The sequence below is a fragment of the Bacillus sp. FJAT-27225 genome (genome assembly GCF_001685025.1).
Classification (GTDB): domain Bacteria; phylum Bacillota; class Bacilli; order Bacillales; family Cytobacillaceae; genus Bacillus_D.
Map to the genome: position 1 here is coordinate 576,713 of NZ_MAYU01000021.1, position 57,671 is coordinate 634,383.

The following is a 57,671-nucleotide window of genomic DNA, read 5'->3' on the forward strand; positions in this document are numbered from 1 at the left end:
TGCCAAATGACATTGGCAACACCCATTGTTATATCAATCGGTTTATCATCGTGAACTTGTTTTGCAATTTCCAGCAGTACTCCATAGCGCATATCAATTGCGTAATTCAACCTGAACAGCACAACCGGAGTTTGGTTTTTATGGGAAAAATACGTGAATATCCGTTCCCGGCCCAGGCATGATTGTGCATATTCACCAACAGGATTTGGCACAACATCTTCTGTGCAGTCATTGCTGACAACAGCCGTTAAAGGATACACATTGCCTGTTGAAAAAACAACAATTCGTGATTCACTAAACTTTTCCGCAACCCTTCCAGGCAGATAGGCATTCATTGCCCATGTACGATGCTCATTGCCTACAGTTCCAAATTTTGTTCCCGCCATAAAAATAATATTTTTCACAGGAGGCAGTGCTTGGAGGTCATCATCATTCAAAAGATCTGCCCGGATTGTTTCAATCCCGGCACTCTCCAAATCGTCAATCAGGGATTGATCGGAAAATCTCGCTACACCAATTACGCGTTTCGGAACACCAGCCAAATCCACTGCCCTTTTTGCCATTTTTGCCAATGTAGGCCCCATTTTCCCGCTAACACCCAATATCATAATATCCCCGTCAAGCTGCAGGATGTCCTGTACAAGTTCCTCACTGGGTGCTGACATTAACTCTTCCAACTCTGCAATCGTTTTCATTTTTAGCCTCCTGATTTTTTCTTGACTATACAAAAGATTTTAAATTTTTCACCATTATTGTATAATCGGCTTTTTTAAAAGACAAGTCACTTAAAGGTCTTTTAATCCCTGTCTTAAAATATAGTAAAATAACTGTTTGACAATTCAGTCTCCTCTCCTTAATCTAATAGATAGAGAGTATATAAAGACATTTCTTTAATGTGTCTTTAATAGGAGATGAAAAAGTTTGAAAAGCAACCTGCTATCCGAAAACCGCATCGAAATCAACATTGGAATTGTATCCCCGAAAGCTTTAGAGAAGGAAATAATGAAAGCGCTTCAGTCTTTCCCGAATTTGCGCCCTGTCTTTATCAATGCCACATCATCGACTGTTTCCTCAGAGATTACCGCTGACCTGCTCAATCAATTGGAAGTTCTTTTGTTTACGGAATTCCATGCTTATTTAAAAGCCAAACGGCTTTTTGATATCTCGATACCCGTCCATTATGTCCCGCTAATGGGAACAGGCCTTTACCGGTCGTTATTTTTAATTAAAAACCAGTATGATTTTTCCCAATACTCGATTGATACAGTTGAAGAAAAGTACATACATCAGGTCCTTTATGACTGGGGCGATCAAAACTATACTTTCAAGTCCTATCCCCACTACGGCCATTCCAGCACAATTGAATCGATTGTTCAATTTCACCGCGACAATTACCAAAACCTTCGTTCTATCGCGATTACCGGAATCCAGGAAGTTTCACTTGCCTTATCCCAATTAGGCATTCCAAATGAATGGGTTACACCGACTTATCAGGATTTAATCGTTTCTTTGGAACGTGCCTTGCTTGCAACAGAAGCCCGAAAAAACAAAGAGTCCCAAATAGTCTTTGGAATTATCGATATCGATAAATTCAAGAAAGCAACTGAAAAATATACAACAGAGCATGAGCTCCAGGTATTTAAGCTGAAGTTCCAGCAAATGATGCTCAACTATACTAAACTTCTTGACGGCCATTTAATTAATTCCGGCGGTGAAGAATTTTCATTTATCACCACAAGGGGTATTTTTGAGCGCGAAACACGCGGCTATAAGTTTATTCCACTCTTGAATACTGCTAAGAGCGAGCTCGGCGTAACGATTAGCATTGGTGTTGGCTTTGGCCGCTCGGCTGCTGAAGCAGGCAGCCATGCAAGGCTTGCTCTCCGTCAATCAAAGGAATTAGGCGGCAATGTTTGTTATATAGTCCGTGAAGACCAAAGTGTGGTTGGCCCGGTGGACATTATTACGGACACGCAATATGAAAAATATGACTTGTCGATTACAGATGCCGAGTTATTGGAAAAGGCAGAAAAGGCCGGAATGTCTGCCGCTTATATGACGAAACTAATGGCAAGAGTTGCCCGGCATAAAAAGTATGATTATACAGCCCAGGAACTTGCCACCACATTGGACATTACAACCAGAAGTGCCCATCGGATATTGTTAAAATGGATGGACGCAAACTTGGTGGAAATTGTTGGTGAAGAGAAAATAACCTATAAAGGAAGACCCCGGCGAATCTACCGGCTAAGTTTCATTCTGGATGACTCTGTGCCGGAATAAGTGATGCTTCACAGGTTGTTCATCATTAACAGAAGGGTTGAAACGGCAGGGAATTCACAACCTGCAGTTTCAACCTCTTCTCTCTCCTATATACACCTTTTTTCCAGTTTCCCTGCTTTCATTTGCAGCTTCAATAAACCGGATCATTTCCATTGTCTCCTCAAGCGGAACGGCAGAGATGCCTGTTTTAAAAAAACATATAATTTCTTCCATTAAACTGGCATAGAACGGTTTAGCGGAAGATTCGATCATTACAAATTCATTTCCTTTTTCAAAATGAATAACAGCTCCGAAGGCATTATTTCCTTTTCGGTTTCCTCTGGCTGTTCCGATCATGCCATCTTCCCATTGCGCCACAATCAGGTCTGAACCCTCGTTAGCTTCCACTCGAACATGCGAGGGGCCTGCCCCACCAATCGTATAAAGCATTTCAATCGTATGTATCCCATACCAAAAATAACCTGGCTGTGTTTCAACCATTCCCATCGGTCCGAAACAGTCTATCCCTATGATTTTCCCCTTGTCTTTTACAGAAATCGCCTGTCTGAGAGGCTCGGCAAAACGCAATGCCGACGAACTCATGATTGGAGCAGAATAGCGTTGGGACAGTTCAGCGATTTTGGCTGCATCAGCAGAGGTTATGCAAAGTGGCTTATCTACGAAAATCGGCTTACTAAACCTTGCTATTTTTTCTACTTGTTCGAGGTGCACCCTGCCGTCTACAGACTCCAGCAAAATGGCATCGCATTCCTCTGCTGCTGCTTCCATCGTTTCCACCATAGTGACCCCATATTGCGCAACTTCTTTTACGATCCCGTCAATACGGGAGTAACTTAATTCAAAATCTGATGAACCGGCAGGAAACGCCTTTTTAACTTTTCCGCCTTTTACATGAAAAGGATGTGCCGGATCATTCAGTAATTTTGTAAACTCAACTGCATGTGATGTATCGAGGCCGATCATCCCAATTTTCAAATTGCCCATAAACTCTCTCCCCGCAAAAAGAAACCTTATTTCAAACCTGACAACTGGATGCCTTCAGTAAAGTATTTTTGGAAGAACAAAAAGATTAAAAAGGTAGGAATGAAGGAAAGTGTAGCCCCTGCCATCTCAATTCCAAAGTTCCCTTCCTTATTTAAAGTGGAAGCCAATCCAACTGTAATTGGAAACATTTTTTCATTCGTCATAAAAATCAACGGCTGAAATAAATCATTCCAGTTACTCACAAATGCAAACGTCCCAACTGTTGCAATCGCAGGAAAGGCGAGCGGCATATAAATTTTACGAAAAACCTGAAAATCACCAGCTCCATCCATTCGGGCTGCTTCATCCAGTTCCATCGGAATTCCCTGCATGAACTGCCGTACTAAAAACACACCCATAATCGCCCATAGTTCAGGAACGATTAAGGCTTCATATTGGTTAATCCATCCGAATTTTGAAAACATGATAAATTTAGGAATGATCAGCAATTGAGATGGAATCATGATAACAGCCATGAATGTCCAGAAAATAAACTCCCTGCCGTAAAATTGCTTTCTGGCAAAAATATAACCCAGTAGTCCCGCAAAAAACATTTGAGAGAAAACAGGAATGATTGTGATGACCACAGAGTTGAAAATCCAGCGCAAAAAGTTATCATTCCTAAACAAATAAATAAAGTTATTCAGCGACGGATCAGTGGGAATCCAAAATAATGGGCTCAATGATGCAAAGGTCGTTTCTTTAAGTGAACCGAAAACCATGATTAAAAATGGAAGGAGAAAGCAAAACCCCAGGAAGAACATCAAAAAATACTTTCCCATTTTTTTCAACAAGATCGTTCATCTCCTTACTTTCACGCTGTCTATCAATATATGCCTTGGTCCTTTCCTACTAATTTCCTCTGAATGAGTGAAATCGCGAGGATAATCACAAAGAGTACATAGGACAGAACGGCTGCATAGCTAAAATTCAAATTTGTGAAACCGATTGAATACAAATAATAAACAATCGTACTGGTTGCGAAGTTTGGACCTCCGTTTGTCAGCAAGTAAGCCGAATCAAATATTTGGAAAGACCCAATCGTCGTAATAATCAATACATAGAAATGAATTGGTTTTAATAATGGGAAGGTAATCTTCCAAAAGGTTCTGAATGGTGATGCACCATCAATCTTTGCTGCTTCATACATGTCTTTCGGAATTGACTGGAGGCCCGCAAAGTAATAAATCATCGTACTTCCGGCGACCTTAAATACACTCAAGCCGGCAAGAACCATCAGTGCTTGTGAGGAGTCTGATAGGAATAATTGGGTATCAACACCTATAAAGCTTAACAAGTAGTTAACAAAACCGGATTTCGTCCCAGAAAACAACCACTCCCAAATCCCTGCAACAACGACAAAGGAAGTGACAACAGGCAGGAAGAAGATGCCTTTAAACAACTTTGTTAACCGAATCCCGGATTTTAAAATAAGGGCCAAAATCAAACCAATTGCCATTGTCGGAACGATATAATAGATGGAAAATAATACAGTGTTCCATATTGATTTCCAGGCAATGGGGTCGTTAAATAATTGCTGCCAATTTCTCATTCCGACGAACTCGGAAGTGCCAATTATGCGATAATTCAGGAACGTTAAGACAAAACTGTACACAAACGGAATGATTTGAAAGATCATGAAATGAATTAAAATAGGAGTCAAAATGATATAGACAATAGAATTCTTTTTCCATTCATCTTTTATTCTTTTCAGCAAAGGCCGCTTAAGCTGTTTTCCGTTATTCACAGGCAACTTCTTATTATTTACAGCTATAACCTTTTCCAAGCGATCACCTTATTTCCTTTATATATAACTTATTCTCATGCTTGTCCATATTGATTTGGCCGGCTTGACTTTCATAAGTAACAGAGAGTTTTATTCACAATGGAATAAAACTCTCTTTAATAATAGAAGGTATTGGTTACGGCTTAGCCAGCTCTTTTTCAATGGCTTCAGCTGCTGCATCCGCTGCTTCTTGAGGAGTTTTTTCTCCTGCCATCATCGCCTGTACTTCAGCCTGAATGAATGGCATAATCGCACGGCCTTTTGGATGGATGACCCCAGGCAATGCATACTGGGTATACCCGGCCAGTTGGCTCATATTTTTATTGGAATCAAAGATATCTTTTGCCGCTTCCTGAGTTGGGATATATTGAGTCACTGTATTAAAGATGCGCTGATTGTCGGCGTTCGTAATTGCTTTTACAAATTCAGCTGCAGCATCCGGATTATCGGTGTTCGAAGGAACAACAAACATACCGGTTGTACCATATGTTAATTGTTCTTTATTTTTTAATGGCGGTGCGAATGCAAACTCAAATTTACCTTCTTTTTGAAGCATTGTGACGTCAACTCCAGAGCCGAGAATCGCCATCATCTTTCCGCCCATCCATAGTTCGTTATGGTTGGTGGCTGTCACGGAATCTTCCGGAATATACTTGTTCTTATACAAGTTGTTAATCATCTCGAACGCTTTGACACTGTCTGCATTATTGATAAGCACTTCATTTTTATCGTTGACTACACCTCCGCCAGCCTGCCAAATCCAAGGGTAAATCGTTCCATTCATGGAACCGCCGCCGGCATAAGATAACGCATAGAAATCTTTTTCTTTTGCTTTCGCTGCCCAAGCTTCGAATTCTTCCCAGGTAGCTGGAAGTTTTGCTGGGTCCTCTCCAATCGCTTTAACAACATCGAGATTGTAGAAGAATGTATAGGCTTCCTGTAGAATCGGCAATCCATATCTCTTGCCTTTCCATTCCGTCGCTACTAATGAAGATTCAACAAATCCTTCAAGATCCTTATCCTTCAAATACGGATCAAGTTCCAGAAGCATACCAACGTCCGCATATTGAGGCATTTGGTCAGGGATTGCATAAAATACATCTGGGCCATTGTTTGCCGCTAACGCAGTTAACACTTTCTGGTCACGGTTGGACCAAGGAATCGTTTCAATGTTTACCTTAACATCAGGAAATTGTTTATTATAATTGGCGGTAATTTCTTTCCACATTTCTTCTTCTTTTTTCGCATCACCAGTGTAAGGATGAACCCAAACTGTAATTTCGCCTTCTACCTTACCATCTTTGGACTTTGACTTTGAGCCAGTCTCCTCGCTGCAGCCGGCAAGCGCCAGGCTGATTGCTAGCATGAGCACCATAAACCATAAACTTTTCTTTTTCATGTACTGAACTCCCCCATTTAATTTATATAATAAATATCAGAAACCAGGATTATCTTCTAACTAAAATCCCCCTCCTTAAAACCATTTCATCTGTTCACAATTTGAAAGCGTTAACATACAACAATAAAAAAATTCCCTACTACCTTTATTTTAGTTTTTTTTAAATATTGTGACAAGTCTATAAAGTGTCTTTAATACATTGAAGGAAATAATTTATCGTTTTAAGTGTTATCCTCATACATAATTCAGTCCTTGCGGAAATGGAAATGGTATTGGGAAGATATCTTTTAATTGTGAATCAGGATCTTCACTTCCTTTGACAATCCATTCTTCCAGCTGTTTAGCACTGAGAGTTACTGTGCCTTGTTTAAAATGAAGTTCTTTCTGGCCTTCAGCACCTGAGATAGTCAGCTTGTTCTCAAAATAAGGGCCGAGCTGTGAAAGCAGTAAATCAAGGTCCATAATCTTCATCGTTCCCGGGAAAGGAAGTTCTTCCATCGGAAGCGCACCTAGTTGACTAAGGATATCCTTTTCAAATGCCGGGACATTAAACAATAAGGAATTTAAGTCATATGTAAAGGCTTCTGCAAGGAGGCCCGGGATAGCTTGTGGATCTCCTCCCCATTCAATTACCCGTGAGTCTGCCTTTCCCTGGCTTTCGTAAGGAACCCCGAACACCAAAAAGGCTTTTAGTTCCTCATTTTCTTTAGCCACAAGGATCTTATGTTTCATTTTAAAAATACTGGCAAATCCGGCTGCTTCATTTAAAAGGGCCAGTTCAAATATACTTTGTTCATACTTTACGTGACGTTCATGACTAAGCTTCCTCAATTGAAACCAGTCGAATTGCCCCATTTCACGAATTACATAGCTGCTGCTTTCAACTTTCAGGTCGCCTTGATGGATCTTGTATTGATTCATCTTCCCATAATGGGTGCATCCTTGTTTAAGGTAAATCGGCAAATCCCCGGAAACAAACAGAACAGAAGCCCCCGACTTATTGATGTGCTCGAAAATCATTTGCAGGAGTGTATTGGCCAGCCCCCTTTTTCGGTAATCTGGATCCGTACAAACAGCACCGATTGAAAAAGCCTTTACTTCAGCACGTCCGATATGCAGGATAGAGGGTACCAAGCCTATAAAACTCACTAATTTCCCATCGATAAAAGCTCCATAGGATTGATTTAAAGCCGCCGAAAACACTTGTGGGAAGGCCGTTCCCATTGATACATGACCTGCCTTGCGAAAAACTTTATCCGCTAAGTCAATTGCCTGTTTATATTCAACCTCACGTACTAATCGAAAATCTGTCATTTTCCTGCACCCCACCCCAATCTCCAATTTATGGTATAGCAGCCATTCTCAAATATGCTATAATACAACTAAACAACCTATCTCCATCATATTTTTTATTGAATTGAGTGACAAGTCTATTAAACGTCTTTAAATAGATTTATAGGTGCGTTTGCACGATATTTTTACTGAAATGAGGTATTGAGATGGGTGGCTGGGAAAAGTTTAACAGTTTTGCAACCTGGATGATAAAAATTGCTTATTTAAATATACTTTGGATAGGTTTCACACTCGCTGGTTTGGGCCTATTGGGTCTCTTTCCTTCAACAGGCGCCATGTTTTCAATTGTACAAAAATGGCTTCGAAAAGAACCTGTCGAAAAACTCTTCCATACCTTTTGGAAAACGTATAAAAAAGAGTTCATTTCCCTAAACAAATTTGGCCTCTTTTTCATGTTGATTGGATACATACTCGTGTATGACTTCTTATTTTTACAAGTAAATGGTGAAAAACTTCAATTCTTATATCCTGTCCTTGGGTTTATTGCCATTTCGTATCTTCTGACTTTATTGTACTTTTTTCCTGTCTACACTCAGTTTGAAATGAAATTCTTTCAATATATTAAACAGTCCTTTTTATTAAGCGCCAGCGCCCTTTTGGAAACGATCCTCATCATCACGTCGATTATGCTTCTGATGATTATCATTCGATTCGTGCCCGGAATCATCCCTTTATTCACTGGAAGCGTGGCTGCGATCGTAATTACTTTCTGCAGCAACCGTGCGCTTCAAAGAATCAGCAGCCGAAGAAAGCCGATCAATACTATAAATATGTAAAAATTCGAGGGTGTCCCAAAAAGTGCTTGGGGCACCCTTTCCGTTTTCTGGGCAGCGATACGGAAATTGTTGCTCCTTCGGGGATATACTTCTTCCCTTTGCACGCAGGATACCGAAATTGTTGCTACGCGGTTGACGTACTTTTTTCTTCTGCAATCCTCTCACTACTTCTGAAAGGAAAACTCTTATTTAGAAGAATCACCTTTCACCGGTCATAACTTCTTTTAATTAGTAGCATTTATTAAATAAATTCCCTCCCTCCTCCTCAACTTCTTCGGAAACTCATAAGGTTGTCATTCTTTATCGGCTTTCAGTTCCACCGTATATGCTGAAACCATCTTTAACTATTTAGTTATGTATTTAAAGACCATTAAAAGTCTTGATAAATTACCTGGTTGCCATAAACTAAACGGTAGAGAAAAGTGCTAGTTTTGAATAAACCAGGGGGTGTTGAGATGGATTTCAGCCAGCTTCATTATTATGTGCCTGCTTCAAAAGGAAGTAAGCCAATAGTGATTGAACGAGATTTAATTGTGTATGGGGCTACTCCGGCGGGAATCACTGCAGCCATCCAGGCAATACGAATGGGAATGACTGTTGCAATAACCGAGTTTGGAGGCCATGTTGGCGGCATTACAGCGAGTGGACTGGGAGCCTCGGATAGTGGGGCCAAAGCCGCGATTGGCGGTTTGTCCAGGGAATTTTTCCGTGAGCTAGGAAAATACTACAATACTGAAGAACAATGGACGTTTGAACCGAAGGCAGCAAAATATGTATTTGAGAAATGGCTTAAGCAATACGAAGTTGATGTGTTTTTTAATCAGCATTTGGAAAATGTTAAGACTGAAAAAAGCGAGATTAAAGAAATTACAATGGAGGATGGAACTGTTTATAAAGCCGGCTTTTTCATTGATGCAAGCTATGAAGGGGACTTGATGGCAAAGGCTGGCGTTACGTATTTTGTCGGCAGGGAATCAAATGCAACCTATAAAGAGACGTATAATGGGATACAGTTTGGCCATCCGCACCATCAATTCAAGAAATGGATTTCCCCTTATAATCATGAAGATGATCCTTCTAGCGGAGTGTTAGCAGGGATTACGGAAACCACCCATGATACGCTTGGATATCAGGGACAGGGAGACCATCGGATCCAGGCGTATAATTTCCGGATTTGCTTAACAAAAAACCCTGATAATCGCCTTCCTTTCCCTAAGCCGCCTGCCTACGACCAGGAACGCTATCGTTTATTATTGCGTTATATCAATGCAGGTGTATGGGATGCCATGAATCTTCACACGATGCTGCCAAATGGAAAAACCGATCTGAATAATTATGGTGGCTTTTCGACTGACTATATAGGAATGAATTATAGTTGGCCCGAAGGAAACTATCAAACTCGCGAAAAAATTTTCCAAGAACATTTTACATACAATCTGGGCATGCTTTACTTTTTAGCCAATGACGAAAGAGTACCTCAAACGATTCGTGACGAAGTATCTCAATGGGGATTGGCCAGCGATGAATTTGAAGATACAGGCCATTGGCCTCACCAGCTTTACATTAGGGAAGCTAGAAGAATGATTTCTGACTATGTAATGATTGACAGGGATTGCCTGGGAGAACGATCGGCTGAAGATTCAATCGGCCTTGCCTCCTATCAAATGGATTCGCATCATTGCAGAAGAGTCATTATAGATGGCAGGGTTTACAATGAAGGGGATGTTGAAATCCCGATATCCCCCTATCCTATTTCGTACCGAGCTATTCGCCCTAAAGCGAACGAATGTACAAATTTACTTGTTCCGGTCTGTTTATCCAGTTCGCATATCGCCTATGGTTCGATCCGGATGGAGCCGGTATTTATGATTTTGGGACAATCCGCCGGAGCCGTTGCAGCTCTGGCTCATCAAAATCAAACAACCGTACAGGAAGTTCAATATGACCAATTAAAAAAAGTATTACATGACTACGGACAGGTACTTGAGTGGGACGACTCCATTGAAGATGATCCCATTTCGCGAATGGAATCGACCTTTGGGAAGAGCTGAATACTATTAATAAAAGGCTATTTTCTCTAAAGGGAAAATAGTCTTTTTTGAAGTATCCTTCCACCCTACTAAAGTACTAAAAACTTTTACGTCATTTTAAAGACATTCAACTTTATATAACCTTTAAACGAGTAGATTTATAGACTATTCCGATAGTTTTGCTAAAACATGGAGGTGAAAGAAACGGTCTCAAAATTTTTGTATACGCTTACATATTTTAAAAATAAGGAGGATACGTTTTGAAAAAGATAGTAAAAAGACTGATGGTTATCGTTCTAGCCCTTGTACTTATCTTGCCTAGCCTTCCCTTTGCCGGGAATTCAGCAGCTGCAGCGGATACGTGGAAGGAACTAAAGGTAGAAAATGGCAGTTTCGAGGCAAAGCCTACAACCGAGACAAGCTTGCCTTCGTGGGTATATTGGTCTGGCGGCTTAAAATCAGGGATGGCCATCTCAAAAGAATTGGCATATGCAGGCACTCAAAGCCTGGCCGTGAATAATACCGGCGTCACAGGAATATTCAGCCAGGAAATTGATGTCACTGCAGGCAGCCAATATAAATTAACAGCAAAACTCAATGTCAAGGAGCTGACAGGCAAACCTGGTATTTGGCTGCGCTGGTACAATGACCAGGGAACGAATTTCACGAACTCGCCCAAATATTTTGATGTCGCTGTCTCAAATGAATGGCAAACGGTTGAAATCGAGGCAACAGCCCCAGCTGGTGCCACAGGCGTAAAAGTCTTTATTTATCAGTCATCTACGTCCAAGATGAAAGGTTACTATGATGAAGTAAAGCTTTTTGAAAAAGAATCGAGCGTTCTGGATTTCCCATTTGAATTTGGAAAGCCAATCAATCACGGGCCAGCTGCATTAGCAGCAAAATCCCAGGGAGTAGCGATTGGGGATGGAGAGCTCTATTACGCAACCAATGGTTCACCGGCCACTTTTTATGCAGCTGATGCAGAAACAGGCAAGAAGATTTTTTCACAGGATCTGCCTGGGAGTGATGTGGTCTGGGCAATGGTCATCGGTACAGATGGCAATGTTTATTTCGCAGGTACTCATAACGGGATTTTATACCGCTATGTTGTGAAGGAACAACGGCTTGAGCAACTCGGAAAAAATCCTTCAGATAACTGGGTTTGGCAGCTGGAGGCCTCAAAAGACGGAAAAATCTACGGGGCGACCTATCCAAATGCAAAGGTGTTTGAGTATGATATCAGCTCCTCCCAATTCAAAGACTTAGGTACTTTTTACGAAGGCCAGCAATATGCCCGGGGGCTTGGAATTACCGATGACAGCTTGTATGTCGGAATTGGAACGACAGCTTATTTAATGAAGATGGATTTAAATACGGGTGAAAGAACGGAAATTAACACGTCAATTACCGGGCTGTCCACATCCATATCAAATATTTGGGAGTATGGCAACACGATCTTTGTCGCCTACGGTACGTCCCTTGTGACGATCGACAAAACAACCGGGGAAGAAATGAATAAAATGGACTGGCAGGATGAACATACTTTTGACGGGCTCATTTCACCTCCATCCCCTTATGACGAAAATATAATCTATTACATTAATAAAAACACACAGCAGCTGTGGACCTATGATATGCGGACACACGAGCAGGCAAAAGTGGAACCGACTGTTCAATTGCCACCTACACCCGCAAAAGCGATTCGCTGGATAAAAGATGAAAATGGCAAAGATGTTTTGGCAATCTTGCATCATCAAATCGAGTACTCACTTTACGACCCGACAACAAACACTGTTAAGGTCAGCTACCCTGAAGTGAATATGCAAGGCTTATTAATGCAAAGCCTTGAAATTGGTGAAGACCAAAAGATTTATATGGGCGGATATCAGGGGTCATTTGGTATTTTTGATACGGCCATCGATGAGTATATCCTTCACGAACGCGATCCGCACCAGATTGAAGGAATAGGGTTTCTTAATGGTGATGTCTATCTGGGTACCTATGGCGGTGCCAGAATATATAAATATGATCCAGACCAGCCCTTTCAGTACTCAGGTGGTATAAAAGGTGATAATCCTGAGATGGTCTATGATATCGAAGATGACCAGAGCAGGCCTTTTACCTTTACATCAGGTGATAATAAACTTTTTGTCGGGACCATATCCGATTATGGACGACTTGGCGGAGCCTTAACTATCTATGACCAGGATACTGGCAAATGGAATACGATTCGCCATATTATTGAAAATCAAAGTATCATAGGCCTCGCTTACCTTGACGGAACAGTGTTTGGAGGATCCACCATTTCTGGCGGGCTCGGCATAACTCCGACCGAACCAAAAGCGAAGATGTTTGAATATGATGTTGAAACTGGAACACATGAAGTATTTGACCTCCATGTAGAAGGTTTGGATAAACCAGAAATGATTGGGGAACTATCGGTTGGCCCGGATGGAAACCTTTGGGGTGTAGCGTGGGGCCTTGACAAGGCTGGCGCCAATAACACTGTGGTATTTGCTATGAATCCGGACAATAGAGAAATCGTGAAAAGTACACAGATTCATAAAGGTGTACACAGAGGAAGCCAGTGGCGGCCATTCTTCATCCGCTGGGATAAGCAAGGCTATCTGTATACTACAGCTGGCCGGAAATTGACGGTCATTGACCCGGAAACGATGAAAAGCAAGGTTCTTGTTCCAGGTTCTGTCAACTTAATGGATGTTGACAGCGAGGGAAATATCTACTATTCAGCTGATGAAAATTTATACCAACTACCTGTTCCATTAGAAAAGGGCACCCTATCTGTCGAAAATGAATCCATGCTGCAAGGTACTGAACAAAACATTGATTTAACTGTAACCCTTGTAAATGGAAGCACTATTAATTTAAAAGGCGCCGACATTGAATGGTTTAATTCCAACCCGGCTGCCGCTGACTTGAATGATGGAAAAGTCACCGGTAAAAATGCTGGGACGACAGAAGTATATGCAAAAGTTTCTTATAATGGCGAAACCATCACAACCAGTTCAATCGAGATAACGATTGTCGTTACAACGGATACAGTATCACAACAAATTTTAAGTCTCGAAGAAGCAGGTAGCATTCCTCATTCCTTGGCCAAACAATTGACTAATCGTTTAGCACAGGCCGAGCACCATTACCAAAACGGCGATACAAAGCAGGCTTCCAAGCATCTTGATGATTTCCGTAAGCATCTGGATGCAAGCAGCATTGATGAATCAGTTAAAAAGACACTGCACACCAATGTCGATTCAATTGAGGAAGAATATAAAAATTAAGTAGAATGGAAGAAGGTTTCCTGTGTAGGCAGGAAACCTTCTTTTAGCTGGTTAGGAACGCCTTTTTCATAAAAACAAAAGCAATGATACAGGACAAACTTATTAATCCACCAAGTGGAGTTTCGTGGATATTTCGCTTCTCCCGGACAACCAATTAATCCACCAGGTGCAGTTTCGTGGATATTTCGCTTCTCCCGGACAGCCAATTAATCCACTAACTGTAGTTTCGTGGACATTTCGCTCTACTGGACAACCAATTAATCCACTAAATGCAGTTCCCTGGACATTCCTTCGTGGATTTCGGAATCCTTACCTTCGGGCTGAAAACCAGCACCATCGACACCCCAAGAATGATGATGATGCAGCCAATGATTTGGCCGAACAAAACTGTTTCACCTGCTATATAGGAAATAACAATCGAAGATGCCGGAGCAAGGTTATAAAAAATCGAGGTAGTATTGGCGCCAAGGTTCTTGATCCCACTATTCCACCATAAATTCGAAAGGAAAGACGCACCTATACCTAGGAAAAGCAACAACAGCCATGCATACACAGGGGTTTGGTCAATTGGGTTTGGATACTGATTTGGTAGAGCAATAGCAGCTAGCACAAGCATTGACGTCCCGATTGGCAGAGTGACAGCCGTCGTAATTATTGCCGGACTATCCTTTAAGTACATTTTTCCTATTACGCCAAAGAACGCCCAGAAGACATTACCGATTAAAATATACATATCACCAATCGAAAAGGTAAGTGACACTAGATTGTCCAGTGAAGCTTCCGAAATAACAATGATGACTCCTACAAGTGATAGAAGAAATCCTGTCACCTGGATTTTGTTTATGCTAGCCTTCAGGATCAGCCAGGATAAAAATACCGTTACTAAAGGATTGGTTCCCATAATTAACGCGCCATTTACAGAGGATGTTTTCATTAATCCGAGAAAGAACAAAGCATTAAAGCCAAAAATCCCGACAACTCCCATAATGAGATAAACTTTTAAATTTTGCTTTACAACCAGTATATCCATTCGGCGCGAGGCAAGGACGAGAATTGCCATACAAAACGTTGCGATGATAAACCGGATACTCGCCGCACCCAATGGCGGTACATACTTGACTATATAATTTCCGGCGTTAAAGCTGGCCCCCCACATCACCCCGACTAAGCAAAGCTTTAGAACCAGGATTGCACGTCCTTTTCCCATTGCATCCACTCTTTCGTACGAAAATCAGATACAAAAAAACCAAGCCTTTCTTTAGCTTGGTCCCCCACTTATAAAAAAGAGCCGTTTCATTAAAAATTGTATGCCTGATTTCATGATTTGTTCCTGGACTAATCCCTTTTTTAGTTTCCGGTTTGCATGCCAAAAATGAGGCTGACCCAAAAGTAGAAAGCCTTCTTTGTATATTCAGGTTTGATAACTATTCTCTGTTTAATTAGTTTGGGTAATAATACAAGTGATAGATGAATGACAACCCGCGGTTGTGTAAGTGCCGAGAATGTCTTTCCTAAAGGTGATGATTGACAATTCAGGGGTTCGTAAGTGCCAAGCTGTCAATCATAAAGATGATGAATGACAACTTCCAGGTGCCCAAGTGCCAAGTTGTTAATCATAAAGGTGATGAAATTGGGAGACTCTCACAATGATGAACCACAGGGAAATGTACAACAGAAAGCATTGAAATTCACCCCCTATGAAGATACTACCAAAAATTAAAGCTGCCCCAATAGAGTCGATTTCAACGACCTTCTGGGACAGCTTCTCTCTCTTAATTATTAAATAGAGTTAAGGATAGTCCGTAATTGCGCGCGCAGCTCTGACTCTATATCCGTTTCTTTGGCATTTTCCAAATGTTTTACAGCATCCTGTAAATGTTTGGCGGCTTGCTCCTCCCTGCCCTTATCACGGTGATGAATGGCCGAAGAGAGTGAATTGGTTAGCTGCTTGCTTACGGAATTGGTGATATTGCCGTAAACCGTTTCCCGTTCCACAAATTTCAAAACTGACTCTAGAGTGTCAGATACTTCAATTTTCATTAGGTTCACTTTGTTAGCGTAATAAATATTTCCGTCATCCCCGATTGTCATCAACTCTGTCTCAGTGTCTGTCAATACTTCATGCTCCAGCGAAACAGGGTCAATGACGGTTAAGTTGCCAGCAAGTGTTGTGTACAAGAGGCCATCCTCGCTCCAGCGGATTTGAATTGGTCTCCACCTTCCGTAATCTTTTACTTCAGGGAAGATATTTTTGCTTTTTACAATTTTAAGGGTATCCGGGTCCATTGCAAAAATTGCTCCGGCAGCAGCCGACCACAAGAGGCCATCCGGTCCTACGCTCATCCCGCTAATCAGTTTCGGCTGGACTGTGACACCTGGTATATCCGGGACAAATTCAGTGATTTTTTCCCCCTTCTCAATATCCCAAACGAATATTTTCGCAGCCGGCTCTGTAGGATTGATTCCCAATCCGCCAGCAACTGTTGTAGACCCATATAATTTGCCATTCACTTCTGCCAGCCCAGCGATAGCCTGATTATGGACTACATTAGGATAAACAACTGTGTCTTTTACGGATGCTGGATCAAGAACTGTTAACGACCCGCCCAGATATCCGTAGTCAGGAATTGTTCCGATATATAATTTGTCCTTAATAGCTCTCATAACAAACGGACGGTCCTGATTAGGAATATCGTAAATTTGTCGAGTAGAAAGGACTGGATTCGAGGTATCCATCTCCGTGATAAGTGCCCCCGGGTAAATCCCAAAGTACATTTTATTCCCTAGAGCCACCATACCTTCCGCCTGTGCAAGGCTGAAGTTTTTGTTCTCATTTGTTTCTGGGTTATAAACTGCACCTGTACCACCAGGATAACCGCTTAAGAACAAATTGCCACCAGGCCCCTTTTCCAACGTTTGTATTGGGATTGGGTTACCAACGATTGGGTATTGAGTGGTTTTCACTTTTTTAGTTTGTAAATTGAAGTAGCTCACCTGGCCGCCAAATTGGACTGTAACCAAAGACTTTCCTGGTAAGTCCGGATCATTTTCTACTTCTACCCAGGTGGTATTCCGCAAGAAGGTACCAAACACAACTTTTGTATCTACGGCATTCAATGTGTCCAAATCTACTTCCATCAATTTGCTGCCTTGCAGGAAATAGACTTTATTGCTTCCTGGGAGGCCATGGATTAATCGCAACCCCTTATTGTTCGTATAATACTTGTCGCTCCATTGGCCTGTTTCGGTATCGTAAAACAAGAGGGTATTGCTGCCGCCGCCAACGCCGGCAATAATATATTTGCCTGCCGCATCCAACTGCCAAACACTTGAGCCATGAACGACATGGTCAGGAACCTTTATCGCTTCATATTCCCCTGTTTCTACATTTAGCTTTACGATGCGATTATCAACACCGATACCTAAATATAAAAATCCGTTATGATACGCTGTGGACCTGGAGTAGCTTTGGCCAGGGGCCACACTGCCGTAATCCTTCATTTCGCCAGTTTTCGGATCATATCGGCCTGCCTTTGCATTAGGGAATGAACCGAAATAGACACGTCCCTGATCATCGTAGGACAAGCCGTATACAACACTCTCCCCAATGCCCCCAACATCTTTTACTTCCTTCGTAACAGGGGAATATTCATAAAGATGCCCATTGCCCCCAATATACACATTGCCATTTGGTACTGTAATATGTGTCCAAACAGCACTTGTTCCTTTTAAAGGATAAGTTCTGAGCACTTCCTTGCTTTTAAGGTCGATCACCTGGAATATGGCCGGGTCACCACTTGCAGTCGTGTACATGATATCCCGTCCATCTTCAACGCCATAGGTGGAGTCATAGATTGCAATGCTTCTCATAAGAGAACCTAAATTCGCTGGCTCGCTATATCGTTTTCCTGACTCTGCATGAACCGGATCACTCATAAAGAAAGACGAAACAATTAATACAAAAGCAGTGAACAGGATTGCGAATTGTTTTGTAACCGCCTTCATTTTATTCCACTCCTTATACTATTTTTTAAAAAAAGCTTATGTACCCAAGTTCACCCCTCTTCCCGGTCCTATTATTCTAAAAATAGCAAACCTGTTAGGAAACTTAAATGTCGAGAAATGGCCCTAAATTAATTCAGGAATATAGTCGTGAGTAAATAGTCCTTTATAAGGTAAGTGTGATAACACGTATAAGATTAAAAATAGAATTTCCGCAGATTTCTCTTACCGTTAATAGATGTATAGATTTTGTTTCGGCGGAAACGATACACCTATGGAGGTGCAAAAAATGCCTAATCAAAACAAGAATCGAACTAGCCTAAAATACAGTATTTGGGATACACGGGTGGATGAAAAACAAAAAGAAACGATTGAAGAATCTCCATTAATAAATCATAAGCAGGAAATGAAGGGTAAGAAAGAGTGAAATAGTATTGAAGCAGTTCCATCCTGCCACTGCATAAACTAAAAAAACTGAGCGTCATATAACCGCTCAGTTTCCTAATTAGCACCTCCCATAATGGGTCAGGTGAAAAGTGTGGAGAATTTATACTCATAAAAGAAAAGCATGCATTTCAGATGGATTGTTTGGTTTCGGAGTAAACAATACCATTAGAAGCATACTTTTTCTTTATTTTTACACGTGTTATGTCCGAGGGACCAGTTCTTGGGATAGCGTGCCGCATTCTGGTTCTTCTCGCCTGTGGGCAGCAAACGAGAACGGTCCCAATTATCTTTGTTTTGGTTTTATATGGTCTCGCAAAATATCAATAATTTCTCTTGTTTCATCAAGATGTTTTACGGTTTCTTTGTATGCTTGCGATGCGACGCACATAAAGAGAATGTCAATGACGTGTAGCTGGGCAATTCGCGAGGAGGTAGCCCCGCTTCTGAATGTCGGTTCTCTCGTTGCGGACGTATATAGTTTAATGTCCGCCTGTTCAGTGACTAGAGAAGAACCATACTTGGTCAGACTAATCGTGTGTGCGCCCTTTTTATGTGCAAGCTCGAGAATTTTTGCAACCTCAAACGTTTTTCCTGAAAAAGAAATCCCGACAACAACATCATCTGGTTTTGCATTGGCCACTAGTGTAGCGGCCATATGGAAATCCGGGAAAGCCGTCGCATTTTTATTAATCCGCAAAAATTTTTGCTGGGCATCCTGGGCAATGATACTTGAAGCACCCACTCCGAAAAAGTGGATCGTTTCGGCGTTTCGGCAAAGCTTCACAGCTCGTTCAAGTTCTTCGTAATCCAGTAATTCCGCGGTTTCCCGTATTGTCTGGATACTATTGATCGTCATTTTTTCTATAATGGATACAGCCGTTTCATTTGGCTCAATATCCCGAAATCCTACTGCCCTATTTTTTTGCAAATCCCCGGCAATTCGAAGTTTCAATTCCTGAAAGCCTTTTAGTCCGAGAGACTTACAGAGCCGAATGACTGCAGCGCTGCTTGTTGAGCTCCGTTTCCCAAGCTCGCTTGCGGTTAAGGAAATAGCCGCTTGAGGATTTTCCAGTATATACATCGCAATCTTTTCTTCAGAAGGAGGAAGTGTCGAATGCATTTCAGACAGCATTACAAGCCCCCCTGTCATGAATGACATATATGGCATCAACTCTCTCTTTTATAGTTTCGTCTTCCTTATATCGATTTCTTCATCACGTGAAACCGTCGTGTGATTTCAAAACCTGTATTTTTATAAAGGTGCCCGGCAGCGCTTTTTTCACCGGTCCACAGGAACCAGGCGCAATGAAGTCCGAGGGACCGCATGTTTTTCAGGCATTCATGCAGCAAAATCTTTCCCAGACCCTTTCCTTGTTCGTCAGGATCGACGCCAAATGGGCCAAACCGGTCCGGAATACCTTCATAGCCGCCATGGATACAAAATCCAACCAGCTTTCCGCGATTTCTTGCCACCAGAATCTGATTGATTGGCAGTCCCTGAAGCAGCCCTTCCCGAATCGCCCGGCCCCAGTCCGGGTTAAATTCGTTATTGGCAAACTGGATGACTTCATATAAATCCTTGTCTTGAGCAATTGTGAAAGAGTATCCTTCCTGCTCGCGCCGGTTTTTCAATTCAATGACCCCTTCAGGAGGCGCATAGCCAACCAGGCTTCTGTCCATGGCAACAGGGGAATACTGTTTTTCAAACCCATTGCTTAAAAGAAATGCATATCCCTCCGGATAAGCAGCTTCATCGATTCCCGGCAAAATATAGTTTGGGGCATAGGAAGCGAAAAACACATTTTTCCGCCCTTCAGCTGCAAGGAAGTCAATGGCATCTTCCATTAACCGTTTTCCGACACCGGTTCCATGGAAATCCTGGTCGACAAAAAAGAATGGAATCCAGCCATTTTCCGGTTCCAACTCTGTGCCGAACATCGGCAGCAGCCTTCTTACAGCATAAACACATCCGATTACTTTGTCTTCTGTTATAGCCAGACGCAGCCCTTTCGGATCAAAGTTAGCGTCAAGCAAGACAAGATTGCGGAATCTTATCGGAGTAATCGGATCAAGCGGAAGGCTTTTGTTCCATAGATTGACGATTTTCTGTTCATCGTCAGGCTGATAATAACGATATGATATCACAAACACCCGCCCTTTCTTATTCAGTAGGTTTCTTTTTGTGGGTGTATCATTTGTTTGGTATCTGTAATTAATTTGGTTGGACAGCGTTTCGTGGATTAATTTCAGCTTTGATAACTGTGATTAATCTGGCAAACAGCGTTTCGTGGAGTAATCTCAGCTTTGATAACTGCATTAATCAAGCAAACTAACTGCAGCCTATTTGTTAACTGCCTAGTGAGTGTCTGACCTATCAGATTTACGTATATAGGAGATACGGCTCTCCCTGTTTGATAAAAGCTTCTGTTTGTTCCTCGCATTGTTCCAGGAAATCCTGAGTTTTCCCATTCATTACTTGATCCCTTAAACGGTCCGTGCCAGCAAGCAGGTCAAACATGTATCGCTGATTTTCACCATATTGTACAAAGGCAAAGTCATTTGGATACATTTCCGCAATAATTTCAAGCAAAGTTAAGCCTGTCTTTAACGAATGAAGCTTCCTTCGGTCCACCACATGGAGCTGCACGCCTTCGCAAGCTGCTTCCTTATGCTTTTGGTAGGTAGGAATAAACGAAATCGGGCGTGCCAAAACTCCGGGCAGCTGTTTTTCATTGAAGGCTCTAGCCAAATGATAACCATCCATATAAGGAGCTCCGACATATTCAAACGGACGAGTTGTCCCCCTGCCCTCGGAAAGATTTGTACCTTCCACGAGGCATGTTCCTGGATACAGGGTGGCCATGTCAATGCCAGTCGTATTCGGTGAAGGCGGAATCCAAAACAGCTCGGTTTCATCGTAATAAAGCTTTCTTTCCCAGCCTTCCATCTCGATCACGGTAAGCTCGCAGTCAATCCCGAATTCATGCTTGTACAGCAGTGCAATTTCGCCAACTGTCATGCCATGCCTATTGGGAATTGGATAAAGGCCAACGAAAGACCGAAATTGCTCCTCCACTAAATTCCCTTCTACAGAACAACCTGAAATCGGATTGGGGCGGTCAAGGACCACAAACTGTTTTCCGTGTTCGGCACACGCCTCCATCATATAAGCCATTGTATAGATAAATGTATAATACCGCGCCCCAATGTCCTGCAGGTCGAAGACTACAACGTCAACGGGATCAAGCATCTCTTTGCCCGGCTTTTTTGATGCACCATACAAACTGTAAACCGGCAATCCCGTATACGGATCTATTGAAGACACGACTTTTTCTCCTTCTTTTGCACTGCCGCGTATTCCGTGTTCCGGTCCATACAGCGCGGTTAAATGAAGGTCAGGATGGCTATGGAATAGGTCAATCGTTGGAACGAGCCTTTGATTGACTCCTGTCATATTCGTGACGAGACCAAGTCTTTTTCCTGTAAATTTCCCAACATATTTTTCGAAAAATACATCAAGGCCAATCCTCACATTTGTACCTTCTTTCACATGTAGCAAGAAAGAGAGAGATAAAAACTCTCTCTTTCTACTAGCTTTATTCTTTTACTCCACCCAATGTCAGGCCTTTTACAAAATGGCGCTGGAATAAGATGAATACGATAATCATTGGAATGGATGCAATTGCCGCACCGCTCATCAGCAGTTTGAAGCTTGCCAGGTTGGCATCCTGCAATGTCTTTAACCCGACTGGGAGCGTGTAAAGGTTCGCATCATTCAAAACGATAATCGGCCATAGGAACGAATTCCACACGTTCATAAAGGTGAAAATCCCAAGGGCGGCCAAACCCGGTCTTGCCAATGGCAAAACGATACTCCAGAACGTTTTCCATTCACCGGCGCCGTCAATTCTTGCAGCATCCAAAAGCTCATCGGGAATCGAGTACATAAACTGCCTCATCAGAAACACGCCAAACACCATTGATAAGTCTGGAAAGATCAGCGCCCAGTGCGTGTCCATAATCCCCAGATTTTTTACCATCATGAACATTGGAACCAAGGTGACCTGCCCTGGAATCATCATTGTTCCGACGATGGCGTAAAAGATCAGGTTCCTCCCCGGAAACTGCTTTTTGGCGAGGACGTAGCCGGCCATTGAGTCGAACAGTAAAATCCCAACCGTTACAACAACAGCAATATATATGCTGTTTAAGAACCAACGTCCGATGCTATTTTTACTAAACAAAGTGGTAAAGCCGGAAAATGTGTCGTCGACAATCTGGTCCATGATTTCCCGGTGATAGGTTCCAGCCTTTTCATCCCCGGCCTTTTCTGCATCACGGGCCTTGCCCCAGTGCTCAAAATATTCCGGAATACCCATTGGATACATTTTTGGCGGATTCGAATCAACGTATGAAACAGGTTTCTTTAAATCTTCATCCTGATATTTGCTTAATTGTAAGGAAGTACTGAATACCCAATACAACGGCAGAAGGGAAACGACAGAAAAGACCAGAAGCAGAACATAAATGACCGCTTTATTTAATTTCATCATCTTGTTTCCCCTCCTAATCATCATTCCGAAGGACTCGGAATTGAATTACTGAAAAAATTAAAATTATAAAGAATAACACGATCGATTGTGCAGCGGCATATCCAAATTCAAAGTCCCTAAAGCCTGTTTTATAAATAAGATGGACGAGCGTTTCTGTGGACGTACCGGGCCCACCGCCAGTCATCATAATAATCTGAGTGAATACCTGGAATGACCCAATTGTACTTAGCAAAACCAAATACAGTGTCGTTGGCTTCAGCAACGGAATTGTGATTTGAAGCCATTTTTGCAAACTGCCTGCACCGTCAATGGTTGCAGCTTCGTATAATGAGTGCGAAATCGATCCCATTGCAGCCAGGTATAAAATAATGCCAACCCCAAATGGTATTAAACATTGCATAATAATCAGCGACCATAATGCTGTTGAAGTTTGCCCCAGCCAGTTAATCGGTTCTACCCCGAACCAGCTAAGAACATAGTTAAATAAACCGAAATCATGGTTATACATCCAGCGCCACACCATTGCCACAATAACCATTGACGTAACGGTTGGCAGATAAAAGGCTCCCCGGAAGAAGCTCTGAGACCATTTGTTAAGCGGATGAATGAGTGAAGCGATGACGAGTGCACTTATGACATTAAATGGTACGGTTACGACCGTAAATAGAAACGTGTTCCCTAAAGCATCGTAAAATGCGTCGCTTTTAAAAACTTTTATATAGTTGTCCAAGCCAGCCCATTCACTTCCAAAAATCTTATATTCCTGGAAGGATAAGACGAATGCCCATATCACCGGAATCACAATAAATGCTATAAACAGGATTAATTTTGGAAGTAAAAAAAGATAGGCGGTATAATTCTTTTTCATTTGGGTCAAAAGGGATGATTGTTTAGTGGCAACTTTTACATTAGCAGGTGTATGTGCCTGGTGAACGGGTTTCAAGTTAACTCCCCCAATCTTGATAAAAACCTGGGCTGTCCCATAAGGGGTCTGACCCCTTATGGGACAGCACCAGGCCGGTAACAACTTACTTCAGCAGCTCATCCACTTTCTTTTGAGCATCGTCCATTGCTTGTTTGGCTGTTTTTTCGCCATTGAATACAAGCTGCAGCTCTGTTTGGATAGCTTCATCAATCTTTTTCCATTCTGGGTGGCGTGGAAGCATCACAACTTGTGATGACATTTCCTGTGCACGAGCCATTTGTGGATTGTCTTTATATGGATCTTTATCAGCTGTGCTGATTCGTGCAGGGAATGTTCCATACTTCTGTGCCATTGTGAATTGTTCGTCAGTTGTATTGATAAACTTCATGAATTCGCCGACCATTTTCTTCTTGCCTTTATCTTCCTGATGGAACATCGTCCAGCCGCCTACACCGCCGATTGTAACGGGTTCGCCCGTTTTTCCAGTTGGATAGTTGGCAACTGCAAAGTTAGTTGGGTATTTACCTTGTGCCGCGCCAATTGCCCAAGTTGCCCAAGGCTGCATAGCAACTGTTCTTTGTTGTTCATTTGCCCAGGCTTGGAACGTGCCGCCAACGTCTGCTCCGCCTGAAGATTCAGGGGAAACTTTGTCTTTTAGTTTCAGGTCTGCAAGGCGTTGAATTGCGTCAACTGCTTCAGGGCTATTGAAAGTGAATTTCTTCATGTCCTTGCTTAATGGGCTGCCGCCATCAATATAGAAGAACGGCCATGCTTCATAGTATCCAGGCAAGATGTAAGTGGAAAAACCGAACACATCTGTCTTGCCATCGCCATCGCGGTCAAATGTCAATTTCTCGGCTGCATCCAGGAATTCATCCCAAGTCCACTCGCCGTTTGCCGGTGGCTCAACACCGCGCTCCTTGAATAAGTCAAGGTTCAAAAGCATTGTATGGACAGTCATTGAGTTAGGAACTCCATAGAGCTTGCCATCATATTTGTATGCGTCAAGAGCATTCGGATAAAAATCTTTTAGTTCATCTTTTGTATAAAGGTCATCAACTTGTTCGATAACACCCTGGTCGATTTGGTCGATGCTGACCGCGCTTCCGCTAATATCAACAGGTGCGATATCTGGCCAGGACTTTCCGGCAATCGATACACCAAGTTTGTTCGGAAGTTCAGCCCATGGAACTTGGACAAGCTCCACTTTAACGCCTTCATTCTCTGCTTCAAATTGCTTAATTTTCTCTTCCATCCAGTGGTATTTATTATCTTTATCATCTGGCCAGCGCGGACCGTCCCACACAGTGATGGTGCCTTTCCAATCTTTGCCGCTTTCTGTGCCCTTTGTATTGTCACTGCTGCATGCTGCCAAAGCTCCAATACTTAAACTAGCCGCAAGAAATAAGTTAAGCATTTTCTTCATTGGATTTCCCCCTAAATTTTTTTGAAAAATAAAGCTTCCATTGTGATCCCAGCAAGACATTCACCGATTATTTCCGGTCCTCGCCTCCTTTCCGTGTCCATCCTATGCAACCAAAGGATTCCTACCAGGCGATTTTCCCCATGATAACTGGATTTCTCGCCCCGGTAGCCGACGGCAAATTGTTGAATCGTTTCATCAAACACTGGTAACCCAGCAGGGCAAATACGGCAGCTTCCTTCGCATCACCTAGAATCCCAAGCTCGTCAGTGCTGCCTATCTTTATCGCTTGGGGCAGCTGGCTTCGCAATCGTGCCATTAAGGTACGGTTATGCCAGCCCCCGCCGCTGATAAATACTTCTTCAATTTTGTGGCTTTCTAGTAATCTGGAAATACCCGAGACAAGCGTCCGTGCTGTCAACTCAGTGATGGTGGCCAGTTTATCCTCAGCTGAAAGGCTTGTCTGTTCCCAGCATTTTCTTGCATACTCACTGCCAAACAATTCCCTGCCGGTACTTTTCGGCGCTGGTTGCTTGTAATAATCATGAGCAAGCAGTTCGGCGAGCCATTCTTCATCTATTGTTCCGCTTGCAGCAATACTGCCATTGTCATCGAATGTTTGCTTCCCGTTTGTGGCCCAGCCGGCAAAGGCATCGATGATCATATTGCCTGGGCCTGTATCAAATGCAAGGATGCTTTCATCACTGTTTTCAGGCGGCAGCACAGTGATGTTGGCGATCCCGCCAATGTTCACTAACACTCGGCCAGTTTCTTTTTGCTGAAATAACAGCTGATCGGCATAGGGCACCAATGGCGCGCCTTGCCCTCCGGCAGCCATGTCTCTCGTTCGAAAATCTCCGATGGTTGTGACGCCGGTACGTTCAGCAATTAAGCCGATGTCCCCAATTTGCAGAGTGGAAGCAACGGAATACCCTTCGATTTCGACGCGTTCAGGCTGGTGGAAAATCGTTTGTCCATGTGAACTGATTAGATTAATCTCATCAAGCGTCCGGTTTGCTTCTGATACGGCCTTTTTGGCAGCAGCCGCAAACAGCTCTCCAAGCAGCATATTCATATCCGAAATATCCTCAATACGTGCCTTGTTTGGGTCGCAAAGCTGTAAAATCCTTTCTCGTACCTTTTCTGAAAAAGGCAGAGTCGCAAAATGGAGAAGCTTCAATTGAATATTTTCGTTTTCTTCGGTAATCGAAACCAAAGCGGCATCAATTCCATCCAGAGAAGTTCCCGACATAAGCCCGACAACCAACGTTTCGGCCTTATCCTTATGCACGTTATTCACATTCCGGCCTCCTTTCGTCCAGCTAGTTACTTTTTAATGCACCGATTATTCAGTCTAGAGGTAAGCCCTTTTGTTGCGACAACTATTGTGGTATCGTCACTGGCAGCTTGCCTGTCACCACTGCCTGGCCGTATATGGCCTGAGCTGCGATTTTAAGTGCCGGATACGGAAATTCGTATGTGCAAATATAAGCATGGATATCAGGCAAATATGCTAAATCATAAGGGCTCCTCGTTGCCACCACAACAATTGGCACACCCGTGTCGTGCAGCTTTTCCACAAGTTTTACTTGGGCATCACCCGGCTTCGCGGTCAACGTGCCAATAATGATGAAATCAAAATCCTTGGCAACTTCAGCCGCCCGGTCGATTTCTTCAGCTGTTGCCGGGTTCGATAACTCCAATACATGCGCAAGAGGATCAAGTTCCTTAACGGCCTCTCCAAGGTGCATCGATGAATAGCGCTTATCTTCCACTTGCATCGTATACGTATTTTCGGAATAAACAACGAGCACTTTTTGTTTGCCAATTGTATTGAGCGGCAAAATTTCCTTGTTTTTCACAACGGTGATGCCCTGCTTATATATCACGTCCGCCAATTGTTCGTGCTCCTGGCAGCCAACGATAGAAGGAACAAGTGCATTTCCCACAAGGTTTAGATCATCCCAATGAATATACGTATCTTTTAATCTCTCGATACGTCCTGCAGCAGCATCAATGGTCTCCTTATCTATTTCACCCGCTTCAACTGCCCTAACAATCGCCTCAATTGTATCTTTCTGGAGGTTGTGGAGATGGGAAACCATTATTAAATCCACCCCTGCTTTGATTGCAGCTACACCACCTGCTGCTGTTCCAATTGTATTGGCGATTGCGTTCATCTCCATGCAATCCGTCGTAACAACCCCATCAAAGCCTAACTGTTCACGCAAAAGTCCGGTGATGACTTTTTTCGATAAAGTCGCAGGGACACCAGGTGTATCTTCAATCGCCGGAAAATACACATGGGCGGACATAATCGTATCGGCACCTTGTTTGATGTTTTCGGTAAAAGGCTTTAGCTCAACCTCTTGCAGCCTGTCGATACTATGGGAGATGACTGGAAGATCGAGATGTGAATCGACATTCGTATCCCCATGACCTGGAAAGTGCTTTAATGTCGTGATCACGCCGGCATCCTGCATGCCTTTCATCGCATGCTGGCCAAATAAGCTAACCTTGTCAGCCGATTCGCCGTAAGAACGTACTCCAATCACCGGGTTTTCGGGATTATTATTGACATCGAGCACTGGCGCCAGATTCCAGTTGATTCCAAGAGCTTTTAGTTCTTTTCCAGTCGCCAGGCCAACCCTGTAGGCATTTTCCGGGTTGCCGGTTGCTCCCAGCAGCATTGCACCAGGAAAGATGGTCGCTCCCTCGCCAAGCCGGCGGACGACTCCATTTTCTTGGTCGATGCAAATCAGAAGCGGCTGTTCATGCCCTGCTGCTCTTGCTTCCCTTTGTAGCTCGTTCGTCAAATTTAAAATTTCCTGAGGAGTGCCAATGTTTCGCCCAAAAAGGATAATGCCTCCCACATGGTGCTCCCTGATCAGTTCCTTAATTTCTTCGGAAGCGGTTGTTCCCTTAAAACCAACGACCAACAGCTGTCCGACTTTTTTGCGCAGTTCACTGCTTTTCAAGTTTTCGCGCCTCCTTTATAGGTCAAACCCGGGAATAGCCGGCCCTCTTCTAATATTCGCTCCCACAGGAAACTTTAATGTTTGGGCATAAGCAGTCCGGTTCAGGCAGCCTCTCATCGTTCCAAGCGCCTTATAATAATCGTAATAACGGAAATCCTTCGATTTCATGACAAACCTATATTGGCTAATTGCCTCGAGATATGTATCAAATTCATCACTGACATCAACATAAATATCCGGGATATAGCCCTCCATGTCCTCCCAATTCTCGCTATGGAACATCCTTGTTAAAGAATGGGGCGGCAGTCCATCCAAATCAAAGCCTGGAAGGGCAGCTTTTAACCATGCAGCTTGAACAATTTTGGGGCAAAGGGCATGGTCGGGATGCATACTGTTTTCCCAATGTGTGATAACAGCATTTGGCTTTAGTTTTCTGAACCAGGTTGCCACACGGGAAATGGTTTCATCGTCATCCTTTAATTCCGCATCTTTATAATCAAGGGTAATGCTTTTCGCGCCAAGAACAGCAGCAGCCTTCTCTGCTTCATTTATTTTTTGCTGGCGATATTCCTCAACGCCTATTCCTGCAGGTGTGCCTTTTTCCCCGGCTGTTAAATGCAATAACGTGACTTCGTGTCCTGCTTTTGCATATTTATGGGCGATCGCGCCGGCCTGGAGTTCTACATCACCGCAATGGGCGCCCACCAGCATAATGTGAAATTTCTTGTCCACGTTATCTCCCCCTGGTCAATTGAAATGTGACCGAATGATTGTGTGCAGCCTCGGCCGCAAGCGAAGAATAGGATATTTCCGGCCAAAGTGCACCCGATTTGTCAGTAAAATAACATACAGCCTGATCTCTGGATCAAACCAGATGCTAGTTCCGGTAAAACCAGTATGTCCGTAGGCTGAATCAGAGAAAAGGTCGCCACAGCTGGAATTGTTCGGGCTTTTTAAAACCCAGCCCAGCCCCCTGAACTCCTTGCTAAACGCTGAAAAATTCTTACGGGCAAGCTGCAGTGATTGTTTTGATAAAAGGCGTTCTCCTTTGAAAACGCCATCATTTTCAAGCATTGAAGCATAGTTTGCCAGATCTTTGATGGTCGAAAATAAACCTGCATGGCCGCTAATTCCACCCATGCTTTCTGTATTGTCATCATGAACAATTCCAAGCTTATAACCGTTTAACTTGTCACTGAATTCTGTAGCTGCATACCGTGACCTCTTCAAACCTTGGAAGAAACCCTGTTTCATTCATCTCGAGCCTGTCGAACCATTCACGCTTCACATACGCTTCAAACGGTTCTTCTGTTACGGTTTCGATTAATCTATAGAGTGTAATAAATCCCAGGTCGCTATAAATCACCTCTTCGCCAACGCCGGCCACTGGCTGGTCACAATATATCCGTTCCAAAATTTGTTCGGTTGTTAAGTTTTCGTAAAAATAGTTATAATGTGCGGCAAGCCCTGACGTATGGGTTAACAGGTTTTTAAATGTAATTTCCGATTTTCCGTGCTTGCCGAACTCAGGGAGGAAATAGGCAACCTTATCGTCCAGATGCCATTTTCCTTCTTCCATCAGCTTCAGCACAATCGGCAAGGTCGCAACCACTTTTGTTAACGAAGCCAAATCGAAAACCGTATTCAACTGCATCGGTTCCTTTTTTGGAAAAACAACCCGGTTTCCTATCGCTTTTTGAAGGATGGTCCCCCCTTGATGGGAAATATGAATCACTGCTCCGGGGATATGCCCCTCGTCTATTTCCTGCTGTAGGAAATGGAGAACTCGCCTTTCCATAATGGGTTACTGCCCTTCTTTCGCAAGTTCGATTGCCCGCCGTGTAAACCCATTGGCAAGTCCAATGACTTCATTTGCCTTCTCGACGGAAACTCCGCCCATTAGCATGACAATTGCCGGCTTTACACGTTGATTGGTTTCTTTAAGCGCTTTTTCTGCCTCTTCATACGGAACGCCTGTTATTTCCATGACAATTTGCTTCGCTCTTTCCACTAACTTTATATTGCTGGCATTCACATCAACCATCAGGTTGTCATAAATTTTTCCAAGCTTAATCATCGTAGTGGTCGACAGCATATTTAAAATCATCTTTTGGGCGGTTGCCGCCTTTAATCGTGTCGAGCCTGACAAAATTTCCGGACCTGTTACAACTTCAATTTTATGGTCGGCATATTTGCTGATTTCAGCATTTTGATTGCAGGCTAACGCTATCGTTGCTGCCCCGAGCTTGCGGGCATGCTCCAGCGCGCCAATTACATAAGGTGTCCGTCCGCTTGCAGCAATACCAACCACTACATCGTTTTCGTTGAAGCCCCTGTTCACAAGATCCTTCGCGCCATCTTCCGGACAGTCCTCGGCTCCTTCAACTGCTGTAAACATAGCGGATTCTCCTCCGGCGATAATGGCCTGGACTAGCTCCGGCGGCGTACAGAAGGTCGGCGGGCATTCCGCTGCATCCAGGACTCCAAGCCTTCCACTCGTACCCGCACCAACATAAAACAACCGGCCATTATTTTTTAAAGCGTGATAAATGACTTCAATCGCCGTTCCGATCTGCGGCAGCACGGCTTCAATCGCATCGGCAACATTGCTGTCTTCCTTATTCATAAGGGTTATTATTTCAAGCGTAGAAAGCTGGTCGATATTCCGCGACCGCTCATTTCGCTGCTCTGTCGTTAATGCTGTAAAATTGACATTCACATAGGACACGCCTTTCCAAGTTGCAGATTTTTAATTACATATAGTGCTAGAAGCATTACAAGTCTTTATAAAATTGCTGATACTGTTTCCATGTTTTGAAACCGAGCTTGCCGTAAAATTCATTTAATCCGGTCCAATCAATAATGATTCGATTGATCTTTCTTTCCCTTAAATAGCAGACGGCCGCTTCAACAACCGCTAATCCATATCCATTCTTTCTTTCCAGCCGATCTATTCCCAGCGGGCCTATTCCGCCCAACGGTTCCTTAAACAGGGGAGCCCAATAGACATTCTGGGCAATAAACGGTGAATCGGGGTCATTAATCCTGCAGAAGCCAATAATCTCCCCTGCTTTTTTTATTATCACAAACTCTCTTCCAGTGCCGCCCCTCCTGAAATAATGAATCGCTTCATATTCCCATCTGCCGGGAAAACAACGATGCAGGAAAGAAAGCAGCTGTTCCTTTTCACCCTTTGCCAGAAGCGAAATCTCGATGTCTGCTTGCTTTGGCATGGCGGTTTTATGATCGGATTGGTAATCGCAGATTAAATCGGCCTCGATACTGGCTGCCACATAGCCTTTTTGTTCAAACCATTGTTTCGTATTTTCAAAGGTTGTAGGTATACCGGGAAAATAATGATAGGGATCCCGGCCCAACATCACCTTCTTGCAGTTGTTGTCCTTAAGAGCCATTTCACCCTTTTCCAATAAAGCGCTTCCAATTCCCTGCTGCCGAAAAGAAGATTTCACAAGCAACGCCTGAATCCAGCCAGTTTGTTTATTCATCGGTACAGAAAGTTTCTCTCTCCATGTTTTTGAGACAATAAAACCTGCCACCTGATGCTTTTCATCAAGTGCTATCCATGATCCTTCCGGCAGGATGTTTTCATCATCAAAGCTGTTTTGTGTAAAAAGTTCCCTGGTCATAGGGAATTCGGAGCCAATTTCGGAGTTCCATAACTCGACTAATTGTGATACCCTTCCTCTATCCCACGGTATGTATTTCACTCAGGGCACCCCCCTTTTCCTCACAGCATTTCCGTCCATCTCGTTAAGATAGCTCCATTATATCAAGCTCAAAGAAAATGTGAAATAAAAATTCAAAACTACCATACATTTTTGTACTATTATTTCAAACTCTGTTCATATTTTCTACAAAACTTTTATTAATCGATTGATTACTGCCTGCAAATCCGGCAATAACCGCCCCGCCGACAGGCTCAATTTCCGGTTTCATCAGCTGAACACGAACATTCAATTGAAGCAATTTTGTTTGGAGGATGGGGACAAGCAGGTCTTCCCGATTAAACACACCGCCCGCCAAGACCACCGGAATCGGTTTGTTAGATTCCTTAAATAACGTATTTCTTATACATTCAATTGCTTTCGCGAGTTTGAAGCTGGCATCGTGCACGATTTGGCTGGCAACTTCATCGTGTTCATCCAGGGCTGCTGTAACGTATTTGCTTAGCGGAGCAATCGCATTTCTCGATTTTCCTGCTTCATAAATGAATGGAATGAGTTCAGGTGGTTCCTGAACCTGAAAATGTCCAAGTAGCATGTTTGTAAGGATCGTTTTCGGCCCCCTGCCATCGTACGCTTTAAAAACAGCATTCACTGCTGCCCTTCCGATGTCATATCCGCTGCCTTCATCATCAACCAAGTAGCCCCAGCCGCCCGCTCTCTGCCTTTCTCCATCGGCATTTATGCCAAATGTGATCGAGCCCGTCCCTGCTATTTGGACGATGCCCGGGATACCCAATGTTCCTGAATACAAAGCATTCATTGCATCATTATCAACGATGATCCTCGCTTTGGAAGGTATAAAGCAGGCAAGCAGCTTCTTCATTGCCTCTCTCGATTCAGGGCGATCCACTCCTGACATTCCTGCAAAAACGGTATCGAGCATTAAAAATATCTTTTCATTTTGATTCCTTAATGAAGCAAATAAGACGAACAGCTCTTTTTTCACACTGTCCAACTCCACACCATTATGATTGGTCGCTCCAACTGTCTCACTTGCATATACGTTTCCAAACCGGTCGGCAATAACTCCCTTTGTCTTCGTTCCACCGCCATCAATTCCAAGTACATACATGAACATAGCCCCCACGACAAATTCTTTTTACACTTCCCATTATAAAATATTAAAATTATATTTCAATTGGTTTATTAAACTTTTAAAATATAATTTTAAAATGTCCACTGAAATAAAATTTCACTATTATTCTAAATAATTGAAATAAAATATTGACTAGACTTGTTTATAGTCCCTATAATTTAAGTGTCTTGGAAAATAAATTACTAGAAGGGGGGAGAAATGGTAGATCGTTGTTAGCCACTTTCCATTTTTTTGAAAGCGCTGTCACTTGAACTACAAATTGAGGAGGATAAAATGTTTACTAAACAAGTAAGGAAATTCATTAGTGTATTGTCTATTACCTTTATTATATCGGGACTCTTTTTTAGCTTCTTTTCCGGCCAGTCAACTGCTTCCGCCGCAAAACCTCAAATGACTTTTACAGAAAAGATTATGGCCAAGGATACGGCAAACCGGACCTTGGAATTGGAATATCAAGGCAAACTAAAGCTTGCTGAAGAATACAAAGTCTCTCAATGGGTAGATGGTAAGCAGTATATAAAATCCCTCAGCGATGTTCGGGTTGGGGCTGAAAATATTACTGTTAAAGTAAATGGTGAACAGGAAATTATTAAAGTCACAATCAACGGAGTGACGCCTGTGGAAAACATGCGAGTTGGCATTATGACAACCAACTTTGCCACAATGGACCACAGCCAAATTCAGTTGAGCTCGCCTACTGGTCTAAAAATTGCGGACAAGCTGGGAGAACAAACCTACGAGTCTGCTGCCAATGAAATTGTTACGTTTACATCGACTGATGGAACAGTTTCGGTTGTGAAGGCAGATGGAACTGAAGCATTCTCTACTAAAAATAGAGTCTATATTTCTACCGATGAATCTAGCAAAATTAAGGTAGAAACGATTAAAAGAGGAAGTCCGCTTTATACCCCTGCTTACAGAGGCACCTTCGAACTTACGTCTGTAAAAGGAAATAAGCTTCAGTTGATCAACGAGGTAGATTTAGAGGAGTATCTATACCAAGTGGTACCGAGCGAAATGCCATCAAGCTTTGGTTTGAATGCCCTCAAAGCTCAGGCTGTTGCAGCGAGAACGTATGCATTGGGTGATTACTTGAGTGACCGCTTTGCGAAGGACGGCTATTTTGTCCTCGATAGTGTCATGAGCCAGGTATATAACAACTCGCCTGAAAATGCCCTGACGACGCAGGCTGTTCAGGAAACAGCAGGCAAAATTATGTATGGCGTCGATGGCAGCCTGGTAGATGCACGCTATTATTCCACTTCCGGCGGATTTGGTGCTTCCAAGCATCAGGTTTGGGCAGATGCTGATGGCTCCTTCCCTGGACAAGTTGTTCCTTACCTTGTTTCGCAAAGCTTTACGTTCGATCCAAATGACTCAACAAAGATGCTAAACATTGATACACAAAACGAACAGGAAGTCCTTGATTTTTACAAAAACCTGAGCTACAGGGGCTATGATGATACATCCCTATATTTCAGGTGGAAAATCACTCTTACCAAAACTGAACTGCAAAACACAATCAATAAAAATTTAGCTCCGCGGTATGCTGCCGATCCGAAATTCGTTTTAACAAAAAATGAAGCTGGCGAGTTCGTAAGCAAGCCGATTCCAGCTCAAGGTATTGGCGAATTCAGAGATATGTATGTTACGAAGCGCGGCGATGGCGGCAATATTATGGAACTTGTTATTGAAGGTTCTACCGGAACATACAAGATTTTAAAAGAGTACAACATTCGCTTCACAATCCGTCCGAATAGAGCAGATACAGGCAGTGCAAATGATATTATTATCTATCGCGCCGCTGGAGGCAGCACAGACTATACAAATACAGCATTAAAAAATGGTTCGATTCTCAATTCGGCATTCTTCAGCTTTGAAAAGGATGACGAAAAAGTTGTCTTCTACGGCGGCGGAAATGGCCACGGTGCCGGAATGAGCCAATACGGAGCTTCCCAGCTTGGATTAGCTGGAGTGAGTTATGACAAAATCCTCACTTCCTACTATCCAAATATGAATCTTACAGATGTATCAGTCGTTGGGGCCCCTACACCTAGAGGGAATAACGCTAAATAAGGTGGTATGAAAAGAGAAGGTCGCGCCGACCTTCTCTTTTTGTTGTCATGGGATAACTTGTCTTTTTGTGAACAATCAATTCTTGCAGGGTTAATCTTCGGGTGCTCAAGGACATTTCGCTGTTACAGAATTGTGAATATGTCCTTAAGCACTCGTCCCCAGTTTGACTGCTTTCCCCATTTCTCTACAATAATCAACCTTACACTGCCGGCTGACCGGTGTGTCCCGAAAACCTGAAAATCTGTCCTGAATCGTTTGGGAAATGTCCTGTATTTTTGAAAATCTGTCATGTATTTTGAAAAAGTTGTCCTGCAAAGAAATTAGCGGCCTTCATGTTCCGATTGTTGAAACACCCTACCAAGGACATTTCGCTATTCCTGAAATACGAAAGAATACAAACAAACGTAAAAGGAAAATACTAGTAGTACTACTGTTTTCTTTATACTTACCTAGTCAGTCTCCGAGTACTGCTAGTGAAAAGTGGCTAATTTTTATATGCGGGTGGCAAAAAAGTGTGGCCCCTGGGATATAGTCCTTCTAGTACTACTCTGAGTATTACTATTTTTTCCCGAGGAATAACTAGTCAGTCTCCGAGTACTGCTAGTGAAAAGTGGCTAATTTTTATTTGCGGGTGGTAAAAAAGTGTAGCTCCTGGGATATAGTCCGTCTAGTACTACTCTGAGTATTACTATTTTTTCCCGAGGAATAACTAGTGAGTCTCCGAGTACTGCTAGTGAAAAGTTGCTAATTTTAATATGCGGGTGGCAAAAAAATGCAGCCCCTGGGATATAGTCCTTCTAGCACTACTACTTCTTCTTAAATAACACCTAGTCAGTCTCCAAGTACTGCTAGTAAAAAATGGCCAAATCGATAAAGGTGATACTCATGGAAGGTATGCTTGTCCCTGTTACAAGAACAGCGGTAAGTTTTATTGTGTTGGTGCTGGTTACCCTGGTTGTTGGCAAGCACATCAATACGCACAAAAATCACTATAGCTTTGCATTGTCAATTACAATCGGATCGTTTATTGCCAACATGAGCTTTGACATAAAGTTGAAGTTCTCAGAAACGGTCATTTCCTTCTTTGTGCTTATTTTGATGTTTTACATTTGCATGGTCCTATCTTCACGAAGCCGGCAAATCCGGAAATGGCTATCTGGCCGGCCGACCGTCCTGATTGAAAATGGAAAAATCCTTGATAAAAACATGAAAAAGGTAAAGTTCTCAATAGATGATCTCAACCAATTGCTACGGGAAAAGGGAATTTTTAATACCTTTGAAGTGGCCTATGCAATCCTGGAAGTTAGCGGGGATTTGTCCGTCTTAAAAAAGAATCCTTTTCAGAACGTATCAAAACAGGATCTTCACGTTCCTAATTCCTCAGAAAGGCTGCCAATTGAATTAATTATGGATGGGGAAATTATTGCAAAGAACTCAACAGGCCTGTACAACCGCAACTGGATTGAGGCGGAATGCAAAAACAGGAATTTACGGGTTGAAGAGATATATTATGCTGTCGTCAATAGCCATGGTAACCTGTTTGTAGATAAATATGAGGATAATCTAATTGCTCCAACCGATGTAGAGTGACCAAGCCCCCCTATTTTCTCTCCAATCCATTTTTCTGTGTCAAGACGGTTGGGGTAAGGTAAAGTAATAAAATTCCGTGAGAGGAAACTTTACAGTAAAGTTACACCCTCTCACAGAAAAGGGAGGACGTTCCGGAAATAGTAACCCACCTCTAGCTGTCGACCGATTATTTAATTTTACTCGTGGAAATTTCCTCTTGCTTTGTTTCAAAAGGGTATAAATAAACCATAATCTATAACGATGATTTTGTTATCGTGTGTTAACGCGACATTTCGAGGCATTAAATCGACTGGAACAATAAAGTGGAGTAAAAACTTCTGTGTTAGTTGGCCAATTTTTTGGAGGTTTTCCAAATTCACCGCCATTTTCCGATCCATCTTCTTCATAACAATCCAACCTAGCCCCAGTTCGATAACAGGACAGAGGTGTTGCTTAATATCCGGATGGGCGTAGTGGTAAAGATGGAATTCGTTTGCATTACTAGCCAAGCCAATAAATGAAAGTGGAACTTTCAAGACATATCCATTCCCCAGATCATAGACAATTCGGTTCAAACCACTTCCAATTACAGCATAGGGGAAATTTAGAGTTCGCTGAGCTATTTTCGCTCTTTGCATAGGGGTATATAGGATGTATTTTCCCAAATGACCGATCCACGTTTGAATCGATTGGATTTCAATTCTCTTTATAAATTGACTCTCTTCCAATTGTAAATTATCTCTTTCCATAGCTGTGTCAGCCATTTCTTTCCCCCCTTTCATACGGTATCTGTCACTCCACTGAAGTTTTTTCTTGCCTCAAGCTGCATTGACAATCCACCCCTGGGTCTTAGAGTAATCGATGGATACGGAATGGCTGGCCGGTGGTCATCCCCAATATTCACTTTGAAAGAGCGGGAAATGGTAGCGAGGACGAGGACGGCCTCCATCATTGCAAAATGGTTGCCGATGCAAACTCTGGGGCCTCCGCCAAAAGGAAAGAAAGCGAACTGGGGAATCGTTTTGAGGAAATTGTTTTCGAACCGTTCTGGCCGAAACGCCTCTGGATCATGAAAATATTTATCCTTACGGTGCATTACATATTGAGATACCAAAATGGTGTCTCCCTTTTTAAATTGGTACCCGCCTATTTCAACATCTTCGTCCACCTCACGGCCAATAATATAGGCAGGTGGATAGATTCGCAATGACTCCCAAACTACATTTTGAGTGTATGGCAATTTCATAAAGTCCTCTGGAGTTGGGTTTCGGCCGCCAATGACCCGATCAATTTCATCAAAGAGTTTCTGTTGGACCGCCGGGTGCTTCGAGAGCAAGTAAAGGGCCCAGGATAATGCATTGGCAGTGGTTTCATGTCCTGCAAGGAAGATAGTCATCACTTCATCCCGCACCTGTTCATCTGTCATGCCATTTCCATCCTCGGCATCACGGGCGTCCATTAAAATACCCAGCATGTCTTCATGCTTTTCTGGATCAGTCCGTCTATTTTCGATAATGCCAAAAAGGATTTCATTTATCTTAACAAGTGCCCCTTTATGCTCACGATTCGTTTTTGTAGGGATCCATAAAGGAAGTTTCAGCAGTGCCCTCCACCTTTTAACAGCGACTCCCATTACGGTATCAAACGGCTTTCCAAGTATACTGGAGCCTTCCTTAAACTCCAAATTAAACATCGTTTTTGCAATGATACCAAGTGTAATGTCCATCATATCCTGTGTAATGACCCGCTTCTCTCCGTCTCTCCATTTGGATATATAATCGCTAGTAATAGCAATCATATCGATGCCATAATTAGAGATATGCGACCTTTTGAAAGCAGGCTGAATCAGCCTCCTCTGGTGCAAATGGGTCTCCTTCTCGCTTGTCAGCAAACCTTCTCCAAGCAACGTCTTCAGTTCAGCAAATTCCCGGGACTTCACGAAGTTTTTATGTTTTGTAACAAGTACTTCCTTAATCATTTCAGGTTCGGAAATCAAATACACATTCTGAAAAGGCGAGAAACGAATTTTAACAACGTCTCCAAAGTCCGAAGCCTTTTTTAAAAACTTGAGTGGGTCTTTCCGAAATTCTTTGCTATGTCCTCCAATCAGCTTTCCCCCTGGGAGAAGCCGAATGTTCTTAACTGTTTCTAAATCACTCATCTTAAGTACTCCTCTCATCCATAATCGTTAGAATCATTCTATGCCGATAATGGTGAATAGCTTGTACGTTAGCTGAATATTAAGAGGCACTTAGTATTTAAAATACAACCTTTCTGAGCAATGTTTTCTAAAAAAGATTTGCTAAAAGATTATTGAAGGCAGATTATTCGAAATTATTCTAAAATAATAGTTACAATAAATATGTATACATGTACACTAACCGGTTAGTAGTGAAATTCAAAAAGCAAGGAGGATTACGATAGTATGGCACAAAAAACAGCAGTCATTACAGGCTCAGGCCAAGGAATCGGGAAAGCATTGGCAGAACGTTTAGCAAGCGAAGGATTTGCGATCGTGTTAAGTGACCTAAACGAAAAAACTGTACAGGAAACCGAGGCAGAACTGAAAGAAAAAGGATATAAGGTTACTTCATTTGTTGGGAATGTTACAAATCCGGAGGACCAACAGGCACTTGTTCAACACGCTGTCGATACGTTCGGAAGTGTAGATGTTTTTATCAATAATGCTGGTGTGGAAGGCCAAGTTGCACCTCTTACAAAAGTGGAACCGAAATCCGTTGATTTTGCTTTAGATGTTAACGTTAAAGGTGTCATTTAGGTATTCAGGCAGCTGCGAATCAAATGATTAAACAAGGAACTGGCGGTAAAATTATCAATGCTTGCTCAATCGCTGGCCAGGAAGGTTTCGAAATGCTCGGAGTATACTCGGCAACTAAATTTGCTGTAAAAGGTTTAACTCAAACTGCAGCGAAGGAACTTGCACAACATAAGATTACCGTTAACTCCTACTGCCCTGGCATCGTCGGAACTAGTATGTGGGAACGCTTGGATGAAAAAATGATGGAACATATGGGGACGAAAAAAGGCGAAGCATTTGAGAAATTCACTCAAGGCATTGCACTTGGCCGCGCTCAAACTCCAGAAGATGTCGCGAATCTTGTATCATTCCTGGCATCACCAAACTCTGATTACATCACGGGACAAAATATCCTGACTGATGGCGGCATGGTGTTCAATTAATCTATAATGATAGTGAAAAAGCCTAATTTTTCCGTGGAGGAATTAGGCTTTCCTTTCATTTTTCGAGATTAGGCCCCATACGATCTGTCGTTCTGTCTATCTGTTTTCTTTCGAATCCGGATGAAGATGATTCCTATAAAAGCTAGGAGCCCAATAAGCGTACCAGGCAGCAAAACCTTTAAATTTTCAGCTTCCTCGTTCGGTGTTTTTGGCGAAGCCAGCTTAGCAGTCTTCCTTTCTTTTTTCTTGAAGTTCTCCAATTTAAGCGACGTAATAAGCTTTTGATCGTCTCCGAATATTTCCAGCGTTCCCTCGTCATTCATTTTCATAGTCACGGCCATGCCAACAGGCTGGGAAAAGTACACGTCCCTCGTCGTTTTATATTCTCCAATCTCCATTGGAATGGCCGTTCCCTGAGGAATAAGAGTTGTCTTAAAATTCCCAAATGCATAATCGAGCAAAGCCTTCGTATCATTGTAGGCATCTCTCTGTGAAGCTCCTTCCAATGTTACAACAATGATACTCATACCGGCTCGGTCAGCAGCTGTCACTAGCGTATGGCCAGATTCGTCAACATAGCCTGTTTTCCCGCCAGTAACTCCGTCATAAGGTTTCTCCCTCATTAATTTATGATGCGTATATAATGTGGTTTGCCACGACTGGCCCTGCCACTTGAGCTCCTTCGTACCAAAAATCCTTCTAAACTCCTCATTTTTCAATGCATATTGAGTGATCATTGCTAAATCCCTTGCCGAGGTTTGATGATTGGGGTCAAACAGGCCATGCGGGTTTTGAAAAATGGTTTCCTCTGTGCCAATCTGCTTTACATATTCATTCAAATTTTTGGCAAACTGTTCGATTGAACCATCAAGATGCTCGGCTATAGCGACGCCGGCATCATTTCCGGAATTAATCAGCAGCCCTTCGATCAGCTTTCTTAGTGGAACCTGTTCCCCCTCCTCAAGATAGACGCGGGTTCCCTCAACCTCCCTCGCCTTCTTGCTCACGGTTACTGTATCATCCAGGTTTCCGGTTTCAATTGCATAAATCGCCGTAGCAACTTTAGTCAGGCTTGCCGGGTATTTTCTTTCTCTAGCATTTTTTTCAAAAAGAATCTCGCCGCTTTTCGTATCCAACACAATCGCGGCACCGCTATGGATTACTGGAATTTCAGCAGCACTCGCTTCACAGACAGACCAATTTTGCATAAAAAGGAGAAAAACAATTATAAATAATACTCTTCGCATACCTCACCTGCCAACTTATCAATTTATACACTCCTAAAGTAATAGTACTATTTAACCACAAACATGAAAATAGTAAAAACTAATTTATGAATCAGCATTTTTACATCTTATTTAATGAAAGTTTCATTATGTCTGCTAAGCAAACAAAAAAATCTCCCAAAACGCAGGAGATTTTTTATGGGTTTGAAGGGAGTTAGCTCCACATCGGTACCCTTTTATTTTTGAATGGTGAAGCGACGTCTTAACTTTCTGTTAATACTGAGGTAAAAATACAAATAGTATCGTGAAAATTATTTCTGCTTTAAGTATACTCTCACTTCATATGGCTTTAAGCGAATGATGCTATCCTGTTTTCCGTCAGCCTGGTAGTTAGTTAAGAGCAATTTTGCACCATGTACATTATAATCACTTTCAAGATTTACCTCTTGAGGTGTGGCGGAAAAGTTACCGATATAAAGTAAACTTTCCTGCTCATACTTTCGTTCATATATATAGACTTCTTCCAATTCTTCCAACAGCGGTTTGTAGTCGCCATAAACAAAAACAGGATGGCTTTTTCTTAAGCTTATTAGTTTTTTATAAAAGTAAAAAATAGAATTCTGATCCTTTAGGGCTTGTTCAACATTAATATCCTTGTAATTCGGATTTACCTTTATCCATGGGCTTCCGTTTGTAAAACCGGCATTGAGACTGGAATCCCATTGCATTGGAGTACGGCTGTTATCCCTGCTTAGCGGCTGGAGAAGCTTAAGTGCATCTTCCGGTTTCAGACCGCCCGCTGTCAATTCCATATACCGGTTCTTCATGGCGATATCCTCATAATCGTCTATCTTTTCAAAGCGGACACCAGTCATGCCAATTTCCTCACCTTGATAAATATAAGGCATGCCAGGCAAAGTATGAAGCATGGCAGCAAAAAGCTTTGCCGACTCTACTCGGTATTCCTGATCATTGCCGTATCTTGTTACCAGGCGGGTGTGATCATGGTTGTTCAGGAATTGTGAATTCCAGCCTTTCCCCCACAACCCTTGATACCAGCGTTTTTGAATGTCTTTAAACCGCTTCAAATCCCACTCCGGCATTTCGTCACAAACTTCGAAATGGAAAAGGCTATTCAACTCACCCCGGCTTTCATCCACATAGTTCACCCCTTCTTCAGGCGAAACAAATGCCACTTCCCCGACTGTCAAGGCATCAAACTGGCTGAAAACCTCCCTGTTCATTTCCTGCAAATAATCATGGACACCAGGATTATTTGCCAGATAGTTAATTTGTTCAGGTACTTCAGCATCCGGGAACCCAGCAGGTTTTGCCAGGAGGGCGATGGCATCAAGCCGGAACCCATCAATCCCCTTTTTTAGCCAAAAGTGCATCATTCTATAAACCGCTACGCGGAGCTCCTTATTTCCCCAGTTCAAATCAGGCTGCTCTACCGCAAAGGAGTGGAAGTAGTATTGTTCCGTATTAGAATCATATTCCCATGCAGAAGGCCAGAAGTAGGAACGCCAATTATTAGGAGGGTCGCCATCCTTCCCATCCTTCCAAATATACCAGTCCCGTTTAGGATTATCCTTGCTGGATTTTGATTCAATAAACCATGGATGCTGATTGGAAGTGTGATTGACAACCAGGTCCATAATGATTTTGAGTCCCCTCTTTTTCGCCTCGGCAAGCAATTCATCAAAATCCTCCATTGTACCCGCCTTGGGCATAATAGAGTAGTAATCGGAAATATCATAGCCATTATCTTTGTCAGGTGATACATAAAACGGATTTATCCAGATAACATCTACACCGAGGGTTTTGATATAATCTAGCTTTTCAATGACACCGCGCAAATCTCCATATCCATCACCGTCTGTATCGAGGAAGCTTCGCCAGTAGACTTGATAAACGACGCTTTCCTTCCACCACGTTTTCATCATTTCATTTCCCCCTAATAACGAAAGGAGGCATCGCTGCCCCCTTTCAGTGTCTTACTTGGTTAACTTATAAACCCTTGCTTCATAAGGCTTTAGCTGCAATTTTTCAATTGGTTGATTTGTAGCTGCTTCATAGTTTGATATGAGCAGCTCTTTAGCAGAGTACGAAATGCTCTCAGGCAGGACAAAATCAGGTGTTTCCTGACTGAAATTGCAAATCACCAAAAGCTGTTCATCTCCGAGAGTCCTAGTGAAAGCATAAATCTGTTCATCATCTTCAAGGATGATATCGTACGTTCCATAGACAATGATTTCATTCTGTTTTCTGAGCTGAATCAATTTTTGATAATAATAGAAGATAGAGTCTTTGTCTTCGAGAGCCGCTTCGACATTAATCTCTTTATAGTTCGGATTGACATTGATCCAAGGCGTTCCTTCAGTAAAGCCTGCATTCTCACTACTATCCCATTGGATTGGGGTTCGTGCATTATCCCTGCTTCTTTCATGGATTCCCTGGAATATTTCCTCATGTGACAGGAAGTCCGGAGTCAAATCCCGATACGCATTCAATGTCTCAATGTCGCGATATTCTTCAATTGAATTGAACTTTACGTTTGTCATCCCGATTTCTTCGCCTTGGTAAATATAAGGCGAACCTTGCATCATATGAAGGCAGGTGGCAAGCATTTTACCGGAAATCACCCGATATTCATCCGAATCATTGCCCCATCGGGAAATGGCCCGCGGCTGGTCGTGGTTGCTCCAGTACAAGCTATTCCAGCCGTCGTTTTCGAGGCCTTTTTGCCATTTGGTAAAAATCTTTTTCAAATCGGTCAGTTTCCATTCCTTTGGATCCCATTTTCCATACTTTCCATCGCCAAGCCCAACATGCTCAAAATGGAAAACCATATTCAGTTCTTTTCTTGACTCGCCTGTATATAGCTTTCCTTGCTCAATGGTTACTCCGGGCATTTCACCTACTGTGATGGTGTCGTAGCCGCTTAAGGCCTCGCGGTTCATTTCCTGGAGGAATTCATGAATTCTTGGACCGTTCATGTAATACTTGTTGCCGTTCCCATAAGGAAGTCCATTTTCAACTTCACCCTCAGGGTAATCGGTATCCTTGGAGATGAAATTAATGACATCCATCCGGAAACCATCTACACCTTTATCAAGCCAAAAACGCATCATCTCATACACTTCCTGCCTTAGGACAGGATTCTCCCAATTCAAGTCTGGCTGTTTTTTACTAAAAAGGTGCAAGTAGTATTCATCAGTCTGCTCGTCATATTCCCAGACACTTCCCCCAAATGCGGCGCCCCAGTTGGTTGGCGGCTGCCCATCTTTTCCTTTTTTCCAAATATAATAATCCCGGTAAGGGTTATCCTTGGATGATTTGGATTGCTTAAACCATTCGTGTTCATCGCTTGAGTGGTTCACAACAAGGTCCATCATAATTTTGATTCCGTTTTTATGGGCCTCTTCAAGCATCCGATCAAAGTCTTCCATTGTGCCGAAGTCATCCATGATATTCCGATAGTCCGAAATATCATATCCATTATCATCATTTGGTGACTTGTAAACAGGAGAAAGCCAAATAACATCGATACCCAATTTCCTCAAGTACGGTAATTTCTCGGTAATTCCGTTCAAATCACCTACTCCATCGCCATTCGAATCGTTGAAACTTCGTGGATAAATTTGATAAATAACACTTTCTTTCCACCAATTCTTTTGCAAAAAGACCACTCCGTTCTTATCAATTTTAAAGCCTGGCATTTATTTAATAGAACCTTTCATTACGCCGCTAATAATCCACTTTTGTGCAAAGATATAGACGATTATCATTGGTGCAAGAGCCATTAAATACGATGCGAATGCAAGATTATAGTCCGTGCTGAACTGGGATTGGAAGACGTATTGAACCAATGGAAGTGTAGCCATTTCCCGGTCACTGAGCAATACAAGCGGAAGCATAAAGTCGTTCCACGCTCCAAGTGCAGTAATAATGGCCACGGTTGCATTCATTGGGGCAAGCAAAGGGAATATAATCTTCCAAAAAACCTTCCATGTACTTGCTCCATCCATAATAGCAGCCTCTTCCAGCTCAAGCGGAATAGAGCGAATGAAACTAATATAAATAAATACATTAAACGATAGATTAAAAACAATGTATAGAATGATCAAACCTACCAGATTATCCATACCCCAGGCACTTGTTTGTTTAACAAGCGGCAGCATAATAATCGGAAAAGGTATAAACATCGCGCTCAGGAAATAATAGTATAAAGATTTATAGAACCTTTTGTGCATGTTCCTTGCGACTGCATAGGCTACCAAAGAGTTTGTCAGTACAGTGAAAAAAGTAACAACCACCGCTACAGTCGCACTATTTTTTAACGCATTGAAGAAATTCGTCATCTCAATAGCTCGAGTAAAATTATCGAATGACCATGATTTAGGAAGGGCAAGCAGACTTCCTGCCATTTCGGGCGGCGTTTTAAACGCAATGGTAACCGTTAGATACAATGGAAAAAGAATCACTAAAGAGCCTAACATCAAAAGAATTGTGACGGTCCAGTTTGTTCTTTTGTTGATCATTCGTACTCAGCCTCCCTTTTGTTCAACACTTTTAGTTGGAAGACCGAGATCGCAACAATGACGATAAAGTATATAACAGCATTCGCTGATTGATAAGCAAACTCTCCGCCTTCAAATCCTCCTCGATAAATGAGCAGCGAAATTGATTCTGTCGCTCTACCCGGACCCCCTCCAGTAAGTGCAACGATTTGGTCAAACACTTGAAGGAAGCCTTTCATTGATAAAACCATATTAATGGTGAAAAATGGAGCGATCATCGGAAACGTGATACTCCAGAACTTTCTCCAGGCTCCAGCACCGTCAATGCTGGCAGCTTCGTACAAATCCTCCGAGATTGTAACAAGCCCTGCCAAGTAAAGAATGGTACTAAATGCTACGGACTGCCAGACAGCAACAATGACGATTCCCAGCCAGGCAAGGTCTGGATCACCCAGTATATTCTTTGCAAGCCAATCCCAGCCGAGGGACTCGCCAACTCGAGGAAGCATATGGGCAAAAATAAAGTTGAAGATAAAGCCTACAATGAGAATACTTAAAATATACGGCAGAAAATAAACAGCCCTCAATGTTTTCTGGAATTTAATCTTCGAGTTCAAGCCCATCGCCACCAGCAGGCTGATCACATTTACAAGAATGGTCGAAACGATTGCAAATTGAAATGTAAACAGGTAGGCACCCCCTACCCGATCATCCTTAAAAACATTTAAGTAGTTTTTTAACCCAACAAAATTCCAGTCTCCGTAACCCTTCCAATCTGTAAAACTATAAAAGATTCCCTGTAAAGCAGGAAAAGTATGAAAGATAAAGAAAAGGGCAAATGCTGGTACAGCAATCAACAAGTAAAAGTTGCTTTTCTTCATTAAGGTTATACCTCCCTTTTAGAAGGAACAGGGCATCGTAACCAAGCAATGCCCCGTCTTTCAAATTAACGATTTTGAACCTTTTCCCATTCAGCATCCAATTTCTTCAAGAACTTTTCCTTGTCTTTTTTAGTAACAAATTCTTGCAGGTAGCCATCCGCTCCCATTCCTGCAGGGTAATAGTGGTCAGGGAAGCTTGTAAGTGCGCCTGTTTCAAAGTTTTCTTTAATTCCTTCAAATACTGGGTCTTCCTGGTAAACTTCCTGAATCGCAGAGAATGCTTTCTGTTCGTCCGTGTACTTTTTTGCTGTTTCCTTATCCATCAAGAATTCAATAAATTTAGTCGCTTCTTCTTTATGTTCAGTGTCTTTATTCATTGCCAGGACAACGTCAACCCCGGATACAAGTTTATTTTGTGCGGGATCGTTTGTAACAGGCATCGCGAATACCCCAAGCTGAATATCAGGGTTTGCCTTTTTGATTTCAGGAATAGCCCAGTTCCCTTGCAGGTAGAAAACCCCTTTTCCGCTTGCAAATGCATTGTTGCCGTCGCCATACGCAACTCCCATGTTATCTTTGTGGCCATAGCTTGTGAGTGTCAGCATCTTATCCGCAACTTCATCATAGTTTTCTACAAAACTAGCTTCGCCCTTATTTTTCTTCTCTGCAAAGTCTTCCCCAGCAATATTGGCGCCAAGAGAATTCCAGGCAATCATGCCAGTCCAGGCATCTTTTAGTGTAAAGTAAATTGGAATTTCACCTGCTTGCTTGGCTTTTTCCAATGCTGCAACAAATTCATCCCAGGTTTTTGGAACTTCAAGGCCAAGTGCATCAAACTTCTCCTTGTTGTAGATAACCGCATTTGCATTCGTGGCATATGGCAATCCATACGTTCCTTTTTCATCCGGGCCAACCAGTCTGTCAATCATATCCACATAGGAAGGCTGGACAGTTTTGAGCAGATCGGAATCTGAGAAGTCATGCAGGACTCCTGCCCTCCCAAGTTCTCCATATGTGGCGTTCCCGCCAATTGCCATTAAGTCAGGAAGGTCATTCTTCGTTAAACGGGTTTTAATAACCGTTTCGGCTTCAGGTGGTGCATCAAGTTTAATTTTAATATCCGGATTTTGTTCTTCGAATTCTTTAATGAGTCCTTTGTAGGTATCAATGTTTTCAGACTTGTTTGAAAATAATTCAAGTGTAACCTTTCCATCTCCACTTGCTCCATCACCAGAAGAGCAGCCTGCCAATAGTATTGCGCCAAGTGCGACACTCATAAAACCCTTTACGAATTTTTTCTTTAACATTGTATGTGCCTCCTAAGATTTAATAAAGTAAACGTTTACGTAAACAGGTAAAAAAATTTCCCCTGAGTAAACGTTTACGTTTAAGTCCGTAAAATTAGAGTAAACGTTTACGTAAAACGGTATGTAAAGGAAAAGATTAAAGTTCCTTTACACTTTTTCGTTCAATAATGGTATGTTCAATAACTTTGCTTTCAGGAACTTGGTCTGTTTCCATCATGTCGAGCAGCATCTTTCCGGCAAGCTCCCCCATTTCAATGAATGGCTGGTGAATAGTGGTCAACGGTGGAACTGACATGGTTGCAAGATTGATATTGTCGTACCCGATAATAGAAATGTCTTCCGGTACTCTTTTTCCTAAAAAAGAAGCTGTTGATATTGCCCCTATTGCAATCTCATCACTTGCAGCAAAAATGGCTGTGACATCCGGTTTCTGATTTAACATATCCCGCATGCCGCTTTTTCCCTCGTCAAATCCAAAGCCGCCTGTTTTGACGATATCATTTTCAGCAAAAGGGATATGATTGTCCTTCAAGGCTTTGATAAACCCTCGGATTCTTGGTTTACCCGCTATGATATCTTTACTGTTACCGCTGATCATACCGATTTTTCTATGTCCTTTTTCAATCAAATAAACCGTTGCTGAATAAGCTGCTTGAAAATCATCTACTTTAACATAGGGAACAGGAAATGCATCCGATTTAGTCGATAAAAGGACAAGTGGTACATTCATTTTTTTGATTATTTGATAGTATTCCTCCAGCAAAACTTCGCTTGTGAAAATAATACCGTCTACACGCTTTTCTCCTAAAAGCTGGAGATACTTCATCGTCTTCTCGCCATTGGATTCTGTATGGCACACGATAACACTCGATCCCTCATCACTTGCTGCCTTTTCGATTCCTCTCAACCAGTCTGTCACCAATGAGCCCCACAAGGATGGAAACAAAACTCCGATTGTATGGGTTTTCTTATTGATTAAGCCTCTAGCCACAGCATTCGGCTGATATCCCAGCTCTTCAATCACTTGAAGGACTTTTTGCTTCGTTTTTGCCGAATAACCAGGCTGGCCATTCAATATCCGGGAGACAGTTGCAATTGATACATTTGCCATTTTTGCCACATCTTTAATTGTTGAGGCCATAAAAGCTTATTACCACCTTCTTCAAATTGCTGAACAATAACGAAAACGTTTACGTAATTAAAGTATCATACAAAGAAAGCCTTTTCAACTATTTAATTTCATGGGAAAATTTTCACCAAAATTCCTTTCTTTAGGATAAAGTGCCCATGTTCAACCCTCTAATTTGAATGTTTCCTCAATTCTCTAGTATAGCTATCTGTAAATATATATGGGTCCCGAACATGCAGACGCCATCCCCATCTTCCGTTTTAAAGTCGAAGAATCTTTGTTTTTTGATGAGTTTCCGCTATATACACCGTAGGTTGATAATGACGGTATATGTCGATATGTAAGATTCCGTTTTTCCCCATGGTGGTGTATATAAATGTTCAAATGTTCGATAAACCACCTTATTTGAGTTAAAAGTGCCCCAGCAATAGACAAAATATCTCAGTCAAAACCATTGTAGGATTTGTCGAAATTTTACTGCTAAACTATCAAGAATACATAACTGTCATTTCCCTTCTCGCCACTTAAAACCATCCTTTCTTACCATGCTGGATATCTACCCCTCCCCTTGATTACAATAATATTTCCATGTTGGGAAAACTTTGCCAATTCATAAATTCTACTGCATTTTTATAGATTGTTTAAATTTTCAGATTCCTTTACTCTAAAGGAGAAAGGAGGGAGAGTCACTATCTCTATACATATTTTTATAGAGAATGTATTCACTATTTTGAGAGGGAGATGAGATGTATTGGTGAAAAGTAAAAGATTGCGGAAATGGATTTCAGTATGCCTTATATTCATTCTTACACTAACACTCACTGCTCCGGCCTTTGCAACTGGAAGCACATCCAATCAAAAGGTTGATCTAAAGACAAACGCCCCCCAATTAGCTGCAAAGAAAATCGCTCCGAAACTACAAAAACAATTTGACGATGAGGAATATGTCACCTACCTCATTAAAATGAAAGAACAAGCGGATGTGAATTCCGTTTCGAAAAGCGCCCAGCAAGCATCGGCTAAGAAAAAAGAAACCCCAGCCGTTGCCAAGCTGGCTATGCGTAATGCTGTTATCACGTCATTGCGTGAAACAGCATCCCGTACACAATATGGTTTGGAAAAATACCTAGAAAACATGCAAAAAAAGGGTGAAGTTAAAGACTTTGAAGGCTTCTTCATTGTGAATGCAATGGCTGTAACAAGTACGAGAGACGTAATGGAGAAGATTGCTTTACGCGCTGAAGTTGAGAAAATTCTCCCGAATGAAGAACGATTCCTCAATAAGGCGGAAAAGTCTGCTGAGGTCGTAAAAGAAGATATTCAGCCAAACAATATTGAGTGGAACATCAATCAAGTTAATGCACCTGCTGCCTGGGATATGGGTATCGATGGAACAGGCATCGTCGTTGCGAACCTTGATACAGGTGTAGACCTGAATCACCCCGGGTTGAAGCGCAAATGGCGCGGCTACGATGAGAACGGCAATGTCGTCAATCCTGAGCTCAGCTGGTTCGACCCACACAGTGGTGCTACGATGCCTGTCGACACGGATGGCCACGGGACACATACGATGGGGACAATGGTCGGTTCTGAAACGAACGGCTCAAACCAAATCGGCGTTGCACCCGGAGCGAAATGGATGGCAGTCCGGATCTTCAATCCATCGACGACAGATAATATTATTTTGCGCGGCGCCCAATGGCTGATGGCTCCCGTTGACAGAAACGGAAATCCTCATCCGGAAATGGCTCCTGATGTTGTGAATAACTCATGGGGCGGCGGCCCGGGGCTTGACGAATGGTTCCGTCCAATGGTCCAGGCATGGCGTGCAGCTCAAATCTTCCCTGAGTTTTCTGCAGGTAACGTCCGTACTGGAAATCCGGGTGGCCCTGGTTCTGTGGCAAACCCAGCCAACTATCCTGAGTCTTTTGCAACAGGGGCAACAGATATCAACAACAAAGTGGCTTCATTCTCACTTAGAGGACCGTCACCTTATGGTGAAATTAAGCCTGAAGTATCCGCACCAGGTGTAAATATTCGCTCATCTGTACCAGGTGGCGGTTATGAAGGCGGCTGGAACGGGACATCAATGGCAGGTCCGCATACGACGGCATTAGCCGCTTTGCTCCTCCAAGTGAATTCATCACTCACGGTTGACCAACTGGAAGAAATTATTACATCAACAGCTATACCGTTAACCGATGCCGAGTATCCAACCAGCCCGAACAACGGGTATGGAAGCGGATTGATTAACGTTGGGGATGCAGTAGGTTCGATCCTTAGCGGACTTGGTTCCGTATCCGGCCGGGTTGCGACCGCAGGTGACGACTTTGAAAAGCCTGTACTTGAGCACACACCTGTAACAATGGCCTACACTGGATTGGATATTCCAATTTCAGCCCGTGTATCCGATAATATCGGCGTCGTGACAGTAGAAGCGTATGCCCGGGTCAAGGGAAGCTCCCACTGGACATTCATTCCAATGGAACGGAAATCCGGTGACTACAAAAACGGAGTGTACGAAGGAAATATTCCTTACTTCCTCGTCCATACACAGGGTACGGAATACTATATCCGTGTAAACGACTACGGAAACAACGGGTTCGAAACAAGCAAGTATTCAATTGATGTATCCAACGGGGTGAAACCTGGTTACAGGCAGGACTTCGAAACGGACATTCTCGGCTTTACAACCGGTGGAGCGAATAACACCTGGGAATGGGGTGTTCCTGTCGGAGGCCCTGGTTCCGCAGCTTCAGGTGAAAAACTGATCGCGACCAATCTTGACGGGCCATATTCTAGCAATTCCAACTCCTACATGATGATGCCTCCAATCGATCTTTTGGACAGTGATGAAGGAGCACTTCTTTCATTCAAGCACTGGTTCAACCTGGAGAATAACTTTGACAGAGGCGTTGTGTATGCAGCAGCAGAATCCACTGATTATCAATTTGTCCCGCTAGCGCAATTTACAGGGCTAAGTAATGGCTGGAAAAACGCAATGGTTGATCTCACCCGATTTGCAGGAGAACAAGTATATGTCATTTTCAACCTGCATAGCGATGGGTCTCAAAACCGCGATGGTTGGTATATCGACGATGTGGCGCTGCTTGGGGCAGATGATGTTGCACCTGCCGTTCCTGCTAACTTAACTGCGCAAGCAAATTCATTGGGAATTGTATCTCTTAACTGGTCAGCGTCTGCTGATGCCGATTTAAAAGAATACCTGGTTTATCGCTCATCCGTCTCCGGTGAAGGCTATCAGCACATCGGAACGACATCAGCAAACAGCTTTACAGATTCCAACACAGTTAATGATGAAACCTATTACTATGTCGTCACCGCTAAAGATTACTTTGGAAACGAAAGTGGACACTCCAACGAAGCGTCGATCACTATTACTGCTCCAGTAACAGTGTACAGCGATAGCTTTGATGGAGAAACCGATAACGGCTGGACACATTCCGGTACGCGCGATGAATGGGAGCGCGGCACTCCTTCCGGAACTGGTGCACCTGTCCCTCCTTCCGCTCCAAATGTATGGGGAACAGATCTTGATGGAAATTATGAGACCAACAGTAATTTTTCGCTCATTTCTCCAGTCATCGATCTCTCACAATTAACAAACGCAACACTTGCTTTCTCGCACTGGTATGAGCTTGAGACAAACTACGATAAAGGCTTTGTTGAAATTTCCAAGGATGGCGGAGCAACCTGGACTCAGCTCGGGCTCTTCAGCCACTCAACAAATGGGAAAAATTGGTCATCTGTATTATATGATTTAGGCGCTTATGCCGGCCATGAGGTCCAGGTTCGCTTCCGCGTTACGACTGATGGAAGCGTCGTAAAGCTAGGATGGTATATCGATAACTTTGCTGTATTGGCAGCCGCTTCACCACAAAATTCAAAAGCAGATGACATTCAGGAAATGGATAAACCAAAGGCAGTTTATACAGAGCCAGCAGTGAAATTGTCAAGGACAGAAAAAGATGAATTGCCGATTCAAAAGCAATCTCTAGGTGGAATTGGACTGCAAAGCTTACCGGCAAATGCGACCGTAACAGTCCTCGAAACTGGACGTTCTACAAAGACCAATCCAAGCAATGGACAGTTCAGCATGGTTCATGTAGCTGGTGACTATACGCTTCGTGCTGAAGCTTATGGATTCTATCCGCAAAGCCGTGCAATTACGGTTGTTGACGGCAGTGACACATCAGCAAACTTTACACTGGAACCCATCCCGTACGGTACGATTACGGGTGTGGTGACAGACGAAAGATCCCATGCACCGATTGCAGGGGCAACTGTAATGGTAATGGAAGATGCCCGGATTACACCAGTTGTTACTGATGAGAACGGCGCTTTCTCCCTTGAAGTATTGGAAGGAACCTATACCCTCGCGGTTTCCGCCGATGAATATTACAGTAAAAAATCAACTGCCACTGTTGAAGGAAATAAGTCAGTTGAAGCTAATGTAGCGCTAAAACCATTTATCGGCTTTGAAGGGACAATCGCCTATGATGACGGTACTCCTGAAAATGCCCGTGCATGGAACGCAGCTGGCAATGCCTGGGCTGTACGAATGACCCCTGAAAATGGCGCAGCACAAGTAACAGGCGCAATGTTCCGCTTCTGGACTACAGAATGGCCAGTTCCAGGCGGTACTGCATTCCAATATGCGATTTACGATGCGACTGGTGCAAATGGATCCCCTGGCCGACAGCTGGCAGGCCCGTTCAATGGAACTGCCAAACGTGATGGCACCTGGACATCAGTAAGCTTCCAAGAGCCTGTCATGGTTGAAGGAGATTTCTACGTTGTTTACATCCAATCATTTGCTAATCCGAACACACCGGGATTGGCTACTGATGAAAGTGGCAATAATGCACTACGCAGCTGGCAAAGAGTCAGCGGTGCCTGGAGCCAGTCTCCTGCAGCCGAAGGCAACTACATGATCCGTGCGGTTGTACAGTATCCGGTTACCGCACCAGTCATTTCATCTCCGGCAGATGGATCCTATACACAAAGTGAAAAGGTAACAGTAGCTGGAACTTCTCAAGCCAACGGTGCTACTGTGAAGCTGTACAACGGTACAGTAGAAGTTGGAACTGGCACAGTTGAAAACGGCAAGTTCAGCATCGAAACAACGTTAAATTCAGGTGCAAATGCACTTTCTGCTGAAGCAGTCGTAAACGGGAAACTGACAGACCGCTCTGAGCCTGTCAACGTGACACTGGATCAGACCGCTCCTGCACTTAATGTCACAGCACCTGTCCAGGATCACAAAACAAATGTTGAAATGGTTTACGTTAAAGGGACTACGAGTGATGAGAACCTTGATACATTAACAGTGAACGGCCAATCCGTAACTGTAAACGCAGGTGGCAGCTTTTCACACAAAGTCCTGGTAGACAGCGGTGAAAATACAATCACTGTAGTATCTGCCGACCGGGCCGGCAATAAAACGACTGTTGTCCGAAATGTCATTGTCGACCTTAACGCACCAGAGATTACGAACATTTCGCCAGCTTCCGATGTCCGGATTAAGCCGGGTGAAAGCGTCCATGTATCGTTCGACAGTGAAGAAGGACTTAACGCCTCCTTCCGAATCGAATTGCCATTGATGCTGTCTAGTGGTAATAATGAAATCCGGATGACAGAAACATCTCCGGGCCATTACGAGGGAACGTATAAAACTCCTGATACGCTGAAAATGGATGGCGGCGTGATTGTCATCAAGGCATCCGATCAGGCTGGCAACAAGGTTGAAGCCGCAGCGCCTGGAAAGCTATACGTAGCCGAACCTCCAGTAGAGAACAAAGCACCAATCGCTGTTATCAAAGGTGATGCGACTGCCAAGCAAAAGAAGGTTACAACCTTTGATGGTTCAGGGTCCAGTGACGCGGATGGCAAAATCGTGAAATACGAATGGAACTTCGGAGATGGTACAACCGGTTCCGGAGCAACTGTTCAACACAAGTTTAATGCCAGAGGCACATACACTGTAACCTTAACTGTTACTGACGACAAAGGTGCAACCCATTCAACCACGCATACAATCAAAGTTAATTAGTAAAAACGGTACTCCAGCGGGCCCCCTGATTGTTCAGGGGGCTTGTTTTTTGAGGCATCCTTGTGGAATGAATTTTTAGCAAACCTATTGGGCAAAGCGTGCCCAATAAGCTGTATTGAAACTATTTCATCCATTGTGGAAAGGCAAAATGCAGCCAATAAGCTTTATTGGAACTATTTCACCCTCTGCAACAAAGCAAAACATGTCCAATGAACTTTTTTTCCATGAAGGACATTACGTAATTGCCTTAGTCGAACTGGCAATTAATCCGATAAAATACGTTTATTAGATTAATTACTCTTTCCCAACTTGGGTATGAAGATGGGAACAGTCTAAAAAAGGTGGCTATCCATCCTTCATACCAGAAATCAAATTGTTTTTAGATTTATCGCCTTTTCCAAACTGCTACTTAATCCAATTAAATCGTTTATACATTTGCCATTCCCTATCCCCCACCAAAACTACGGCAAAAAGGGATGCTTCTAGTTTGCCAATCAGCAAACCTGAACCGTCCCTTCTCCTTTATTAAGAAAAAAACGCATCATCGAGGTTACCGTCTATTTCATATTCCCTCGTTTTATAAAAATCTTTTGCTTTCTTACCTACATACCAGGTTAAACCTTTATTGGCACTAAACCCAATTACAACCCCCACCCCATAAGGTATGGACTTTACAAGAGCTTTTTTTGAAAAAGAAATGCCAACTTTTTTAAAAACTTCCCTTACTGCTATTAAAGTTGGGCCTTTAAGATACTGCCTAACCATTTGCTGCAATGCATTCCCGCCTAAATCAATCACTCCTTTTTTTAACGCCTCATTCAATACACCGAATCCGGCTATTAAAAAGCTGACTCTTCTTTCTTCTTCTATTGAAATATCCCTTCCATATACAGTTGCCAGCGCCATGACCATCTCGATTTCCCATTTCATCGTCAGAGCAGCATCTGCCGTCGTCCCCCCTACTGCCGCTATAACCGTTCCCAGTCCAGGGACAACCCCAGTTAACGCCGAGGCACCTCCAGCAAATGCGGTATAATACGAATAATTAGAAACAATATGTTCAGCAATTTTGTCCTGGATTTCCGAAGGAGACAGTTGGGATGAATATTTGGTGTAATATTTTTCTTCCATTTGTTTAACATCGTTTTGGATTATCGCGGGATCTGCAATTAGTATGTCAATCGCCTTTAAGATAGCAGGTTTATCTTCCTCTTTGTATTCTTCGCCCAAATGCTCTCCCCCCTGGAATAGTATTTTTGTTATGTATTCTTCATCCACTATCTCGGTTCCTTTTGAGTCGTATTGGGAAATTTCATTTGAAGGGCGTCTGGATAAGGAATTCTTATTAGATCGTTTAAACATTGCTCTCTGATGAAAATACTTATTCGCTGGTAATTGCCACTCAAAGTAGAGAAACTCCAATGTAACAAATTTGAAATAGTAAATTGTACAAGGGCACTGTCATTGAATTTGTGTTGGTGCTTAATTACAAAATGTATACAAAGAAAAGGACTTCCATCTGTACTTTGGCAGTCCTTTCAAGTTTTCCACTATGTCTTGATGAGTTTAATGAAAACAGTATCTATCTAATAAGAAGAAACCATATACCTCATGTTTAACAATAATGTTTCTGTTACTTTTGAAGAAATATAAACTTCCGGATCAAACGGTAATTTAACTGGATAATTCGGAGACTTTTCTTTGTTTTTTTTGTACTTAATCTTCGCCGTCACCAACTTTGTTGGTAATTGCTCTAATTCAAATATCTCACAATTTAATAGGAACTCTCCTAAATAATGCTGATTTGAAAATTTATTTCTTTTATCATTCTCAGCAGCTTTATTACAAGCATCTTTAATGTCATCTTCAATAGCATTCACAAGCATATCTAAATACTGTAAAAACGTTCTCAGATCGTAGACTGTTTGTTCACACAGCACACTTGCGAGAGTCGGCATTTCAGGATTAGTAGGGTCCAACTCTTTTGCATATTTGTTTACTAAATAAGACTCTTCTTTTTTTAATGTACGGATTGTTTCGTTTATATAAAATGCTTTATCCATTAAATCTCTTCTAATATCCTCTGAAAATCCCTGTAAGCAAAAATTCCCTATAGATTGCTGGGCATCTATAATATCTCCCCATTTATAGCTTTCCTTTAATCCACTGGTTGCACTCCCGGTAGCCCAAACGCCCGAAAAGCCGCCAATAACCTTCCCAACAGCTGCTCCTGCTGCGGTCCCAGCACCTGGTGCAACTATTGTTCCAATACTGCCTCCAATTAACGCCCCAAGAGAAGCGCCGGCAGCACCAGCCACACCTTTTCCTCCAAATTTTAATACATCCACACCTAGATCAACCTTAAACTCATGTTCCGATGTGCTGCCCTTTTTAAGAGAGTAAATACCTTTAGCAGTTTGAGTTAGTAAAAATACGGATGAAACCAATGGGATATCTTCAACAATATTCAAGTCCAAATCCTCTAAGTTTAAATCTTTTTGGGAAGCCTCGTCTAAATGATCGATAGTTGAATTACGAGTTTCAGCTGCCCTGTTTAACTCTCT

At 42.7% G+C, this 57,671-nt stretch carries 41 protein-coding genes and 1 pseudogene (2 of these 42 running past the window's edge); 9 read left to right on the forward strand and 33 right to left on the reverse strand.

Annotated elements, in window-relative coordinates:
• Nucleotides 1-695, reverse strand: the 5' portion of a protein-coding gene (locus A8F94_RS14755) for an NAD-dependent epimerase/dehydratase family protein (RefSeq protein WP_066201966.1). 322 nt of this gene lie to the left of the window's left edge; only the first 695 of its 1,017 coding nucleotides appear in the window; its start codon is at nucleotides 693-695; the stop codon falls past the left edge of the window.
• A gap of 226 nt (nucleotides 696-921) precedes the next feature.
• On the opposite strand from A8F94_RS14755, the gene A8F94_RS14760 reads away from it, so the two are divergent.
• The gene (locus tag A8F94_RS14760; RefSeq protein ID WP_066201968.1) at nucleotides 922-2,283 is read left to right on the forward strand and encodes a hypothetical protein; all 1,362 of its coding nucleotides are present in this window, start codon (nucleotides 922-924) and stop codon (nucleotides 2,281-2,283) included.
• A gap of 69 nt (nucleotides 2,284-2,352) precedes the next feature.
• On the opposite strand, the gene A8F94_RS14765 is transcribed toward A8F94_RS14760, so the two are convergent.
• From A8F94_RS14765 to A8F94_RS14785, 5 genes are all read right to left on the reverse strand, one after another.
• Nucleotides 2,353-3,267 (reverse strand): Gfo/Idh/MocA family protein, encoded by a 915-nt coding sequence (locus tag A8F94_RS14765; RefSeq protein ID WP_066201971.1) that lies wholly within the window; start codon nucleotides 3,265-3,267, stop codon nucleotides 2,353-2,355.
• A gap of 26 nt (nucleotides 3,268-3,293) precedes the next feature.
• The gene (locus tag A8F94_RS14770) at nucleotides 3,294-4,097 is read right to left on the reverse strand and encodes a carbohydrate ABC transporter permease (RefSeq protein WP_066202449.1); all 804 of its coding nucleotides are present in this window, start codon (nucleotides 4,095-4,097) and stop codon (nucleotides 3,294-3,296) included.
• Nucleotides 4,098-4,132: 35 nt separating this feature from the next.
• Entirely contained in the window at nucleotides 4,133-5,053 is a 921-nt protein-coding gene (locus A8F94_RS14775) for a carbohydrate ABC transporter permease (RefSeq protein ID WP_066202450.1), read from the reverse strand.
• 175 nt (nucleotides 5,054-5,228) lie between these two features.
• Nucleotides 5,229-6,491 (reverse strand): sugar ABC transporter substrate-binding protein, encoded by a 1,263-nt coding sequence (locus A8F94_RS14780; RefSeq protein ID WP_066201972.1) that lies wholly within the window; start codon nucleotides 6,489-6,491, stop codon nucleotides 5,229-5,231.
• A 234-nt stretch (nucleotides 6,492-6,725) separates the two neighbouring features.
• Nucleotides 6,726-7,805, reverse strand: a complete 1,080-nt coding sequence (locus A8F94_RS14785) for a GNAT family N-acetyltransferase (RefSeq protein ID WP_066201974.1) — start codon at nucleotides 7,803-7,805, stop codon at nucleotides 6,726-6,728.
• 185 nt (nucleotides 7,806-7,990) lie between these two features.
• Between A8F94_RS14785 and A8F94_RS14790 the strand changes: the two genes are divergently transcribed.
• The 3 genes from A8F94_RS14790 (at nucleotide 7,991) to A8F94_RS14800 (ending at nucleotide 13,952) form a co-directional block, all read left to right on the forward strand.
• Nucleotides 7,991-8,620, forward strand: a complete 630-nt coding sequence (locus A8F94_RS14790) for a YesL family protein (protein ID WP_066201976.1) — start codon at nucleotides 7,991-7,993, stop codon at nucleotides 8,618-8,620.
• Between the two features lie 455 nt (nucleotides 8,621-9,075).
• Nucleotides 9,076-10,671, forward strand: coding sequence for an FAD-dependent oxidoreductase (locus A8F94_RS14795; protein WP_077247729.1), 1,596 nt, complete (start codon nucleotides 9,076-9,078; stop codon nucleotides 10,669-10,671).
• Nucleotides 10,672-10,910: 239 nt separating this feature from the next.
• Entirely contained in the window at nucleotides 10,911-13,952 is a 3,042-nt protein-coding gene (locus A8F94_RS14800) for an FIMAH domain-containing protein (RefSeq protein ID WP_066201980.1), read from the forward strand.
• A gap of 265 nt (nucleotides 13,953-14,217) precedes the next feature.
• Here A8F94_RS14800 and A8F94_RS14805 read toward each other — a convergent pair whose 3' ends face one another.
• Both A8F94_RS14805 and A8F94_RS14810 read right to left on the reverse strand, forming a co-directional pair.
• Entirely contained in the window at nucleotides 14,218-15,159 is a 942-nt protein-coding gene (locus tag A8F94_RS14805) for a DMT family transporter (RefSeq protein WP_066201982.1), read from the reverse strand.
• 572 nt (nucleotides 15,160-15,731) lie between these two features.
• Nucleotides 15,732-17,957 carry an FIMAH domain-containing protein gene (locus A8F94_RS14810; protein ID WP_066201984.1) on the reverse strand — a complete coding sequence of 742 codons (2,226 nt, stop codon included), beginning with the start codon at nucleotides 17,955-17,957 and terminating at the stop codon, nucleotides 15,732-15,734.
• 286 nt (nucleotides 17,958-18,243) lie between these two features.
• Between A8F94_RS14810 and A8F94_RS25790 the strand changes: the two genes are divergently transcribed.
• Complete coding sequence (locus A8F94_RS25790) at nucleotides 18,244-18,381, forward strand: hypothetical protein (protein ID WP_175384431.1); 138 nt, start codon at nucleotides 18,244-18,246, stop codon at nucleotides 18,379-18,381.
• Between the two features lie 303 nt (nucleotides 18,382-18,684).
• On the opposite strand, the gene A8F94_RS14815 is transcribed toward A8F94_RS25790, so the two are convergent.
• The 14 genes from A8F94_RS14815 to A8F94_RS14875 all read right to left on the reverse strand — a co-directional run bounded on the left by A8F94_RS14815 (nucleotide 18,685) and on the right by A8F94_RS14875 (nucleotide 33,098).
• Complete coding sequence (locus tag A8F94_RS14815) at nucleotides 18,685-19,533, reverse strand: MurR/RpiR family transcriptional regulator (RefSeq protein ID WP_077247730.1); 849 nt, start codon at nucleotides 19,531-19,533, stop codon at nucleotides 18,685-18,687.
• A 65-nt stretch (nucleotides 19,534-19,598) separates the two neighbouring features.
• Nucleotides 19,599-20,546 carry a GNAT family N-acetyltransferase gene (locus tag A8F94_RS14820; protein WP_066201986.1) on the reverse strand — a complete coding sequence of 316 codons (948 nt, stop codon included), beginning with the start codon at nucleotides 20,544-20,546 and terminating at the stop codon, nucleotides 19,599-19,601.
• 235 nt (nucleotides 20,547-20,781) lie between these two features.
• Complete coding sequence (locus A8F94_RS14825) at nucleotides 20,782-21,933, reverse strand: exo-beta-N-acetylmuramidase NamZ family protein (RefSeq protein WP_066201988.1); 1,152 nt, start codon at nucleotides 21,931-21,933, stop codon at nucleotides 20,782-20,784.
• A gap of 64 nt (nucleotides 21,934-21,997) precedes the next feature.
• Nucleotides 21,998-22,954 (reverse strand): carbohydrate ABC transporter permease, encoded by a 957-nt coding sequence (locus tag A8F94_RS14830; RefSeq protein WP_139070098.1) that lies wholly within the window; start codon nucleotides 22,952-22,954, stop codon nucleotides 21,998-22,000.
• A gap of 13 nt (nucleotides 22,955-22,967) precedes the next feature.
• Nucleotides 22,968-23,897: a carbohydrate ABC transporter permease gene (locus tag A8F94_RS14835; RefSeq protein ID WP_066201990.1), complete on the reverse strand. Its 930-nt coding sequence runs from the start codon at nucleotides 23,895-23,897 to the stop codon at nucleotides 22,968-22,970.
• An 85-nt stretch (nucleotides 23,898-23,982) separates the two neighbouring features.
• Complete coding sequence (locus A8F94_RS14840) at nucleotides 23,983-25,305, reverse strand: ABC transporter substrate-binding protein (protein ID WP_066201992.1); 1,323 nt, start codon at nucleotides 25,303-25,305, stop codon at nucleotides 23,983-23,985.
• 121 nt (nucleotides 25,306-25,426) lie between these two features.
• Nucleotides 25,427-26,602: an anhydro-N-acetylmuramic acid kinase gene (locus A8F94_RS14845; protein WP_254660864.1), complete on the reverse strand. Its 1,176-nt coding sequence runs from the start codon at nucleotides 26,600-26,602 to the stop codon at nucleotides 25,427-25,429.
• An 82-nt stretch (nucleotides 26,603-26,684) separates the two neighbouring features.
• Nucleotides 26,685-28,280 (reverse strand): beta-N-acetylhexosaminidase, encoded by a 1,596-nt coding sequence (nagZ, locus tag A8F94_RS14850; RefSeq protein ID WP_066201993.1) that lies wholly within the window; start codon nucleotides 28,278-28,280, stop codon nucleotides 26,685-26,687.
• Nucleotides 28,281-28,295: 15 nt separating this feature from the next.
• Entirely contained in the window at nucleotides 28,296-29,012 is a 717-nt protein-coding gene (locus A8F94_RS14855; RefSeq protein ID WP_066201995.1) for a PIG-L deacetylase family protein, read from the reverse strand.
• Between the two features lie 15 nt (nucleotides 29,013-29,027).
• A complete protein-coding gene (locus tag A8F94_RS26205; protein WP_254660865.1) occupies nucleotides 29,028-29,510 on the reverse strand; it encodes a serine hydrolase domain-containing protein in 483 nt (160 codons plus the stop codon).
• A complete protein-coding gene (locus A8F94_RS26210; protein ID WP_254660866.1) occupies nucleotides 29,473-30,078 on the reverse strand; it encodes a serine hydrolase domain-containing protein in 606 nt (201 codons plus the stop codon). The genes A8F94_RS26205 and A8F94_RS26210 overlap by 38 nt, the downstream gene beginning before the upstream one ends.
• A gap of 6 nt (nucleotides 30,079-30,084) precedes the next feature.
• Nucleotides 30,085-30,999 carry an N-acetylmuramic acid 6-phosphate etherase gene (gene murQ, locus A8F94_RS14865; RefSeq protein WP_066201996.1) on the reverse strand — a complete coding sequence of 305 codons (915 nt, stop codon included), beginning with the start codon at nucleotides 30,997-30,999 and terminating at the stop codon, nucleotides 30,085-30,087.
• Nucleotides 31,000-31,054: 55 nt separating this feature from the next.
• Nucleotides 31,055-32,008, reverse strand: a complete 954-nt coding sequence (locus A8F94_RS14870; RefSeq protein WP_066201997.1) for a GNAT family N-acetyltransferase — start codon at nucleotides 32,006-32,008, stop codon at nucleotides 31,055-31,057.
• A 124-nt stretch (nucleotides 32,009-32,132) separates the two neighbouring features.
• Nucleotides 32,133-33,098, reverse strand: a complete 966-nt coding sequence (locus A8F94_RS14875; RefSeq protein ID WP_066201999.1) for an N-acetylglucosamine kinase — start codon at nucleotides 33,096-33,098, stop codon at nucleotides 32,133-32,135.
• Between the two features lie 297 nt (nucleotides 33,099-33,395).
• On the opposite strand from A8F94_RS14875, the gene A8F94_RS14880 reads away from it, so the two are divergent.
• Together A8F94_RS14880 and A8F94_RS14885 are read left to right on the forward strand one after the other, a co-directional pair.
• Nucleotides 33,396-35,198 carry a SpoIID/LytB domain-containing protein gene (locus A8F94_RS14880; RefSeq protein WP_066202000.1) on the forward strand — a complete coding sequence of 601 codons (1,803 nt, stop codon included), beginning with the start codon at nucleotides 33,396-33,398 and terminating at the stop codon, nucleotides 35,196-35,198.
• An 885-nt stretch (nucleotides 35,199-36,083) separates the two neighbouring features.
• Nucleotides 36,084-36,788, forward strand: a complete 705-nt coding sequence (locus tag A8F94_RS14885) for a DUF421 domain-containing protein (protein ID WP_066202001.1) — start codon at nucleotides 36,084-36,086, stop codon at nucleotides 36,786-36,788.
• A gap of 206 nt (nucleotides 36,789-36,994) precedes the next feature.
• Here A8F94_RS14885 and A8F94_RS14890 read toward each other — a convergent pair whose 3' ends face one another.
• Together A8F94_RS14890 and A8F94_RS14895 are read right to left on the reverse strand one after the other, a co-directional pair.
• The gene (locus A8F94_RS14890) at nucleotides 36,995-37,531 is read right to left on the reverse strand and encodes a hypothetical protein (RefSeq protein ID WP_077247733.1); all 537 of its coding nucleotides are present in this window, start codon (nucleotides 37,529-37,531) and stop codon (nucleotides 36,995-36,997) included.
• Nucleotides 37,532-37,545: 14 nt separating this feature from the next.
• Nucleotides 37,546-38,928: a cytochrome P450 gene (locus A8F94_RS14895; RefSeq protein ID WP_066202003.1), complete on the reverse strand. Its 1,383-nt coding sequence runs from the start codon at nucleotides 38,926-38,928 to the stop codon at nucleotides 37,546-37,548.
• A gap of 264 nt (nucleotides 38,929-39,192) precedes the next feature.
• Between A8F94_RS14895 and A8F94_RS14900 the strand changes: the two are divergent.
• Nucleotides 39,193-39,968, forward strand: a pseudogene (locus A8F94_RS14900) (acetoin reductase).
• A gap of 68 nt (nucleotides 39,969-40,036) precedes the next feature.
• On the opposite strand, the gene A8F94_RS14905 reads toward A8F94_RS14900, so the two are convergent.
• The 7 genes from A8F94_RS14905 to A8F94_RS14935 all read right to left on the reverse strand — a co-directional run bounded on the left by A8F94_RS14905 (nucleotide 40,037) and on the right by A8F94_RS14935 (nucleotide 49,046).
• Nucleotides 40,037-41,215: a D-alanyl-D-alanine carboxypeptidase family protein gene (locus A8F94_RS14905; RefSeq protein ID WP_066202005.1), complete on the reverse strand. Its 1,179-nt coding sequence runs from the start codon at nucleotides 41,213-41,215 to the stop codon at nucleotides 40,037-40,039.
• A gap of 290 nt (nucleotides 41,216-41,505) precedes the next feature.
• Nucleotides 41,506-43,140: a glycoside hydrolase family 13 protein gene (locus A8F94_RS14910; RefSeq protein ID WP_066202007.1), complete on the reverse strand. Its 1,635-nt coding sequence runs from the start codon at nucleotides 43,138-43,140 to the stop codon at nucleotides 41,506-41,508.
• Between the two features lie 51 nt (nucleotides 43,141-43,191).
• Nucleotides 43,192-44,877, reverse strand: coding sequence for a glycoside hydrolase family 13 protein (locus tag A8F94_RS14915; protein ID WP_066202463.1), 1,686 nt, complete (start codon nucleotides 44,875-44,877; stop codon nucleotides 43,192-43,194).
• A 39-nt stretch (nucleotides 44,878-44,916) separates the two neighbouring features.
• The gene (locus A8F94_RS14920) at nucleotides 44,917-45,735 is read right to left on the reverse strand and encodes a carbohydrate ABC transporter permease (RefSeq protein ID WP_066202466.1); all 819 of its coding nucleotides are present in this window, start codon (nucleotides 45,733-45,735) and stop codon (nucleotides 44,917-44,919) included.
• Nucleotides 45,735-46,598, reverse strand: a complete 864-nt coding sequence (locus A8F94_RS14925) for a carbohydrate ABC transporter permease (RefSeq protein WP_066202009.1) — start codon at nucleotides 46,596-46,598, stop codon at nucleotides 45,735-45,737. The genes A8F94_RS14920 and A8F94_RS14925 overlap by 1 nt, the downstream gene beginning before the upstream one ends.
• A gap of 65 nt (nucleotides 46,599-46,663) precedes the next feature.
• Nucleotides 46,664-47,905, reverse strand: a complete 1,242-nt coding sequence (locus tag A8F94_RS14930; protein ID WP_066202011.1) for an ABC transporter substrate-binding protein — start codon at nucleotides 47,903-47,905, stop codon at nucleotides 46,664-46,666.
• Between the two features lie 136 nt (nucleotides 47,906-48,041).
• Complete coding sequence (locus tag A8F94_RS14935) at nucleotides 48,042-49,046, reverse strand: LacI family DNA-binding transcriptional regulator (protein ID WP_066202014.1); 1,005 nt, start codon at nucleotides 49,044-49,046, stop codon at nucleotides 48,042-48,044.
• A gap of 739 nt (nucleotides 49,047-49,785) precedes the next feature.
• Between A8F94_RS14935 and A8F94_RS14940 the strand changes: the two genes are divergently transcribed.
• Nucleotides 49,786-55,107, forward strand: coding sequence for a S8 family serine peptidase (locus A8F94_RS14940; RefSeq protein WP_066202016.1), 5,322 nt, complete (start codon nucleotides 49,786-49,788; stop codon nucleotides 55,105-55,107).
• 525 nt (nucleotides 55,108-55,632) lie between these two features.
• Here the strand turns inward: A8F94_RS14940 and A8F94_RS14945 are convergent.
• Nucleotides 55,633-56,337 carry an EcsC family protein gene (locus A8F94_RS14945; protein ID WP_066202018.1) on the reverse strand — a complete coding sequence of 235 codons (705 nt, stop codon included), beginning with the start codon at nucleotides 56,335-56,337 and terminating at the stop codon, nucleotides 55,633-55,635.
• A 356-nt stretch (nucleotides 56,338-56,693) separates the two neighbouring features.
• Nucleotides 56,694-57,671 carry the 3' portion of a hypothetical protein gene (locus A8F94_RS14950; protein ID WP_066202020.1) on the reverse strand. It continues 1,044 nt past the right edge of the window, so the window shows 978 of its 2,022 coding nt (coding positions 1,045-2,022); the start codon falls outside the window, past its right edge; the stop codon is at nucleotides 56,694-56,696.

Excerpts from the sequence above, each read along its gene's own strand:
- A8F94_RS14765 (WP_066201971.1), bottom strand. The coding sequence starts at position 3,267 with ATGGGCAATTTGAAAATTGGGATGATCGGCCTCGATACATCACATGCA.
- A8F94_RS14780 (WP_066201972.1), bottom strand. The coding sequence starts at position 6,491 with ATGAAAAAGAAAAGTTTATGGTTTATGGTGCTCATGCTAGCAATCAGC.
- A8F94_RS14785 (WP_066201974.1), bottom strand. The coding sequence starts at position 7,805 with ATGACAGATTTTCGATTAGTACGTGAGGTTGAATATAAACAGGCAATT.
- A8F94_RS14790 (WP_066201976.1), top strand. The coding sequence starts at position 7,991 with ATGGGTGGCTGGGAAAAGTTTAACAGTTTTGCAACCTGGATGATAAAA.
- A8F94_RS14795 (WP_077247729.1), top strand. The coding sequence starts at position 9,076 with ATGGATTTCAGCCAGCTTCATTATTATGTGCCTGCTTCAAAAGGAAGT.
- A8F94_RS14805 (WP_066201982.1), bottom strand. The coding sequence starts at position 15,159 with ATGGGAAAAGGACGTGCAATCCTGGTTCTAAAGCTTTGCTTAGTCGGG.
- A8F94_RS14810 (WP_066201984.1), bottom strand. The coding sequence starts at position 17,957 with ATGAAGGCGGTTACAAAACAATTCGCAATCCTGTTCACTGCTTTTGTA.
- A8F94_RS25790 (WP_175384431.1), top strand. The coding sequence starts at position 18,244 with ATGCCTAATCAAAACAAGAATCGAACTAGCCTAAAATACAGTATTTGG.
- A8F94_RS14815 (WP_077247730.1), bottom strand. The coding sequence starts at position 19,533 with ATGCTGTCTGAAATGCATTCGACACTTCCTCCTTCTGAAGAAAAGATT.
- A8F94_RS14830 (WP_139070098.1), bottom strand. The coding sequence starts at position 22,954 with ATGATGAAATTAAATAAAGCGGTCATTTATGTTCTGCTTCTGGTCTTT.
- A8F94_RS14840 (WP_066201992.1), bottom strand. The coding sequence starts at position 25,305 with ATGAAGAAAATGCTTAACTTATTTCTTGCGGCTAGTTTAAGTATTGGA.
- A8F94_RS26210 (WP_254660866.1), bottom strand. The coding sequence starts at position 30,078 with ATGGAAAGGCGAGTTCTCCATTTCCTACAGCAGGAAATAGACGAGGGG.
- A8F94_RS14875 (WP_066201999.1), bottom strand. The coding sequence starts at position 33,098 with ATGTATGTACTTGGAATTGATGGCGGTGGAACGAAGACAAAGGGAGTT.
- A8F94_RS14880 (WP_066202000.1), top strand. The coding sequence starts at position 33,396 with ATGTTTACTAAACAAGTAAGGAAATTCATTAGTGTATTGTCTATTACC.
- A8F94_RS14885 (WP_066202001.1), top strand. The coding sequence starts at position 36,084 with ATGGAAGGTATGCTTGTCCCTGTTACAAGAACAGCGGTAAGTTTTATT.
- A8F94_RS14890 (WP_077247733.1), bottom strand. The coding sequence starts at position 37,531 with ATGGCTGACACAGCTATGGAAAGAGATAATTTACAATTGGAAGAGAGT.
- A8F94_RS14895 (WP_066202003.1), bottom strand. The coding sequence starts at position 38,928 with ATGAGTGATTTAGAAACAGTTAAGAACATTCGGCTTCTCCCAGGGGGA.
- A8F94_RS14905 (WP_066202005.1), bottom strand. The coding sequence starts at position 41,215 with ATGCGAAGAGTATTATTTATAATTGTTTTTCTCCTTTTTATGCAAAAT.
- A8F94_RS14910 (WP_066202007.1), bottom strand. The coding sequence starts at position 43,140 with ATGATGAAAACGTGGTGGAAGGAAAGCGTCGTTTATCAAGTCTACTGG.
- A8F94_RS14925 (WP_066202009.1), bottom strand. The coding sequence starts at position 46,598 with ATGAAGAAAAGCAACTTTTACTTGTTGATTGCTGTACCAGCATTTGCC.
- A8F94_RS14930 (WP_066202011.1), bottom strand. The coding sequence starts at position 47,905 with ATGTTAAAGAAAAAATTCGTAAAGGGTTTTATGAGTGTCGCACTTGGC.
- A8F94_RS14935 (WP_066202014.1), bottom strand. The coding sequence starts at position 49,046 with ATGGCCTCAACAATTAAAGATGTGGCAAAAATGGCAAATGTATCAATT.